Below are 57671 nucleotides of genomic sequence, written 5' to 3'. Positions count from 1 at the left end.
GTCGTTGAGCTGATCCACCGTCTTGTCGTCATTCTGGGCCATGCGGTCCTCCTTCGATCATGAGTCTATGGGAACAGTCTAAACCAGCCATCCGCTCAAGCCGCGCAGGCGAGCCGGGATAGCTCGGCCCGGTGTTTCACCGTTTCACGTGAAACACCGGGCCTTACTTACTCGATCATTTCTTCTTGTTCTTGTTTTTGTTCTTGCGCTGCGGCTGCTGACGCTGGTAGCCCTGCGTCTCCTTCTGCTGCGCTTCGACCTTGGCCTTCTCCAGCGCCTCATCCTCGAGGGACGGCTGGCCGGCCTTGGCGCGACGGGCGTTCTCCTTCTCGTGGTCGCGAATCTCCTTGGCGTCGGCCGCGGGCGATCCGGGCGTCGGGAAGACGCGCATCTGCCAGAAGGTGCGCAGAAGGTTGCACACGTTGTTCGTCAGCCAGTAGACCAGCACGGCGAACGGCATCGTGATGCCGGAGAAGATATACATGATCGGGAAGATCCACAGCATGGTCTTCTGCATCGTGGCGGCCTGGCCCTGCATGGTGGCCGGGTTCATGTTCTTCTTCATGTTGATCCACTGCATGAAGAACATGCAGCCGCACATGAGCGCCACGAACACCACGATGATGATCTTGGCCGTCAGATCGCCGTTGCCGAACGTGCTGGTGGTGTTCACCAAGCCGAGCACCTTGGATTCGGAGAACTGCTTCGCGGTCTCCACGTCGAAGGCGCCGAGCGTCGCACGTTTGCCGCGGGCGATGTACGGGATGGCGGACAGCACGTAGAACATGCACATGAAGACCGGGCCCTGGATGAGCATCGGCAGACACGAGCCGGCGGGGTTCGCGTCGTTGTCCTGATAGAGCTTCATCATCTCGCGGCTCAAGGCCTCTTTGCTGGCCTGATCCGTCTTGCCCTTGTACTTGTTCTGGATCTTCTGCATCTTCGGCTGCAGCGCCTGCATCTTGCGCATCGACAGCATCTGCTTGTAGAAGATCGGGAGGATGCACGCGTGCACGACGAGCACGAGCACGATGATGGACAGCACCCACGAGACGCCGACCGGGTTCATGCCGAGTATGACGAAGAAGTCATGCACGACCTTCATGATCTGCGTCATCAGCCATTCGACCGGGGTCAGGATCTTGTACAGCCAACCCCAGAAGCCGCTGTCCAGCAGGAATTGATTTTGGTTCATGGTAAGGGATTCCCCCATTCGTCAGTCGGCAACGGCGTCAGTCGAGGCTCCTCATGGGCTTTCGACCATCGGAACCGGTAGAAGACGGAGAAGCGTCGGGGCACGTCGTCGATGCCGCCGCGGCTCCATGGCCGGCACCGCAGCAGACGCAGCACGGCGAGCAGTCCGCCGCGCAGGGCGCCGAACCGCGCCACCGCCTGGATGGCATAGTTCGAGCAGCTCGGGTAGTAACGGCAGCATGGCACCGCCCGATGCGCGGAGAACGTGCGCTGGTACCAGCGCACCCCGCGAACCATCATGCCGGCCATGCCGTTCATCGCGTCACCGTTCCCGGTCGATGCGCGCGGCAATCTTCGCGAACGCCGACGCGACCTGGCCGTCCAACGACGCGAATGGCGCCGAAGCCGCACTCGGCTTGGCGCGCATCACGATGTCGCATCCTTCGGGCAACCGGTCCTCATACGCACGCGCGAGCACACGGAAACGACGTTTGACCGTATTGCGCGTGACGGCATTCCCGACCGATTTTGATACGGCGAGACCCATGCGCCGTGCTTCCGGTGCCACCGAGGGCCGCGTATGCGAATCGTCGCGCACCAGATAGTGCACGACGATGTCGTTGCGCGAGACCTTGTGGCGACGCTTCAGCACGGCGACGAATTCGCTGTGGCTTTTCAGCCGTTCCACGACCGTCTTGGAAAAGTCTTCAGTCGCCGACCGTCTGGAATCAGGCGGCCAGGGTCTTGCGGCCCTTGGCGCGACGACGGTTGATCAGGGCGCGGCCGGAACGGGTGCGCATGCGCTGACGGAAGCCGTGCTTCATGTGACGACGGCGGTTGTTGGGCTGGAAGGTCCTCTTCATAGTTGTGCTCCTAAGTCTTTCGGCCACGCTTGCGCGCGGCTCCCACGTGAGTCAAGCTATACCAAACTACCCTCACCCCTCCCCCAACGTCAACACAGGTGCATTTCATTCACAATTCACCGTGCCGACACGACACGCCCGACACGCCGAAAGCGCCGTATGAAGCCGATTACAGGCGGCGAGTTATCCACAAATTACAGGAATGTTATTCACAATCCAATGATTGCAACACGCAAGCCTGTGGATAACTTCCAAGCTATGAGTAACAATGGTGTGCGCACTTTATTCGTTCGAGCAGTGGAAGGAGGACCGGCATGGCCGACGAACCCCGCGATCCCGTCGCCGAGGCGAACCATATCTGGTCCGACACGCTGACGCTGCTCAAGCATAATTCCTCGCTCTCCCCCCGCGACAAGGGATGGCTGGAGGGCGTGTACCCGGAGGGCGTGTTCGGCACGACCATCGTGCTGTGCGTCGAGAACGCCGGAACCCGCCAGGCGTTGGAGAACGAGCTGCGCCAGCCGCTGCTCGAGGCGATGAACATGGTCACCGGCGAGGACATGACGCCGGCGTTCAAGATCGCGCCGCGCCAACCCGCTCCGGCGAAGCCGAAGCCGACGCCCTCCCGACGGGCCACCGCCCCGAAGCGCGCTTCGGGCATCGACGCGGACAATCCGCCGTCGATCGCCGACCTCGGCAAGGAGCCGTACGGCTCGCGCGGACCGGTGCCGAACGTGCCGTCGTCGATGCCCGCCACGATCCCGACCCCGGTCGACATGGCGACCGCCGCCGGGTACCCGATGAGCCGCAACAAGGTGGCCCGCGATCCGGAGACGCATCTCAACAAGAACGCGACGTTCGACACGTTCGTGCCCGGCGATTCCAACCGTTTCGCCCGCACCGTCGCCCTCGCCGTGGCCGAGGGATCGGGCCGCGACTTCAACCCGCTGTGTATCTACGGCGGCTCCGGCCTGGGCAAGACCCACCTGCTCAATGCGATCGGCAACTACGCGCTCGTCAAGGATCCGAGCCTCAAGGTGCGGTACGTGAATTCCGAGGAGTTCACGAACGAGTTCATCGAGGCGCTGCAGAACACGACCCAGAACCAGGGCCAGATCGCCGAATTCAACCGACGATACCGCGAGGTCGACGTCCTGCTCATCGACGACATCCAGTTCCTGGGCGGCAAGGAGGCCACCCTGGAGCAGTTCTTCCACACGTTCAACGCGCTGCATCAGGCGAACAAGCGCATCGTCATCGCCTCCGACGTCGCGCCGAAGAACCTCAAGGGCTTCGAGGCGCGACTCATCTCCCGCTTCGATTCGGGCCTGACCGTCGACGTGAAGCCGCCGGACCTCGAGACCCGCATCGCGATCCTGCGCATGATGGCGTCGATGAACCACAGCAACATCCCCAACGATGTGCTCGACCTCATCGCCGAACGCTTCACCGAGAACATCCGCGAACTGGAGGGCGCGCTGACGCGCGTCACCGCCGTCGCGTCCCTGAGCAACCAGCCGGTCACGCGCACGATGGCCGAGCAGACGCTGCAGGACTTCTTCACCACCGACGTGGAGGTGAAGCCCACCGACATCATCGGGCAGGTGGCGAAGTACTTCCACCTCACGTTCGAGGACATCGTCGGCAAGTCGCGCATGAAGAACATCGCGATCGCGCGGCAGGTCGCCATGTACCTCACGCGAGAGATGACCAGTCTGAGCCTCGTCGACATCGGCAAGGTGTTCGGCGGCAAGGACCACACGACGGTGATGCACGCGTGCGACCGCATCTCCAACGGCATGCAGGACCGTCAGGAGATCTACAACTACGTGATGGAGCTGACCGTCAGGCTCAAGCAGGGCAACACCGACTTCAAGCAGAAGTAGGCCGTTTCCGGGCTCCCCTTGTCAAGGGGAGCTGGCGCGCGGATCGCGACTGAGGGGTAGTCGCGCATACGATGAGGCGGGGGTCATCGACGACCTTGGCCGTCTCGATCGCGCGTGGCGAACGAATCCGCGCTCTTTCGAAACCCGCTCGAAAATCACCCCGAAAACGTTCGCCAGAATCGATTCTCCCAGCCGAAATCGCCCCGCGACACTCCGTAAATCGAGAAAAAGTGGGGTAAAGTTATCCACATACTTATTCACAAATGTGGGTAACCTCAGTGGAAAACCGGTGGATGACTGCCCATTTCGCTGTGGATAACACGTGGATGAAACCGCATCGAATGTGGAAAACTCAAAAGCGACCAAAAGCCTGTGGATAACTCGCGGATTTATCCACATTATCTCGATGAGTTATCCACATTTTTCCACGTCCGCCGAAACGAACGACCGCAAGCCCTCAGCGGGGGTTATCCACACTATCCACAAGCCTTATTACGACTACTACTTACGTGTTCTCTTATCTCACCATCATCCTGAACGTCACCTTCCGCGCGAGCGAAGCGAGCGCGCGACCCATCGCCTAGAATGATTTCCAGCTCACGAAAACGCGAAAAACGTTCGCCACAACGCATCGTGCGGGATCCGACGAGAGAATCCGTCCGAGAGAAGCACGCGTGGCGAACGAAAACGAACGAAAGCAGGCACCATGAAGGTCGAAATCAACTCCTCCGCGCTGGCGGACGCCGTCGCGTGGACCACCAGGGTCATCGACGCCCGCCCGTCGAACCCGATCCTCGCCGGCATCAAGCTCGAAGCGGTCGACGGCACGCTGCAGCTGTCGGCGTTCAACTACGAGATCTCGGCGCGCCACCACATCGAGGCCGGCGTCGACGAGGCCGGTTCGGTGCTCGTGCTCGGCAAGCTGCTCGCCGACATCACCAAGTCGCTGCCCGGCGAGAAGACCTACCTCGCCACCGACGGCTCGACGATGACGATCACCTCCGGCAAGTCGACCTTCACGCTGCAGCTCATGCCCGAGGCCGAATACCCGGATTTGCCCGGAATTCCGGGCAAACTCGGCCAGGTCGACGCGCCGACCTTCGTGCAGGCGGTCACCCAGGCGTGCGTCGCGGTCTCCCGCGAGGAGAACCGCCCGGTGCTCACCGGCGTGCGCATGCAGTTCGACGGCGACAAGGTGATCATGACCTCGACCGACCGTTTCCGCCTGTCGCGTGCCAGCTTCACCTGGACCCCGAACGACATGGACGTGAACACGACGACGCTGGTCCGCGGTTCGCTGCTGCGCGACATCGCCCGTTCGCTCGACGAGCACCAGAACGTCGTCGTCGATTTCGACGTGGACTCCCCCTCGCTGCTCGGTTTCGAGAACGCCGGCCGCACCTCCACCTCGCAGCTCATCGACGGCGAGTTCCCGGCGGTCGATCGTCTGTTCGCCGACGACTACCCGATCCAGGCGGTGGTCGACCGTTCGAAGCTGATCGACGCGATCAAGCGAGTCGCGCTGGTCGCCGAGCGCAACGCCCCGATCCGCATGGTGTTCTCCGGCCAGGAGGTCACGCTGTCCGCCGGCGCGATCGACGAGGCGCAGGCCACTGAGGTGCTCGACATCGACATGGACGGCGACGACATCACCGTCGCGTTCAACCCGGCCTACCTGATCGAGGGTCTGAGCGCGATCACCGAGCCGTTCATCCGCATGAAGATGACGACCGCGGTCAAGCCGGTCGAGTTCAACGGCCAGCAGGAGGCCGACTCCGACGAGTCGATGGACTACCGCTACCTGCTCGTCCCGATGCGCTTCAACAGCTGAGCGGGCTGACCCGAAACGATTCGCACCGCCGCCGAATCTGCGATACCGCTACCGATATTGCAGATTCGACCGCCGCAACGAATATCATCTTCGATACCACGGCCGGAGCCCTGCGCTCCGGCCTTCCCCGTCCCGAAGAACCCGCACGAACCGCACAGAACCGAACATCCCGGCGCGTGCCCCACTTCGCCCCACTCCCCCGCCCCGCCAATTGCCAGCCGCTCCCCGCGCAATCACCCGCCAAACCACCGCCCATTCATCCATCGAAAGGCCGCAATCCCATGTACGTCTCCCGCCTCGCGCTCGACCACTACCGCTCCTGGGGGCAGCTGGTGGTCGACTTCGCGCCCGGCGTCAACGTGCTCCACGGCGCGAATGGTCTGGGCAAGACGAACATCGTCGAGGCGGTCGAGGTGCTGTCCACCGGAACCAGCCACCGCACGTCGTCGTCGCTGCCGCTCGTCGAGCGCGGCGCGACGAAGGCCACGATCCGCGCGAACGTGACGGACGGCGACGGTCGCGCGGCGGACGGCGCGGCTGCGGCCGACGCCGGCACCGCCGCCGCGACGCCCGCGCGCACCGTCACCTACGAGGCGACGATCGCGGCGCGCGGCGCGAACCGCGCACGCGTCGACGCCGGTCCCTCCCGCTACCTGCGCGACATCGTCGGCGAGGTGCCGTCCGTCGCGTTCACGCCGGACGACCAGCGTCTCGTCGCCGGCGATCCGGCCACGCGCCGCAACTTCCTCGACCAGGCGGGCGCGCTGCTCGTCCCGCGGTACGCGGAACGCCAGCAGCGCTTCACGCGCATCGCCCGGCAGCGCGCGACGCTCCTCAAGCAGCTGCAGAGCCGCGAGGGCGCGTTCGACGCTACCCTGAGCGGCTTGGAGATCTGGACCGGCCAGTTCATCGACGCGGGACTCGAGTTGACGCGCGTGCGTGCGCACATCGTCGACCGTCTCGCCGGCCCGTTCGCCGCGATCTACGCGCGGCTCGCGTCCGGCAACGGCGAGGCGGGTCTCGCCTACGCGCCGTCGTTCGCCGAGGCGACGGCCGTTCCGGCCGGCCCCGACGGCGACGCCGCGTTCGACCCGCGTCCCGCCATCGCCGCCCACTTCCAGCGCCTGTACGCGGGCGAGGTGGCGCGCGGCGTGAACCTCATCGGGCCGCAGCGCGACGACCTCGCCGTCACGCTCGACGGCGTCCCGGCGCGCGAGTTCGCGTCGAACGGCGAGATGTGGACGATGGCGTTGGCGCTCAAGATGGCGTTGTTCGAGGCGGTCGCCGAGGATCGCGGCGTCAGGCCCGTCGTCATCCTCGATGATGTGTTCGCGCAGCTCGACGAGTCGCGGCGCGAACAGATCCTCGATTTCGCGATGCATCAGGACCAGGTGCTCATCACCGTCGCCGCGGCCGGCGACATCCCCGCGATGCCGCCGAGCGCGGCCGGACGCACGGTGAACGTCATCGACGTCGGCGAGCTGCGGCGCGCGGCGGAGGCCGGCGGCGACGCGGATGCCGCCGCACCGGAAGCGGCGGCGACGCGATGAAGCCGCCGATCGCCGTGACGCTGAAACTCGACCCGCGCGAACTGCCGGCGCAGGTGTTCGAGCGCTACGCGGCGCGCGAATCGTCGCGCAAGGCGCGCGCCGCACGCGCCGAGGCCGCGTGGGAGAGCTTCGGCAAGCCCGGGCGCGACCCGGCGCGGCTCGGCGGCGTCGCGAACCTGATCGCGCGCAACGGCGACTGGATTCCGCATTTGAAGCTCTCCGAACTCAACAACCACTGGGACCGCGTCGTCGGACCCGCCATCGCGCAGCACTCGCACGTGATCGCCCTGCGCGACGGGGTGCTCACGATCGGCACCGAATCGCAGGTGTGGGCGACGCAGCTCACCTACCTGATCCCGCAGCTGGAAAGCACGATCCGGCGCAATCTGGAGGGATTGACGGTCGAACGGATCCGCGTGGTCGGCCCGGCCGCCGGATACACGCGCAAGTGGGCGCGGCGGCGGTAGGCAAATCTCGGCCCCCTCTGACGAGGGGGGGCTCCCGCGAAGCGGGTGGGGGAGAGACCGGACAGGAAGGGACTTCGTCTCCGATATGCCCCTAAACGCGTTTCTACGGGGTGCTATGGCGTTCGTCGGCAAAAACGAGTAGAATTACCCGCAGTATGGCCGAAACGCTCCATGACCCCGTAACGGGCGATTTTGGGGCATAGGCCCGCGAAACAACCCTTCGCGTGAAGAACATGCAGGGAACATGTAGGAAGGAAGCCCTGTGGCGGATTCGTTGGACAATGCCGAGAGCAAGGAAGAACAGCTCAAGGCCGCGGACGAACACATCAACACCACCGAACTGCAGGAAGGCGAGCTCGACGAGTCGATGACCCCCGAGCATTACGACGCCTCCGACCTGAAGGTGCTCGAAGGCCTGGAGGCGGTGCGCATCCGCCCGGGCATGTACATCGGCTCGACCGGTCCGCGCGGCCTGCACCACCTCGTGTACGAGATCGTCGACAACTCCGTCGACGAGGCGCTCGCCGGCTACGCGAGCCACATCGAGGTGTCGATCCTGCCGGACAACGGCATCCGCGTCGTCGATGACGGCCGCGGCATCCCGGTCGACATCGTGCCCGGCGAGGGCGTCTCCGGCGTCGAGACCGTCATGACCAAGCTGCACGCCGGCGGCAAGTTCGGCGGCGGCGGCTACGCGGTCTCCGGCGGCCTGCACGGCGTCGGCATCTCCGTCGTCAACGCGCTCTCCACGCGCGTGGACGTCGAGGTGCGCCGTCAGGGCTTCCACTGGACGCAGACGTACATCAACCAGCACCCGACCGACCGCCTCGCCAAGGGCGAGCCGATGGCCGAGGGCGAGTCCACCGGCACGTCCGTCACGTTCTGGGCGGACCCGGCGATCTTCGAGACCACCGTCTACGACTTCGAGACGCTGCGCTCCCGCTTCCAGCAGATGGCGTTCCTCAACAAGGGCCTCAAGATCTCGCTGACCGACCTGCGTCAGGTCGACCAGGCGGGCGACGAGGTGGCCGGCGACGGCGACAACGTGGCCGAGGAGCTGCACCAGAGCGTCACCTACCAGTACGCGAACGGCATCAAGGACTACGTCGACTACCTCGTCAAGTCCCGCAAGGCGACGCCCGTCGAGGACGAGGTCATCAACTTCGACGCCGAGGACCTCAAGCTCGGCATCTCCGCCGAGATCGCGATGCAGTGGACCACCGCCTACTCCGAGGCCGTGCACACGTTCGCCAACACGATCTCCACCACCGAGGGCGGCACGCACGAGGAGGGCTTCCGCGCGGCGCTCACCTCGCTCGTCAACCGCTACGCGCGCGAGAAGAACATCCTCAAGGACAAGGACGAGAACCTGTCCGGCGACGACGTGCGCGAAGGCCTGACGGCCGTGGTGTCCGTCAAGCTCACCACCCCGCAGTTCGAAGGCCAGACGAAGACCAAGCTCGGCAACTCCGAGGCGAAGACCTTCGTGCAGCGCGTCATGACCGACAAGCTCGGCGACTGGTTCGACGCGCATCCGGGCGAGGCGAAGAACATCATCCAGAAGGCCATCGAGGCGTCCCGCGCACGTCTGGCCGCGAAGAAGGCGCGCGAGAACACGCGCCGCAAGTCGATCTTCGAGTCGGCCGGCATGCCGGACAAGCTCAAGGACTGCCAGTCCTCGAACCCGGAGGAGTGCGAGCTGTTCATCGTGGAGGGCGACTCCGCAGGCGGCTCCGCGATTCAGGGGCGCAACCCGATCACGCAGGCCATCCTGCCGCTGCGAGGCAAGATCCTCAACACCGAGCGCGCCAGCCTCGACCGCATGATGAAGTCCGACACCATCGAATCGCTGATCACCGCGGTCGGCGGCGGCTACGGCGAGGACTTCGACCTGTCGAAGGTGCGCTACCACAAGGTCATCATCATGGCCGATGCCGATGTGGACGGCGCGCACATCGCCACGCTGAACCTCACCCTGTTCTTCCGCTACATGCGCCCGATGATCACCGCCGGATACGTGTACGTGGCCATGCCGCCGCTGTACCGCCTCAAGTGGACCAAGGGCCCGCACGACTTCGTGTACACCGACTCCGAGCGCGACCGCGTGCTCGCCGAAGGCAAGGCGAAGGGACGCCAGCTGCCGAAGGGCGAAGGCATCCAGCGCTACAAGGGTCTGGGCGAGATGAGCTACCAGGAGCTGTGGGAGACGACCATGGACCCGGAGCACCGCGTGCTCAAGCAGGTGCAGATCGAGGACGCCGCCGCGGCCGACGAGACGTTCTCGATGCTCATGGGCGACGAGGTCGAACCCCGCCGCCTCTTCATCCAGCGCAACGCCCGCAACGCCGCCTGGATCGACGCGTAAGGGTGGTCGCCCGGCGGTTTCCCGGAAGCCGCCGGGCGACCACTCCACCCGCTTCACGGGAGCCCCCGCCGGCGGGGGCGGCATAACGAACTTGAACGATAGAAGGAACGACAAGTGGCAGATGAGAACAACAACGGCGACGGCCAGCTTGACGGCCAGGCCGACGGTCAGATCGACGGCCAGCCGACCGGCGACGGCTCGATGGAGCCGTTGAGCCCGCAGGAGGCCGACAACACCGACTACGGCCTGATGACCGGCGAACGCATCCAGCGCAAGGACCTGCAGGTCGAGATGCGCGAGTCCTACCTCGCATACGCGATGAGCGTCATCGTGGACCGCGCCCTGCCGGACGTGCGCGACGGCCTCAAGCCCGTGCACCGCCGCGTGATCTACGCGATGTACGACGGCGGCTACCGCCCCGACCGCGGCTACAACAAGTGCTCCCGCGTCGTCGGCGACGTGATGGGCAAGTACCACCCGCACGGCGACTCCGCGATCTACAACACCCTCGTGCGTATGGCCCAGTCGTGGTCGATGCGCTACATGCTCGTCGACGGCCAGGGCAACTTCGGCTCCCCCGGCGACGACCCGGCCGCCGCCATGCGTTACACCGAGTGCCGCATGGCCCCGCTCTCGATGGAGATGGTGCGCGACATCGACAAGGAGACCGTCGACTTCGTGCCCAACTACGACGGCAAGACGCAGGAGCCGACCGTGCTGCCCGCGCGCTTCCCGAACCTGCTGTGCAACGGCTCGTCCGGCATCGCCGTCGGCATGGCGACGAACATCCCGCCGCACAACATGCGCGAGGTGGCGGACGGCGTGCACTGGGCGCTCGACCATCCGGACGCGAGCCGCGAGGAGCTGCTCGACGCGCTCATCGCCCGCATCAAGGGCCCCGACTTCCCCACCGGTGCCACGATCCTCGGCCACAAGGGCATCGAGCAGGCGTACCGCACCGGCCGCGGCCTCATCACGATGCGCGCCGTCGTGAACACCGAGGAGATCAAGGGCCGCATGTGCCTGGTCGTCACCGAGCTGCCGTACCAGGTGAACCCGGACCGTCTCGTCGTTTCCATCCGCGAGGCCGTGCGCGACGGCAAGATCCAGGGCATCGCCGACATGCGCGACGAGACGTCCGGCCGCACCGGCCAGCGCCTCGTGCTCGTGCTCAAGCGCGACGCCGTGCCGAAGGTCGTCCTCAACAACCTGTACAAGCACTCCCAGCTGCAGCAGACGTTCGGCGCGAACATGCTCGCGCTCGTCGACGGCGTGCCGCGCACCCTCTCCCTCGACGCGTTCGTGCGTCACTGGGTCGCCCACCAGCTCGACGTGATCGCCCGCCGCACCGCGTACCTCAAGCGCGAGGCCGAGGAGCGCGACCACATCCTGCAGGGCTATCTCAAGGCCCTCGACATGATCGACGAGGTCGTGGCCCTGATCCGCCGCTCCCCCGACGCCGACGCCGCGCGCACCGGCCTGATGGAGCTGCTCGACGTGGACCAGGTGCAGGCCGACGCGATCCTCGCGATGCAGCTGCGCCGTCTCGCCGCCCTCGAACGGCAGAAGATCCTCGACGAGCACAACGAGCTCATGAGGAAGATCGCCGACTATGCGGACATCCTCGCCAAGCCGGAACGCCAGCGCAAGATCGTCGGCGACGAGCTCGACGAGATCGTCGCCAAGTACGGCGACGACCGCCGCACGCGCATCCTGCCGTTCTCCGGCGACATGACCGAGGAGGACCTGATCCCCGAGGAGAACGTGGTCGTCACCGTCACGCACTCCGGCTTCGTCAAGCGCACCAAGGCCGACGAATACCGCGCGCAGCACCGCGGCGGCAAGGGCATCAAGGGCGCCAAGCTGCGCGAGGACGACGTGGTGGACCACTTCTTCCTCACCTCGACGCACAACTGGCTGCTGTTCTTCACGAACAAGGGCCGTGTGTACCGCCTCAAGGCGTACGAGCTGCCCGAAGGCTCGCGCGACTCGAAGGGCCAGCACGTGGCGAACCTGCTGCAGTTCGGCCCTGACGAGAGCATCCAGGCCGTGCTGTCCATCCCGAACTACGAGGTCGCCAAGTACCTGGTGCTCGCGACGCGTTCCGGCAAGGTGAAGAAGACCGCGCTGTCCGAATACGATTCGCCGCGTCAGGGCGGACTCATCGCCGTGCGCCTCATGGCCGACGAGAACGGCGAGGCGGCCGACGAGCTGATCGGCGCCGCGCTGTGCAACGCCGAGGACGACATCATCCTCGTCTCCAAGCTCGGCATGAGCCTCAAGTTCGCCGCCGACGACGGCCAGCTGCGCCCGATGGGCCGCCAGACCGCCGGTGTGCAGGGCATGAAGTTCCGCGACGGCGACGAGCTGCTCGCCATGGACGTGGTGCCCTCCGAGACCGACAAGGACCTGCTCGTCGTCACGAACGAGGGCTTCGCCAAGCGTTCCGCGATCTCCGAGTACCGTCTCCAGGGCCGCAACGGCCTCGGCATCAAGGCCGTCCAGCTGGCCGAGGGCCGCGGCTCGCTGGTCGGTGCGGTCGTCGTCTCCGAGGACGACCAGGTGCTCGCCATCATGAAGTCCGGCAAGGTGATCCGCTCCGCCGTGGCCGAGGTCAAGCGCACCGGCCGCAACACGCAGGGCGTCACCCTCGCCAAGCCCGACAAGGGCGACGAGATCATCTCCATCGCGCGCAACGAGGAGAAGGACGACGAGGACCAGCCGGAGACCGTCGCGGATGCGACGGGTGCCGTCGCCGAAGCCCCCGCCGTGGCTGAGACCGGCGCGGAGACTGTGAACAACGAACCGGAGCAGGCGTAATCGTCTGCGAAGATTGCTAGTCTCTCTAGAGATTCAGCGAATCGTGAAGGAGCAACATGAGCGACAACCAAGAAGAGCTGCACGAGGAGCCCGTGCCGGAAGTGAAGCTGCCTGAGCGGCCCGAAGGCGAGGCCGCCCCGGCCGAAGCCCCCGCCGTCGCCCCGGCGGACGGGCATGCGCCGCGCGTGGCCCGTTCCGTGTCCAACAAGCCGCTGATCGACGAATCCCAGGCCCGCGAGCACGCCGAATCCAAGGCGAAGGCGTCCGGCGGCATCAAGGTCCGTCCGGCCGTGCGCCGCGGCACGCCGCGCGCCCGTCGTATGAACCTGTCTCTCACGCGTCTCAACGTGTGGAGCGTGGCGAAGGTGTCGTTCATGATGTCCATCGCCGGAGCGCTCATCCAGATCGTCGCCGCGGCCCTTGTCTGGCTGCTGCTCAACGCGGTCGGCGTGTTCGACCAGATCACGCAGATCGTCGCCTCCACCGGCCTCAACGCGGACGGCTTCAACCTGGCGCAGGTGTTCTCCCTGCCCACCGTGCTGTCCGCCGTGACGATCTTCTCCATCGTCGAGATCGTGCTGCTCACGATCCTCGCCGTGGTGGTCGCCGCGATCTACAACGTCGTCAGCTCGCTCGTCGGCGGCGTTCATGTGACGCTCGGCGACGACTGATCGCCATCGAGCGCATCGTGCAAGGCCCGCTTCGGCGGGCCTTCGTCGTATCCGGAGCTGTTTGGCGGCGGGGTCAGGCGGACTGACGTTTGACGATGGACGTGGGGAGGAGTTCCACGTGGTGAGGCTCGATGGCGGCGCCGTGCAGCATGTGCAGCAACGCCTCGGCCATCGCGCGGCCGTGCAGCTGCGAATCCTGCCGGACCGTGGTGAGTTTCGGGTTGACGAGCAGGGCGAGCGGCGAATCGTCGAATCCGGTGACGGCGATGTCGTCGGGAGTCGTGTACCCGAACCGGGCGAGCTGGTTGATCACGCCGATGGCGATGCTGTCGTTGGCGCATACGATGCCGTCGATCCGGTCGAGTTGCGGCTGGAACGCCACAGCCGCCATCTCGCCGCTGGTGATCTCCCAATCATCCGCGTAGTAGACGCGGCGTTCGTCGTAGGCGTCGCCCACCGCATCCCGGAAGCCGTCCAGACGGTTGCCGGACGTAGGCGAGTATCCAGGTCCGCACACGTAGGCGAGACGCGTTCTGCCGTTGTCGAGCAGGTACCGTGTGATCGCGCGCTGGCCGTCCCTGTTGGCGAAGTCGATGGCCGGGTATGGCAGGTCGCCGCGGTCGCTCGCCTCGGAGCGCACGACCGGGCGTCGGACGTCCAGGAACGCGTTGGCGAGACTGTCGTCCTCGCTCAACGAGAACAGCAGGTAGCCGTCGGCGAAATCGCTGTTGACGAGCTGGGTGATGCGTCTCGTCGACTCGTCGGAATTGGCGATGATGGTGACCATCTGGTATCCGGCGTCGCCGAGCACCTGGTTGGCGCCGACCATCGCCTCGGAGACGCTGGCCTGCACCATCGTCTCGTTCGACTCGACCTGGATGATGAGCGCCACGGTCTGCGTGCGCTGTCGCGCGAGCGAGCGGGCGGCCTTGTTCGGGGTGTAGTGCGACTGCTCGATGGCCGCGGCGATGCGTTCGGCGGCGTCCTGGGAGACATGCTCGTTGCCGTTGAGATAGCGCGAGACCGTGCCGTAGGAGACGCCGGCGAGGCGTGCCACGTCGCGGATGGTGGGTTTCTTCGGTGCGGTTGTCATAGTGGACATCGTAGGTGGCTGCTTCGTCGTCATAGGTCTTCCGTCCTTCGTGGCCGTCGTTCGTCTCGCCGGTGAAACGACACACAGGTTGTGACCGGTCACATACCAGTGTATACTACCGAAGCGTAACCGGTCACACGCCGATGATGGAGCGACGTGCGGCAGCACCCAAGGAAGGGACGGAAACCATGAAGTTCTCACTGAAGAAGACCGTGGCGGTGGTCGGAGCCGCCGCGATGCTCGTATCCGTGGCCGCATGTGGCGGATCGTCGAGCCAAGGTGCCGCGGGCGACGCGAACGGCGACGTCACGCTCAACCTGTGGGCGTGGGAGCCCACGCTCAAGCCGGTCATCAAGGCGTTCGAGAAGAAGTACCCGAACATCACGATCAAGTTCAACAACACCGGCAAGGCGGATACCACCGTCACCTCGCTCAACAACGCGATCCAGGCCGGCAGCGGCATCCCCGACGTCGTCCAGCTCGAATACATGACCGTCCCGCAGTTCGTGATCGGCGAGCAGAGCCAGCTTGCGAACATCAAGGACAAGACCTCCGGCTACGACACGTTCTACACGCCGGGCACATGGAACTCGGTGAGCCTCAACGACGGCGTGTACGCGCTGCCGATGGACTCCGGTCCGCAGGCCATGTTCTACAACAAGGCCACGTTCGACAAGGCCGGCATCACCGAGGCCCCGAAGACGTGGGACGAGTACTATCAGGACGCCAAGAAGATCCGCGCCCTCGGCGACGACTACTACATCACCGCCGACGCCGGCGACATCAAGGTGATGACCGCGTTCCTGTGGCAGGCCGGCGCCAAGCCGTACGAGTCCAAGGGCGAGAACGTCACCATCAACTTCACGTCCGATCCGCAGGTGAAGACAGTCGCCGACTTCTGGCAGAAGATGATCGACGAGGACCTCATCAACACGAAGGTTGCCACGTGGGCCGACGAGTGGAACCGCGGCATCGGCGACGGCACCATCGCCACCATCTTCGAAGGTGCGTGGATGCCCGCCAACCTGGTCTCCAACTCCGCGGCCGCCAAGGGCAACATGCGCGTCGCCCTCCAGCCGAACTGGGACGCCTCCAAGCCGTCCAACGGCGAGAACGGCGGCTCCGCGCTGGCCGTGACCTCCGCCTCCAAGAACCAGGACGCCGCGTTCAAGTTCATCGACTTCGCGAACCACAGCAAGGAAGGCATCAAGATCCGCACCGACGGCGGTGCCTTCCCGGCCGACAAGGCCACGCTCAAGGACGCCGACTTCCTCAAGGGCTCCGATGAGGTGCGTGCCTACTTCGGCGACCAGGCCTACAACGAGGTGCTTGCCGAGGCCGCCAACCAGGTGACCGAATCCTTCCAGTTCCTCCCCTACGCCGGCCAGGCCAACAGCATCTACGGCGACTACGTCGGCAAGGCATACACGGACAAGTCCACCACGCTGGAGAAGGGCCTCGCGGCCTTCCAGAAGGCGCTCGCCAAGTACGGCAGCGACCAGGGCTTCACCGTCAAGCAAGGGTGACGCCGGTCACGCCCATCCAGTCCAACCGGAGCGGTGCCTCGGCGCCGCTCCCCTCCAGACTTCTCCTGAAGCTCCTTCACATCAGGCCGGGTCCCATTCCTCCGGGGCCCGGCTTCCTTCGTTATCACGGTTCCCTCCTTGGTTGGTCACGGAACAACGAGCCAAACCAAGGAGGGAACCGTGTTGGTTGTGGAAGGAACCGTGACGGTTGTGGACCGTCTGTGATTGTCACGCGCGAGGCTCACGCGGATTCGCGGATTACCAGATCGGTAGCGAGCATCACGGTCTTCGACGGTGCATCGCCCGCGTCATCCGGGTTCCCCGCGTCATCCGCGCTCGCGTTCCTGTCACCGTTCCCGTCACCGTTCTTGTCGGTGTCGCGGATCTGGTCGATGACCAGTCCCGCCATCACCCATCCGCGACGCTCCATATGCTGATCCACCGTGGTCAGTCGCGGCGTGATTGACGTGGCCGCCGAACTGTTGTCGAACCCGGACACCGCCACGTCGCCGGGCACGTCGTACCCCAACCGGTGCAGCTCCTCGATCGCACCCAAAGCGAGCGTATCGTTCGCGCAGATGATCGCGTCACGCGTCGCCAACGTGCCGTCCTCCGCCCACGCGCGGACGGCCGCGGCGGCGCTCGTCGTCTTCCAGTCCGCCGCGTAGTGGACAGGCAGGGAGTCGGCGCTGTCCGGCAGCAGCTCGCCGGTGACGGCTCGGAACGCGGCGAGACGCTCCGGCGCGCCCGGCATGTTCAACGGGCCGCAGATGTAGGCGGGGCGTGTGCGGCGCAATGCCGCCGTCGCGTCGCCGGCAGTGGTGGTGCCCGTGGTGTCCGCATCATCCGCGCCATCGCCGGCGGAGTGCGTCTCCCCCGTCAACACGTACCGGATGAGCTCGCTCATCGCGGCGGTGTTATCGACATCCACCGACACGAACGGTGGCTGTTGACGGTATCCGGTGCCGGAGATCACCGCGTGCATCGAGCGGCGTTCGAACAGCGGGAGAAGCGGGTCATCCTCTTCCATCGTGTACAGCAGGTAGCCGTCCGCGAATCCGCCGGACACCAGCCGTTCGATATTGGCGCGCGACTCGCCGTCGTTCTCGCTCATCAACGTGACCATCTGCCATCCCTCACGCGTGACGCGCGCATTCGCGCTGGCGATGATCTGCATGATGTTCGGATCGGTGATGATGTCCTCGGACCGCGCGTGGATGATCAACGCGATGAGATGCGTGCGCTGCTGCGCGAGCGACCGCGCGGCCGCGCTCGGCGTGTAATCGACATCCTTGATCGCCTGCTCGATGCGTTTTGCCGTGCTCGCGGCCACGCCGCTGCGCCCGTTGAGATAGCGGGAGACCGTCGCATACGAGGTTCCGGCGCGCTCGGCCACATCATAGATAGTGGGCCTGTGATTGAAATCATTCCGTTTCGCGCTCATACTGCTCCTCGCGTCTCGGTTGTCGTCGCGGCAGTCTCGGTCCACGTGGGCGTCGGTCGTGCGTCTCGCATACGGGAAATCATGCCGCTGCCGCCCATGATAACGATGGGGTGAAACCGTTGTCATCCCGCGCGTGTGGCCGGGCGGTTCCCATCGTTCGAGGAAGCGGAACCGCTATAGTGGGGCGCGATGCTTGGCTATTTGGGTTATTTCTCCACGTCGTTCGCAATCGCGCTGCTGCTGTGGCCGCTGGTCGCGCTTGTACTCACCTTGCCGATTCTCGCCGGCCTCTACCACCGATACCATCGCCTGCGCGCGCTGTCGGTCGGCGCGTCCTATCTGAGCGTGCTGTACTTCACCGGTCTTATCGCGTTCACGCTCTACCCGATGCCCGACGATCCGGACGCCTTCTGCGCGGCGCACGTGGGCAACTACGCGCCGCAGCTCAACCCGCTGCGCTTCCTCGAGGACCTCCAGTACGGAGGCCTGTACGGGCTGCTCCAGCTCGTGATGAACGTCGTGTTCTTCGTGCCGCTCGGTTTCGTGCTCGCCCGCTGGCTGCGCTGGCGCTGGTGGGCGGTGGTCGGCGGCGGGTTCGCCATGTCGCTGTTCATCGAATCATCGCAGCTCACCGGATTCTGGGGACTCTACCCGTGCGCCTACCGCCAGTTCGACATCAACGATCTGATGACGAACACGCTCGGCGCGATTGTCGGCCTCGGCATCGCGAAACTGTTCGGCGCATGGGTGCCGGCCGCCGCGCTTCCGGGCCGCGACGAGGTGAATACGCGGCCGGGAGCGCTGCACCGCGCCGTCACGTTCGTCATCGACATGATGCTCGTTGTGGCCGCGTACTTCCCGCTCACGATGGCCGTCGTGCTGCTGTTCCACGCGCTCGCCACGCCGCTCGCGAACGGCGATTTCGCGCTGTTCGGCGGGCGCATCACGGTGGGCATCGGCTGGATGAACGCGATCGCGCCGACCGCGGCGGCGATGGCGTTCCTCGTGTTCGAGCTGCTCGTGCCGCTCGCGCACCGCGGAGCCACGCTCGGCGGCATGTTCACGCATATGACCATCGAGACGGTGCCGCGGCATGGCGGCCTTCGCGTGGCGTTCTATGCGGTGCGCACGGTGGTGCTCGGCGTGCTGACGGTCATGGCGATCACCGGGTTTGTTGCGGCCGGATCGGCGGACGCCGGGACCGGCGTGGTCGATTCAGGGGCGGCCGGTTCGGGGTCTGCGGGCGTCGTGTCGTCCGCGGTGTCCGCCGCGGCCGACGGCCCGCTGCGCATCGCCGTGATCGGCTTCATCGCGCTGTTCGCATTCGGTGTGGTCGCGCGCCGCATGCCTTGGGATTTCATCCCGGGCGAGCGGGATGCCTCCCGCGCCGGGGCGGCCGTTTCGTGACCAAGGCGTTGGCGGCGCGCTTGGCGAAGCTGAGAGTCGGGGGGGAGTCGTGTAAAGACAGGACCCCCTCAGTCCGGCGAAGCCGGACAGCTCCCCCTAAAAGGGGGAGCAAGGAGGAGGAATGCATCTGTGACGCATGCGATTTTCCTGCTCCCCCTTTTAGGGGGAGCTGTCGGCGAAGCCGACTGAGGGGGTACGGCTCCCCTTCTAGGGGGAGCTGTCGGCGAAGCCGGCTGAGGGGGTACGGCTCCCCTTCTAGGGGGAGCCGTCGGCGAAGCCGACTGGGGTGGGTCCCCTGACACCTCGTCCGCGACTGAGGACAGCCTGTGGCTGGACTCATGGTTGCCCGCTGCCGCTCACCTTCGCCTACTCTCCTGCCGGGGTGAAGCTGCCCCGGACCACGAGCTTGGTGGAGAGGAACGTGTGACGCTTGGTGTCGCCGCCGTAGCTCACCGATTCGACGAGTTGGCTGAGCGCGGTGTGCGCCATGGCCTTGAGGTCGATGGCATAGGTGGTCAATGGCGGTGACGTGTAGCGGGCGATCGACTGGTTGTTGATGGAGATGAGCTCCACATCGCGCGGTACGACGATGCCGGCCTGCGTGAACTCCTGGAGCACGCCCACGGTGATCGGGTCGGCGCTCACGATGAAGCAGTCGGGCAGATTGGCGGCCAGTTCGCCGGGCTGATCTCCGATCTGCGCGACGACTCGGCGGCCGAGCTCGCGTCCGGTGGTCACGCTGGTCTTGCCGCCCACGAAATACAATCCGGTCGTGTCGAGTCCGAGCCGTTCGCACCAGTTGCGGTAGGCCATCGAACGGCTGTCTTCCGGGTACTCGTAGTCGCCCATCGAATAGCCATCGCCACCGATGAATCCAATGCGCGTCATGCCGCGCCGGCGCGCCTCGGTGATCGCGTCGAGCACGGTCTGCGCGAGATCGGGCTGTACCGAATCGAACAGGTTCGGGGCCGGATTCACGTCGATGAACACGCCGTGCGGTAACGCGTCATGCAAGCGGGAGAGGCTTTCGGCGGCGTGGATCTCCGGTCCGATGGAGATGAATCCGTCGTACTGGTCCGCCTCTTCGATGAGTCGGTCGATGCCGGAACGGAACGTGAGCGTGACGCGGCGCTGTTCGGCGGCGGTGAGGAGCGCGTCGCGCAATTCGGCGAAGTAGGCGTTCTGCAGTTCTTCGTCGTCGGCGAGTGAGGACAGCACGGCCACGTCGCGCAGCGCCGGCATGCCTCCGCGGCGATCCTGCATGTCGTAGCCGAGGCGCTCGCTCACCTCGAGGATTCGTCGGCGGGTTTCCTCCTTGACGGAGAACGTCGGGTCGCCGTTGAGCAGACGGGAGACCGTCGCCGGCGAGAAGCCGGCCTGCTTCGCTATCTCCTTGATCGTGACCATGATGGTTGTTCAGTACGCTCCCTTGCGGAATCACAGGTAAATTCGTTTACTAATCCCATCATATCGCACGACGTCGCGCGCGGGCGCACCGGGCTCATCGGTTGTCATGGTTCCCTCCCTGATCTGCAACGGAAAACCGTAACAAACCGAGGAGGAAACCGTGCGCATCAAGGAGGGAACCGTGCCGGTCGAGGAGCCGTCACACTGTCGTGACGGTAGGTACCTCGCTAGCCGAGCAGCGCGGCCTTGGCGATCTCCTTGCCGTATTCCGGCTCGCTGTCGCCGCCCATGCCGGCTTCGAGTTGGCGCACGATGCGGGCATGCGCCTTCTCGCTGAGCTTCACGCCGAACAGGAATGTGAGGAAGCTGATCGCGATGAACGCGAGCGGCATGTAGAACGCGAACCCCTTGAATGTGGCGATGTTCGCCGGGGTCATGTCGCCGGCCGTGGCCGTGCCGATCATGCCGGCGGCGACGGCTACGAAGCCGACGAATCCGTTGGACAACGCGCCGGCGATCTTGTCGAGCATCGGGCGCACGGAGAGCGTCACGGCCTCGTTGCGGCGGCCGGTCTTGAGCTGCCCGTATTCGACGGAGTCTTCGAGGCACAGGATGCCGGTCATCTGGATGAGCGTCTGCGGCGCGTAGAAGAGCACCAGCGCGGTGATGACGACCGTGATGTTGGTCGGTGCGATGATGAACAGCACGTAGGCGCATCCCATCATCGCGACGCCCGTGAGGAACACGGCCTTGCGTGGGACGCGGCGCGTGACGACCGGGAACAGCGGCGCGAGCAGGATGCCCGCCACGAACGGGATGATGCCGGTGATCGAGAACAGGTCGGAACGGTTGACGACGTATTTGAACAGGTACACCATCACGCCGCCGGTGGCCACGTTCGCGAACGAGTAGAACAGGTAGGCGAGGGCGGTCCACAGCAGCTGGTCGTTGCGTCCGAGCGCCTTGAACGCCTGCAGCGGGTTGCCGTTCGCCTCGGCTTTCCTGCGCAGCGCGCTGTCGTTCTCCTTGACGCCGAAGCCGACGGTCCAGCAGGTGAGGATGCCGATGAGCGCGACGATGACGCCGAACGCGGTCCAACCGCCCTGCGTCTGCGTGGTGTGGTCCATCGCGAACATCGTGGTGATCGGGATGACGGCGATGGTCAGACCGTTGTAGCCGAGCGAGCCGAACAGCGTGCCGGCGGCGGTGTAGACGGAGCGTTCGTGCGAGTCGGAGGAGATGGCCGGCACCATGCCCCAGTAGGAGATGTCACGCAGCGAGTAGAACACGTCGAGCACGATGAACACGATGACGAACGTGATAATGAACGCGGTGGTGTTGACGTTCACCAGGCCGAACATGCCGGTGAAGATGATGAGCAGCAGGATGGCGGAGACGGTGCCGCCGATGAACTGCCATGGGCGGAACCGGCCGATCCGCGTGGTGGTGTTGTCGACGAGGTTGCCGAGCAGCGGGTCGATGAAGATCTCGGCGATGCGGATGATCATCACGAGCGAGGTGATGACGCCGATGAGCTTGGCCGCGAGGGCCTTGTCGATGCCGGCGAACAGCGACGTGGTCGCGTAGACCACGAAGTAGGTGCTCAGCGCGTTGTAGAAGAGCGCCTGGCCGAAGTTGCCGAACGCGTAGGCGGCGAGACGCCCTTTGTGGATCGTCGGCGCGGTGGTCGTGGCGGATTGGTTCGGGTGCGGTGCTGCCGGTCGTTGCGGATCGGATTGTTGGGTTGATGGCGTATGCGTGGGTTCCGTGGGCGTGGCGGACATCCTGTGCCTTCTTTCGACGGTGAAGCCGCCCGGACGTTGTTGTCCGGACTGATGTGATTGAGTGTATCGCATTACTTGTAATAAGTAAAATCATAACTAAATATCGTTATAAAAACGGCTGTCGGTAAGGCATGTCGCGAGTGTGTTGGCGTGCTGCCGGAGGTTGGTGTTGGAAGGCGGTATTGGTGGTGCGGTGTGCGGTGTCGTGTGTGATGTTGTGTGTGATGTTGCGTTGGTGGGCGTGCGGTGATTGAAATGCCCTGCTGTCGGAGTGGGTGCGTGTCGTGGTTGCGTTATCGTATTGGCGACGGTAAATTTAGTAAACGATTTATCCCGGTGGGAAATCACGAAGTCGTGGTGCACAACAATCAAGCATCGGCGCACCATCGGGACCAGCAGAAAGGCAATGATTATGACCAGTCTCACCACAGCCGGATGGACAGGCGGGCAATCATCCGCGCAACCGGTCACCGCCGACCGATTCGATCCGGCATGGCTCACCGACCCGCGCACGTTCGCCGTCAACCGCCTCGCCGCCCACTCCAGCCACTGCGTCTACGACCACGTCCCGGCCGCGGGCGAGGCGTCCGACCTCAGGCAGAGCCTCGACGGCACGTGGAAGGTCGAACTCGTGGACCTCGCCGACTATGGCAAGAGCGCGCTCGCCGAAGCCGCCTTCGCCCAGCCCGCCTACGACGACTCCGCATTCTCCCCCATCGACGTGCCCTCCGCGCTCGAAGTCAAGGGATTCCTCAAGCACCAGTACGTGAACCAGCAGTACCCGTGGTCCGGCCATGAGGCCCCGGTCGCGCCCGGCATCCCCGAACGCAACCACGTCGCCCTGTACCGCCGCGCGTTCGCCCCCGCTCCGAAGACCGCCGCCGCGATCCGCGACGGACGCACCGTCACCCTCACCTTCCACGGCGCCGCCACCGCGATCGCCGTGTGGCTCAACGGCACGTTCGTCGCTACGCCGAGGACTCCTTCACCCCGAGTGAGTTCGACGTCACCGGAATCATCCGCGAAGGCGCGAACACGCTCGCCGTCGCCTGCTTCGAGTTCACGTCCGCGAGCTGGCTGGAGGACCAGGACTTCTGGCGTCTGCACGGCATCTTCCGCAGTGTCGAACTCGCCGCGCATCCGCGCATTCACGTCGCCGACCTCAAGGTCGACGCCGACTACGACGCCTCGACCGGCGAGGGCGTGCTCGACGTCGTCGCGACGGTGGACGGCCTCTCCGGCGCGGCCGGCGCGACCATCGACCTCGCGCTGCGCGACGCGGACGGCGTCGTCGTGTGGGGCGAGACGAAGACCGTCGCCGACGTGACAACCCCCGCCGACGTGACCGCCCCCGACTCCGCGCAGGGCACGGTCACGTGGCATGCGAACGTCGGCCAGGTGAACCCGTGGAGCGCCGAGGACCCGGCTCTCTACACGCTGGAACTGTCCGTGACGGACGGCGCGGGCACGCTCGTCGAAGCCGTCCCGCAGCGCATCGGCTTCCGCCGTTTCGCCATCGAGGACGGGCTGATGAAGCTCAACGGCAAGCGCATCGTGTTCAAGGGCGTCAACCGCCACGAATTCGACGCGCGCACCGGCCGCACCGTGCCCGAATCGGACATGGTCGCCGACATCCGCTTCTTCAAGCGCCACAACATCAACGCCGTGCGCACCTCGCACTACCCGAACGAGAGCCGCTGGTACGAACTGTGCGACGAATACGGCATCTACGTGATCGATGAGACGAACCTCGAGACGCACGGCAGCTGGACCTCCCCCGGCGACGTGCTCACCCCCGACCTCGCCGTGCCCGCGAGCCGCGACGAATGGCGCGAGGCGTGCGTCGACCGCACGCGCAGCATGATGCGCCGCGACTACAACCACCCGAGCGTCGTCATCTGGTCGCTCGGCAACGAGTCGTTCGGCGGCGACGTGTTCCGCTCCATGTACGACTTCGTGCACGCGAACGACCCGCACCGCCCGGTCCACTACGAGGGCGTGTTCTGGCAGCAGGAATTCAACGACGTGTCCGACGTGATGAGCCGCATGTACGCGAAGCCCGCCGAGATCGAGGAACTGTACATGGGCGACGACGCCAAGCCGTACATCTCCTGCGAATACAGCCACTCGATGGGCAACTCCACCGGCGGTCTGCACCTGTACACGGAGCTCGAGAAGCACCCGAAGTACCAGGGCGGATTCATCTGGGACTTCGTCGACCAGGCGCTCGTCCAGCGTCTGCCCGACGGCACCGAGCGCCTCGCCTACGGCGGCGACTTCGACGACCGTCCGAACGATTACGAGTTCAGCGGCGACGGCATCGTGTTCGCCGACCGCACCCCCTCCCCCAAGGCCGCCGAAGTCAAGCAGTGCTACGCGAACGTCAAGCTCGTGCCGGACGCGCACGGCGTGACCGTCACGAACGACAACCTGTTCGTCTCCACCGCCGATTACGTGTTCACCGCTCGCGTGCTCGTCGACGGCGTCGAACGCTGGCACGCCGACTACCGCTTCGACGTGCCCGCCGGCGAGACCCGCCGCGAGGCGGTCGGATTCCCGGCGGTCACCGATCTGGTGGACGTGGCTGGTGCCGGTGCCGGTGCGGGTACCGGTTGCGGTTGCGCGGCCGGCGGCCGGTACGAGGTCACGTATGAGGTCGACCAGCGGCTCGCCGCGCCCACCGACTGGGCGCCGGCCGGGTACGAGCTCACGTTCGGGCAGCACACGGCCGTCGTGTCCGTGGACGGCGCGGGTTCCGACGCCGCGTGCGGCTGCGGCCGCGGCCGCGACGCCGCGACGCGCGCGACCGTCGCCGCCGACGGCTTCAACGCCGGCATCCACGACGATCGCGACGAGATCATCCTGTCGAAGACGCAGGGCGGCATCGTGTCGTTCCGCCGCGACGGGCGCGAGATGGTCATCCGCCGTCCCGCGTTGACGACGTTCCGCGCGCTCGTCGACAACGATCGCGGCAACGGCTCCGGATTCGACCGCGCGCAGTGGTTCGCGGCCGGCCGCTACGCGCGCGTGACCGGCACGTCGGTGGAACCGACGGCCGACGGTCACGGCCTGACCGCGCGCTACGACTACGAACTCGCCGACGCCGCGCACACGCCGGTCACGGTGCGCTACGACGTGGACGACCGTCTGCGCGTGCACCTGACGGTCGAGTACCCGGGCGAGGCCGGCGCGGCGACGCTGCCCGCGTTCGGACTCGAATGGAAGCTGCCCGCGCAGTACGACCGGCTGAGGTTCTACGGACTCGGCCCCGAGGAGACGTACGCCGACCGTCTGCACGGCGCGAAGCTCGGCGTGTACTCGCGCACGGCCGAGGAGGACTTCGCGCCCTACCTCGTGCCGCAGGAGACCGGCAACCACGAGCAGGTGCGCTGGGCGGAGATCACCGACGAATACGGGCACGGCATGCGCGTTTCGGCGGGCGATGTGCGCGGGTGCGGTGCGGAGGACGAGGCCTCGCCGTTCGCGGTGAGCCTGCTGCCGTACAGCTCGCTGATGCTCGAGGAGGCCATGCACCCCGACGAGCTGCCGCCGGTCCGCAACACGTACCTGCGTCTGCTCGCCGCCCAGATGGGCGTCGGCGGCGACGACACCTGGGGCGCCCCGGTCCATGACGAGTTCCAGATCCCGTCGGATTGCCCGCTCAAGCTCGACGTGACCCTGGAGCTGCTGTAACAACTCGGCCCCCTCTGACGAGACATCGCCGTGAAGCAAACGCCGGAGGCGTTTGTAGGCGATGTGTGAGCCGACAGGCGAGCCGATGTGAGGTCGGCCGCAGGCCGCAGGAAGCGGAATCGGCCTACGACCGATACGATGTTCCCGCGGCCTGCGGCCGCTCTTTTCTTCTCTCCCCCAGTCAGCCTACGGCTGACGGCCCCCTCGTCAGAGGGGGGGGCCGAGATGATCACAGCACGCCCTGGGCGACCATGGCGTTGGCGACCTTGACGAAGCCGGCGGCGTTGGCGCCGAGCATCAGATCGCCCTCGTGGCCGTACTCCTTGGCGGCCTTCAGCGACTCGGCGACGATCGATTCCATGATGGACTTGAGCTTCGCGTCCACCTCGTCGAACGTCCAGTTCAGGCGGTAGCTGTTCTGGCTCATCTCCAGGCCGGAGACGGCCACACCGCCCGCGTTCGCGGCCTTGGCGGGGCCGTACAGCAGGCCGTTCTTCTGGTACACGGCGATGGCCTCCGGCGTGGACGGCATGTTCGCGCCCTCGCACACGACCTTGCAGCCGCCGGCGACGAGCGCCTCAGCCGAGGCCTCGTCGATCTCGTTCTGCGTGGCGCACGGCAGCGCGATGTCGCACGGCACGGTCCACACGTCCGAGCAGCCCTCGTGGTATTCGGCGCCCGGCACGCGCTCGGCGTACTCCTTGATGCGGCCGCGCTCGACCTCCTTGATCTGCTTGACGACGTCCACCTTGATGCCGTCCGGATCGACGACGTAGCCGTTGGAGTCGGACACGGTGACGACCTTCGCGCCCAGCTGCTCGGCCTTCTCGGTCGCGTAGATGGCGACGTTGCCGGAACCGGAGATCACGACGGTCTTGCCCGCGAACGAATCGCCCTTGAGCACGCGCAGCGCCTCGGCCGTGTAGTAGCACACGCCGTAGCCGGTGGCCTCGGTGCGGGCGAGCGAGCCGCCGAACTCCAGGCCCTTGCCGGTGAGCACGCCGGAGTACTCGTCGCGGATGCGCTTGTACTGGCCGAACAGGTAGCCGATCTCGCGCGCGCCCACGTTGATGTCGCCGGCCGGCACGTCGGTGAACTGGCCGATGTGGCGGCACAGTTCGGTCATGAACGCCTGGCAGAAGCGCATGACCTCGGCGTCGGACTTGCCCTTCGGGTCGAAGTCGGAGCCGCCCTTGCCACCGCCCATCGGCAGCGTGGTCAGTGAGTTCTTGAGGATCTGCTCGAAGCCGAGGAACTTGATGACGCCCTCGTTCACGGTCGGGTGGAAGCGCAGGCCGCCCTTGTACGGGCCGATCGCGGAGTTGAACTGCACGCGGTAGCCGCGGTTGACCTGCACCTTGCCCTCGTCGTCGGTCCAGGCGACGCGGAACTTGACCACGCGCTCCGGCTCGACGATGCGCTCGAGCACGCCCGCCTTCTCGTATTCCGGATGCTTCTCGACGACCGGCTGCAGGCTTTCGAAGACCTCCTGCACGGCCTGCAGGAACTCCGGCTGATCGCCGTCGCGCTGCTCGACCTGCGCGTAGACGCGCTTGACGTACTCATTCGTGAGCATAGTGAAACTCCCCTTTGGGTTGGACCATCAATAGACGATTCCGATTGTAGGCGCGCAACGAGGAATCGCTCAAGAGGTGAGGGTGAGATTCGCCATCAGATGGACATCGCGGCGTCGCGATACCCCCGGCCGCGTGACATCGGACCATCCGCCGCTCACGTGAGGTCGAGCGCCTCGGCGACCTCGTCGACGATGGCGTGCATCGCCTCGCGCGCACGGTCCGGCTCGCCGCGCCACACCGCCTCGGCGACGGCGTCATGCGCGTCGAGCGCGGCCGGTTCGGGCCGTTGCGGGTACATGTGCAGCTCGACGCGGCCCTTGAGCACGATGCCGATGATGTCCGCCATGCCGGCGAACAGTTCGTTGCCGCTGTTGAGCAGCAGTGCCGAGTGGAACCGCACGTCGAGGTCGTGGAAGTCGGCGAGGTCGCCCGTCTCGCCGAGTTTGCGCAGTTCCCCCGCCATCACGGGGAACATCGCCTTCGCCTCCATCGCCGCGTTGCGTGCGGCCGCGGCGGCCGCCGCCGGTTCGATGGCGAGGCGCAGTTCGGTGAGCGCGCGCAGCTGCTCCTTGCGCCGCGTCGACATGAGCTTCCAGCGGATGACCTGCGTGTTGAGCGCCGCCCATTCCGCGACCGGCCTCGGGACGAGGCCGACGCGGCGGCGCACGGTCACGGCGTTCATCGATTCCAGATATTTGGCGACTTCGCGCGCGACGGTGCGTGACGTGGAGAAACGGTCCTGGATGGCTTCCAGCGTGAGCGGTTCGCCGGGATTCCAGCGCCCTTCGAGGATGTCGACGGCGAGTTCGTCGGTGATGGCCTGATGCAGCAGTTCGCTCGGCGTGCCCAAGGTCAGGTTGAGTGCGGGGGCGTCCGTGGTGCCGCGGTCGTTGCTCGTGGTGGTACCGGCGGCGGATACCGGGGTGCTGTCGCTCACGATGTCTCCTTGATGCCGTGATGATGGCGTTTTTCGATGCTGCCTGTTCGCGTGATATGACGCCTTCATCATACCAATTTCGGGAATGATCCAAGTTTTTCCAAAAAGGTAGTACTTTTGACTTGACAAGTATGATTAAAACAGGATATAGTCATACCAACAAATCAACAAGGCAGTTGAGCACCGGCCGCAACGGTCCGGTGAAGGAACCGAAGGAGATTCGCACATGAGCATTCATGTCGTCGTGATGGGCGTCGCCGGATGCGGCAAATCCACTGTGGCGGAGGCGATCCGCGACCGGCTCGGCTACACCATGGCCGAAGGCGATGATTTCCATCCGCAGGCCAACATCGACAAGATGAGCGCCGGACATCCGCTGACCGACGAGGACCGCTGGCCCTGGCTGCGCGTCATCAACACGTGGATGGTCGCCCGCGAGGCCCTCGACCAGAACACCGTCGTCTCCAGCTCCGCCCTGAAGCGCGCCTACCGTGACCTGCTCAGCGAGAATGTCGACGTGTTCTTCGTGCACCTCGCCGGCTCCGAGGAGCTGATCTACAGCCGTCTGTCCGCCCGCAAGGACCACTTCATGCCGCCGTCGCTGCTCGCCAGCCAGTTCGCCGACCTGCAGCCGCTCGGACCGGATGAGAACGGCGTCGTCGTCCCCGTCGACGGCACCATTGACGAAGTCGTCGAGCAGGCCGTCGCCGCCGTCAAGGCCTACCAGGACAGCAAGGTCCCGGTCGCCGCCTGAGGCCGCCGCTCCCCCACTTATTCTCCCAGCCTCAGGCTGCCAGCTCCCCCAAGTGGGAGACCGAACACAGAGATCCTTCCAACGACTGTAAGGAACCACCAATGAATCTCATCATCGCGGCCATCGTCGGCATCGCGGCCATCGTGCTGCTCATCGCCGTGGCCAAGGTCCATCCGTTCATCTCGCTCATGGTCGGCTCGTTCGTCATGGCCGTGTGCGCCGGCGTTCCGTTCGACGAATCATGGGACAGCTTCACCTCCGGCGTCGGCTCGACCGTCTCCAACGTCGGTCTGCTCATCGCCTTCGGCTCGATCATCGGCACGCTGCTGTTCGCCTCCGGCGGCGCCGACGTGATCGTCGACACCATCATGGCGAAGACGCCGCTGCAGCTGCTGCCGTGGGCCATGGCGCTCATCGCATTCATCGTCGGCATCCCGATGTTCTTCGAGGTCGGCGTCGTCATCCTCATCCCGGTGGTCCTGTTCGCCGCACGCCGCGCCAAGATGCCCGTCATCCTCATCGGCATCCCCGCCCTCGCCGGCCTGTCCACGCTGCACGCGTTCGTGCCCCCGCACCCCGGCCCGCTGGTCGCGATCTCCGCGCTCAACGCCAACCTCGGCGTCACCCTCGCCCTCGGTCTGCTCGTCGCCATCCCGACCGTCATCATCTCTGGTCCGCTCATGGGCCGCATCATGGCCAAGTGGGTGCCGATCCAGGCCCCCGAGCAGGCAGCCGAGAAGGACGCCGTCAAGGACGAGTCCAAGCGCCCCTCCTTCGCCCAGGCGATGACCGTCATCCTCCTGCCCGTCGTGCTCATGCTCGCCGCCTCCGTCGTCGATCTGACCGGTCAGAAGGAAGCCATGTGGGGCCGCGTGCTCGTCTTCATCGGCACCCCGCTCACCGCGCTGTTCATCACCGCCGTCGTCGCGATGGTCCTGCTCGGATTCATGCAGGGCCGCACCCGCGAGTTCATCAACGGCGAAGTCGGCAAGGCCTTCGCCTCCGTGGCCGGCATCGTGTTCATCGTCGGCGCCGGCGGCGGCTTCAAGCAGACCCTCGTCGACTCCGGCATCGGCGACGTGATCGCCAACGGCATCACCGAATCCGCGATGAACCCGCTCATCGCCGGCTGGCTGGTCGCCGTGCTCATCCGCCTCGCCACCGGTTCCGCCACCGTCGCGACCGTGACCGCGTCCGGCATCATGGTGCCGCTCGCGCAGGGCATGAGCCCGACCCATCTGGCGCTGCTCGTGCTCGCCATCGGCGCCGGCTCCGTGTTCTTCTCCCACCTCAACGACGCCGGATTCTGGCTCGTCAAGGAGTACTTCGGCATGTCCGTCTCGCAGACCCTGAAGACCTGGTCCCTGATGGAGACCGTGCTCTCCGTCGTCGGCCTCGGCTGCGTCATGCTCCTCTCCCTCGTCTTGTAACGCTCCCCCACTTCGGCCCCCTCTGACGAGGGGGCTGTCATCCGCAGGATGACTGGGGGAGAGAACACCCGACAGAACGCCTAATCCCCACCCAACCCACACCGCTGTGAAAGGAAACCTTGAAATGCAGATTGGAATGATCGGACTCGGCCGCATGGGCGGCAACATGGCCAAGCGTCTCGTCGCCGGAGGTCACCAGGTCGTCGGCTACGACATGTCCCCCGAATCGGGCCGCGACGTCGACTCGCTCGAAGCCCTCGTCGCCGCGCTCGACGCCCCGCGCGTCGTGTGGGTCATGGTCCCGGCCGGCAAGCCGACCGACGACACCATCACCCGCCTTGGCGAACTCCTCGAAGCCGGCGACATGATCGTCGACGGCGGCAACACCCGCTACGTGGACGACGCCCGTCACGCCGAGGAGCTCGGCAAGCTCGGCATCCGCTTCATGGACTGCGGCGTCTCCGGCGGCGTGTGGGGCATCGACCGCGGCTACGCGCTCATGGTCGGCGGCTCGAAGGAGGACTTCGAGTTCATGCGCCCGATCTACGAGACCCTCAAGCCGAACGACGACTACGGTCTCGTGCTGGCCGGCCCGGTCGGTGGCGGCCACTTCGCCAAGATGGTGCACAACGGCATCGAATACGGCATGATGCAGGCGTTCGGCGAGGGCTTCGCCACGATGGTCCGCTCCGAGCTCGTCGACGATCCTGCCGCCGTGATGACCTCGTGGAAGTCCGGTTCCGTCGTCGGATCCTGGCTGCTCGACCTGCTCGCCAACGCGTTCAAGGACGATCCGACGCTCGAATCGATGCCGCCGGTCGCCAACGAATCCGGCGAGGCGAAGTGGATGATCGAGGCGGCGCTCGAACTCGGCGTGCCCACCCCGGCCACCGCGGCCGCGCTGTACGCCCGCCAGACCTCGCGCGGCGGCGGCGACGACACGCTGCGCGTCGTCTCCACGATGCGCGCCCAGTTCGGCGGCCACGTGACCAAGGCCTGACGTTCTCTCGCTTCTTTCCTTCAACCGACACGAAGCGCCCGACGCGGATCCCGTTTCCAGGAATCCACGCCGGGCGCTTCGCCATAACGCCGGAAAACGGGCATCCGGCGATAGAATGGAGGGGAAGGTCGGCCAAAGACGGTCCATAAGGCTGGTGGGGAGCCGACGGAATCGCCGGCATGCCGGTGGGAAGGGTGGTTGGACGATGAACATCTGCAAGCAATGCGGAACGACGATACCCGACGGGGTGATGTTCTGCCCGTCATGCGGCGCGCCGGCGGCGGCGCCATACGGAACGACCGCGCCGATTCCATCCTCATCGGTGCCGACGCAGGCGCTGCCGCAGCAGCCCGCGCCGCCCATCTCCACGCAGCCCACGCAGGCGCTGCCGCCACTCCCCCAAGCCGCGCCCGCGCCCACGCAGCAGTTCTCGCCGGTGCCCGCGGTGCCCATGCCCGCCACGGGGACGGCGCCTGCGCCTGCTTCCATGCCCGCGCCAGCTCCTGTGCCCGCTTCCGCGCCCGCCGCACAGGGGGTACCTCCGGTTCCGGGAGCCATCACGCCGCCCAATGGTCCGGGCGTACCGCCGGCCCCCGCGCAGCCGACGTTCCCCGGCGCATCCGGTGCGGTCCCTCCCGTACCCGGCGGTCCAGCTGTGCCGGGGGTTCCCGGTGCGCCTGTGCCGGCCGTCCCCGGCGTTCCGGGCGTCGCGGTCGCGGCGAAGCGCCGGATGAGCGGCGGCAAGATCGCGGCCATCGTGGGCGGCGTCGTGGCGGTGCTCGTCGTCGTCGCGCTCGCCATCATCATTCCGAACCTCACCGCCGTGAAGGCGCTGCTCGGGTTCCGCCCGAACAACCCGTTCGTCGTCACATCGGATGCGATCGCGTCAATCGGCAAGCTGTCGAGCACGCGCTACGAGCTGTCCGGCAGCAGCGACGACACCGGCAAATTCTCCGCCAGCGGCTCCTATTCGCTCGGAGCCGACACCGACTCGTCGATGCTCTACTTCACCACGAAGACCGACGATTACGGGCGCATCGCGTTCGCCTGGCAGAACGGCAACTTCGGCGCATCGGTGCAGAGCAAATCCTATTGGACCGGCGATATGGAGACCCAATACGGGTACGCGTCGCGCGGCGACATCCGCAACGCGATCCGCGACCTCGCCGGCAGCGAATGGGACGACATCGTCCTCGACACGAAGGACGCCGTCGTGAAGGACAAGCACTGGGACTTCGCGGGCGCGTTGGAGACGTTCAACAAGGGCGCGAAGAAGCTGGACGACAACTATGACGTGAAACGCTGGAACGAAGGCCAGATGAGCGAGGCAGCGCAGCAGGAGTACGCGAAGTTCGCGCTCAAGTACTTCGGCGAGCACATGGAGAAGAAGGACGTGCAGACGAAGGTCTTCCCCAAGCAGGAGAGCGTGAAGTCCGGAGGGAACACGAAGCTCACCTACGACCTCGATCTGGACGCGTTCCTGCAGGACATCGGCCAGTACTGGCAGGCGAACGAGAAGAGCTATCCCGAGCTGCGCGCATATCTCGTCAAGCAGCTGCGCGAGCAGGAGGGGTACTCGTCCAGTGAGGCCGAGCGCGAGTTCGACAAGGCCGTGCAGAAGATGGCTGACGGCGATTATGACAGCAAGGAGCTGCCGTCCGTCTCGGTGATGGTCGATTACGGCGCCAAGCGGTCGCTCAACGAGCTGGAAGTCACGGTCGACGGTGATTCGACCGGTCGTGCCACCGTCGATCTCAAGCTCAGCGACAAGGACGCGGTGCCCGTCAACGACAGCGAGGTCAGCGACTTCATGGCCAAGGCCAAGAGCGAGGGCATCTCGTTCTGACGGATTCGCCGGCCCGCAGATGAGGCCCCTGTGTCCGATCGGACACAGGGGCCTCAGTCATGCCGCGAGGCGGATGACGAACCGGCTACGCTGCGCGGGCGATGGCCTGCTCATAGTCCTTCGTGCCCTTGAAGATCTCGTGCGTCCACGGGTTGACGCCCTGCTTCTTCGCGCGAGCGAGGATGTAGCCGAGCGCGAGCACGTTGGCGACGAGCGCGATGATCGAGACCGTGAGGTTCACGTTCGGGTTGTTCACCGACTGGGTGGAGAACACCGAGTAGTCCTGGAACATCGGGAACACCTGCGCGAACATGCACCAGATGGCGAGCGTGTTGGCGCGGTTCTGGATCCATCCGCCCTTGTTCCAGATCGCGTTGGCGACGGTCGGGGCGAGCAGCAGCGCGAGGCCACAGTACCAGGAGTGGGTGGGCAGGCAGTTGTACGTGTAGCAGAAGTTCCACAGGTCGTAGGCGACGATGAACACCCACGTCATGTCCGGCCAGAGCATGTCCTGCTTCTTCTTGGACACGTAGATGCCGAACCAGCCGGTCATGCAGGCGATGTTGAGGATGCCGGCCACGCCGTTGAACACGTTGTGCCAGCCGCCCATGAGCGTCACGCCCTCGGTGGACACCCACGTGGTGCCCCACGCGCGGATCGCGGATTCGAAGTCGGAGACGACGGCGATGAGGATGTTGATGGCGACGATCACGAACGGGAAGCATTTGAACCATTCGGATTTGCCGATGCGTCCCCACTTGTATTTGAGTGCCATGAAGCCGATGCAGCCGGCAGTGGCCGCGTACAGCTTCGCGTAGTGGAACCAGCTGGTCATGTGTACGTAGGTGGGGTTGTTCAGCGCCCAACCGGCGCCCATCGCCGCGGCCGTGTAGATGGTCACGAAGTACACGGTGAGGATGGCCGGCACGACGAGGAAGGCGATCACGCCGCCGGTTTTCGTGCGTCGCGCGAGTTCGTTCGCGCCGATGAGACAGCAGAAGACGAGGATCCATCCGATCCACTGGTAGACGGCGTTGTCGCCATAGACCTGAAACAGCATGACTGTCCTTTCCTTGGCCGGTGTGGGCCTGTGTGGTGCGGTCCGCTTCGTCGCCGGACCGTGACTCCATGTCGATGCGTGTGCGCCATGCACGCGCATTTGACACGGTGTCAATTTCTCTCGCGGCTTATTGTAGCCCTGCTGTTGACACTATGTCAACAGCAGGTGTTTCCAAGGAAAGAGCGCCCGGAGCAAGCTCAAGGAAGGTGCCGGAGGCACCCCCAAGGAGTGCGTTCACTGCCCGCACATGGCCTGGATGATCATGTGCGAATACGCGTCGCGTCCCAATCCGTCTCCGATGGTGAGATGCACGCCGTCATCGTAGAAGTACTCGCTGTGCCCCTCGCTCAGACCGTACCAATCCATGATGCCGACGTTCTTGTGCTTGGCGGCCACCGCGCGCATGGCGGCGTTGATGGAATCCTGATTCATCGCGGGATTGCGGATCGTGATGAAATACAGCGGCTTGCCGTTCACCGCGTTCACCGCGTTCTCGAACTCCTGCTCGGAACCGGTGCCGGCATCGTTGCTGCCCAACGCGGCAACCACCACACGCTTGTCGTCGCCCGCCGCCACATGCTGTTGATACGTGGCGGCGAACGCCGTCAGACTGCGTCCGATCTGATTGTCCTGAATCGCGTTCGGCATGGTGTGGACCAGCACGCGCTGTGCGCCCATCTCCACCGAATCGCTGATGATGAGCGGGTCGGCGCTGCACACGCCGGTGCCGGCGTCGTACGTCCATCCTGCGGCGTCCAGATTGGCCGGGACCTTCTCCGCGACGGGAACCAGCTTGCCGGCATTCGAGCCGTTCGAGCCGGCGGAACCGTTCGAACCGTCACCGGATTGCGCGGTCCCCTGCCGCGTCGACTGCGTGGTCCGCTTCGACTGCGTCCTGCCGCGCGTGGCCTCCGATTCGACGGCGGCCGTGACCGGCCGCAACTGCGCCGAACGCGCCTGCGCGATCGCGCTCCAATCCAGCGGCAGCACGCACAGCAGCGTCACGGCGACCGCGCAGACCACGACGATGACGCGACGGACGATACGCAGGCCGCGCAGCACCATCATGCGCCGGTCGCGCCGCGGAGCCGCACGGTGCCGGGAACGCGCGGGAGCGGCGCCGTTCCCGGCACCGTCGCCGTTTCCGACGTTGTTGCCGCCGTCACGCGTATCCGCGCCGGACGTTCCGCCGACACGGATCGAACGCTCGACGAGCTGGTAGAACACCTCCGTCGCGGCCCAGATCGCCAGCGCCTGCACGATCCACTCCCACCATGCCAGCTTGGTGGTGCGCGTGGCCGGATTCATCATCTCCAGCATCGGATAATGCACGAGATACAAGGAGAACGAACGGGAGCCGATGTAGCGCAGCGGACGCAAGGACAACAGCCTGCCGGCCATGTTCCCGGGAACCATGACGACGGCGAGCAGCAGCGCCGTCAGCAGCGCCGTGACGAGATATCCGCCGCGGTACATGCCGGTGAAGGAGGCGCGTACCAGAACGAACGCGACGACCAGCGCCGCGATCAGCGCGAATCCCACGGCATCGCCGATACGGGAGCGTGCGGCCGACGCACGGGCCTCAGGCGCGCGCGACCGGCGGCGTGCGGTCGTCGCGGCGCGTTGCGGACGGTCTGCGGCGGGAAGGACCAGCGCGAGCAGCGCTCCCGCCAGCAGTTCCGCCGCGCGCGTGTCCAGTCCGTAGTAGGCGCGGCTTCCCGTCGCCGTCGGATCGAACAGGATCGCCATGGCGACGGTCGACGCCAACGTGAGCGCCGCGACCACGGTGGCGCGTGCGGGGCGCGGCATCCGTGCGCGATGCATGAGCAGCAGCATCGGCGGCCACAACAGATAGAACTGCATGAGCACGGCGAGGAACCACAGATGCGTGAGCGGCGACGGCAGTCCGGCCGCCGCGAAATAGGAGACATGACGGAAGATGGAGACCCAGTTGCCGACGAACAGCGCCGACGGCAGCGCGTCGGCCTGCGCCTTGGGCAGCAGACTCGGGGAGACGAGATAGGCGGCCAGCGCCACGCATGCGATGATCACGATCGTCGGCGGTACGAGTCGCCTCAGTCGTTTGATCACGTAGCCGCCGTAAGCCAGCGTGCCGGTGCGTTCGAGTCCGGCGTCGACGCTGCGGGTGATGAGGAAGCCGCTGATGACGAAGAAGACCGTCACGCCCAGGAATCCGCCGTTCAGCAGCGACGGACGCGTATGGTACGCGACCACGCCCAGAATCGCCAAGGCGCGCAATCCGTCGATCGCGGTGATGTGACGGGAGTGTGGGGCTACGCGTGGTTGTTCGTGTGGTTGTTCGGAATCATGGCGATGCCCGCCGACTCGTCCCAATCGGGGGGTAGCGGACGCGGGGGCTGCGGTATCCGGTCCGGTGCCTGTGGAGAATCCGGTATGCGATGTCATGCCGCGATGCGGGGATGATGAGGATACGCGGGGCCGATGCGAACCTGCCATAGGTAAACCACTCTTACTTCTTGTCTCTGCTCTTTCGTGAGCAAGTATAGGGATTCCCACGCGACCACCCTCAGTCAGTCCCAAACCAACTCTTGCCCCCGCTGGCGGGGGCTCCCGGCGAAGCCGGGTGGGGGTGGTTCGCGGAAGCCGTATGGGTATACGGCTGTCACAACCACGCGACCACCCTCAGTCAGGCGGTGCCTGACAGCTCCCGCCAGCGGGAGCCCGATTCCCATGTTTCTTATTACCCCCGCATGCCTTCCGGCGTCGCTGAACCATTGTTCGGTCGTGCGACGTGCGATATACGTGCGATTGTGCGCCCTCCATGCACCCTTAGCCCTGTCGTTTCGGGGGTGATGCGCGATGAGAACAGACGGAGCATGCAAACGGAAATCTTAACGAAAAACCCTTGGAATCGGCTTGATTCCAAGGGTTTTGCCCAGTCTTTCGAACTGCGTCAATCGTGGAGCATACCGGGTTCGAACCGGTGACCCTCTGCTTGCAAAGCAGATGCGCTACCAGCTGCGCCAATGCCCCGAATCATCAGGACGACGCTGTTCGGTTCTGGATAGAAAAATAGCGGCTCAAACATGGCCGCCAGATTTTTCCGTGGGCCCGGGAGGACTTGAACCTCCGACCTCATCCTTATCAGGGATGCGCTCTAACCACCTGAGCTACGGGCCCGATCCATCGCGCTTCAGAAGCGCAACGAGTAGATATATTACATGCGATTCGGAGCATGTCAACACAAACCGCTCTTCGGCGTGTCGCGGCTTGTTTCCGCCGTTTGGCCGCTCGGTTCGCTCCATCCTCTCAACGGTTCGCTCCGGGGTTTGCAATGTTTTTCCGTAGCAAAATCGGGGGTGAACCGTGACCGTCGAGGAGGGAAGCGGCGCGACAGAGGGGGCCGAGTGCTGGTGGGCAGTCCTCCGAACCTCGCCCGCCTTGTCCGTCTTCGCGGGACAATGGCGGTATGCCGTATCGCCGTCGTCCTTCCGCTGCCGCGCCGCGTCCTTCCGCAGTCCCGCGTTCCGTCTCCTCCGTCCGTGTCGTCGAGATCGATGGCGTCGCGGTGACGGTGACGCGCAAGCGCATCCGGAACCTGTATCTGCGCGTCAAGCCGCCGACCGGGACGGTCGAGGTGTCCGCGCCGATGCGCATGGCCGAATACCGCATCCGCGATTTCGTGCGCGATCGCCGCGACTGGATCGCCGAGCAGCAGTCGTGCATCGCACAGTCCCGTCGTCTCGTGGTCGAGGAGATGGCGGCCCGCGGCGCGGCGGATGCCGTCGACGTGCCGTTGGAAGGTCTCGACGATGCGTCGTTCGCGTCGCAGCAGCCGCTGTTCGACGACGCCGATGGAACGGTCGGCGGCACGGACCGACCGCATGCTCCGAACACCCAGAATCCCCCCGCCGCGACTCCTGCGTTCGAGTGGACGGACGAACGCAAGCGCGAGGCGGCGGCCGCGATCGAATCGCAGCTGCCGGCGCTGCTCGACAAGTGGGCGCCGATCGTCGGCAAACGCCCGACGCACGTCACGCTGCGGCTGATGACATCGCGATGGGGGTCGTGCACGCCGAAGACCGGCCGCATCCGCATCAACCTGCAGTTGGGGCTGATGGAGCCGCGATTCCTTGAATACGTGCTCGTCCACGAACTGACGCATCTGTGGGAGCACGGCCACGGGCCGCGGTTCCGCGCGCGCATGGACGCGTATCTGCCGGGCTGGCGTGCGTTGCGCCGCGAGCTCAACCGTCGCGCGGTGCTGTAGTCCGCGGTGCTGTAGTCCGCGGACCGCCGTGCGCGGCTGCGCTATAACCCGTCATCGGCGATGTCGATGACGGCGGCGGCGTGTCCCCTTTCCGATGGCGTAATGTCCGGGGCGATTGTATGGTGGTACACCATTGCACATGTCGATTCGAGATATTGTGGTTGCGGCATCGCCGGAACGCGGAACCGAGCCACGGAATCATTCGGATCGACCGTCATCATCACGAACGAATGGGGATAGGGGAACCATGCGCACAGGATTCACGAAACGCATCACCGCCGCGCTCGCCGCGACGCTCGGACTCGCGCTCGCGCTGTCCGGCTGCGGCGCGACGGGCGACACGAGCGCGAACACCGTCGAACAGACCGACGGCAAGCAGGTGGTCGTCGTCAACGACGTCGAACCGGCGAGCGGGCTCATCCCGTCCGACACGAACGACCTCGCCGGCTGGAAGGTCGTCACGCAGCTGTTCGAAGGCCTCGTCACGTTCAGCGACACCGGCAAACTGATCTACGCGGACGCCGAGTCGATCACGCCGAACGCCGACGCCTCCCAGTACACGATCAAGCTGCGCGACGGCCTCGAATTCTCCGACGGCGAGAAGATCACCGCCGAGACGTACGCGAAGTCGTGGTCGTTCGCCGCGAACGCCGCCAACGGCCAGATGGGCGCCGCGATCTTCGCGACGATCAAGGGCTACGACAAGCTGCAGGACGAGCACGGCGACAAGAACGCGCAGCTCGAAGGCCTGAAAGTGATCAACGACCAGACCCTGCAGGTCACGCTCGCCGCGCCCGACTCGTCGTTCGACTACAAGGTGGGCGACGTGGCGTTCCTGCCGCTGCCGTCCAGCGCGTACAAGGACATCAAGGCGTTCGGCGAGAAGCCGGTCGGCAACGGCCCCTACCAGTTCGCATCGTGGCGTCACGACAGTGAGATCAAGCTCACGCCGAACCCGAAGTACACGGGCCCGCGTAAGGCGCAGAACGGCGGCGTCACGTACAAGCTGTACACGAACCTCGAATCCGCGTACGCCGACCTCACCGCCGGCAACCTCGACGTGCTCGACTCGATCCCCAACAGCGCGCTCGCCACGTACAAGAACGAAGGCTCGATCCAGTCGTTCAGCAAGGCGGGTCCCGGGTTCAAGGCGTTCACGATTCCTTCGAACCTCAAGCATTTCACCGGCGAGGAGGGCCGTCTGCGCCGCGCCGCGATCTCGTACGCGGTGAACCGCGACCGCATCGTCGACAAGGTCCTGCGCGGCACCGCCACCGTCGCCACCGACTTCACCGCGCCCTCGATCGCCGGCTACTCGAAGTCGCTTGCCGGCTCCGACGTGCTTTCCTACGACGCCGCGAAGGCGAAGGAGCTGTGGGCGAAGGCCGACGCGATCTCGCCGTGGGACGGCACGTTCCGACTCGCCTACGCCGCCGATTCCGGCTCGAAGCAGTGGGTGGACGCGATCGTCAACTCGATCAAGAACGCGCTCGGCATCGACGCGAAGTCGTACCCGTTCCCCACGCAGAAGGACTTCTCCGGTGCCGTACACGACCGCACGATCGACGCCGCGTTCACGCAGGGCCTCCAGTCCGACTACCCGCATCCGGAGGGCTACCTCGTGCAGGCGTATGACTCCTCCGCCGCCGACGGCAAGGGCCTCAACAACGGTGACTACAAGAGCTCCGAGTTCGACTCGCTGATCGACGAGGCCGCGAAGCAGACCACGCTCGACGGTTCGGTGAAGTATTACCACCAGGCCGAGGAACTGTTGCTCAAGGACCTGCCGGTGATTCCGCTGTGGTACGGCAACGTCTCCGCGGGCGCGTCCAAGTCCGTCAAGAATGTGAAGTTCAACTACATGGGCCTGCCCGAATACCAGAACCTGGTGAAGGAGTAGCGGGGTAGACAGGAGCCGCAAGACAGGCGGGTGGTGTTGCTTCCGTGGTGTCGGTCCCCATGGTGCCGCTCCCGCTGGCGGGAGCTGTCCGGCATCGCCGGACTGAGGGTGGTCGATGGTGGTTGTTCGTGGCAGCGAATAACCGCGTAAGCGTCCCGCAGCGTAAGCGTCAGCGTCCCGAGTGTAGGCTCCCGGGTGTGAGCGTCCCGCAGTGTGAGTGTCCCGGGTGGAAGCGTCCCGTAGTCCGGAAATCCTCCCATTGCTCCGGACTACGGGACGTTGACGTTTGCTCAGCGTCCCGCTGTCGGGAGCAAAGGGCCGTGTTCCCGGCTATGGGACGCTGACATCTGCTTAGCGGCGTTTTGTCGGGAGCAATGGGGTCATTTCCGGACAACGGGACGCTGGGAACCGGTAACCAGCGCCGGGAACCGGCAACAGGCACTGGGAACGGGACTTTGGGAACCGGGCTGGGACAACGGGACGCTGGGAACAGGCGCCGGGGCAGGCAACGGAGCGCTGCGAACGGAGCGCTGGGGACGAGTGCTGGAAACGGGGCGCTGCGAACGGGACTCTAGTAATGGGACGGCGTCGGAAACGGGACTCTAGTAATGGGACGGCGCTGGGAACGGGACGCTGCGAACCGGCGCTGGGAATGAATGAGCGGCGGAAACATTGGAGTAAGGGGTGTGTCTCATCTCTGTGTTTTCCGCCGCTCGGGGCTGTGCGCCCTCACGCGAAGTGACTGCGCCTCGGGCTAGGTGCGTGTTCTCACGCGAGGTGGCTGCGCATGAACCACTGGAACTTCTCAAGCTCCTGCACGTGGTCCTGGATGATGTTGGAGCTCACGAGGTCGAGGTCGTCCAGTTCGGCGATGGCCTTGCGGTCGTCGGCGATGAACGCGTCGTAGTACTCGATGAGCGCCTTGAGATACTCCTCGGTGCCGGCGCGGCCCTCGACGTCGAACGGCTTCCACGTGCGGTTGCGCGTGATCGCGTCGGCGCGGCCGTCCGGAGTACCGCCCAGCGTGGCGATGCGCTCGGCGGTCTCGTCCGCCTGCGCGAGCACGACCTCGACCTGCGGGTCGAGCATCTCGTGCACGGCGATGAAGTTCGGGCCGGTCACGTTCCAATGCGCGTGCTTGAGGACGAGCGCCGCCTCCTGCTCCTGGCTGAGGCGGTTCTGCAGAATGGCGATGGCCTTCTCCGAGGTCGCTTCGTCAAGACCCGGGACGATGAATGCGAGTGTCATGGTGGGTGTCCTTCCTTTCCTGATGAGGGACGTTCCTTGTGGGAATCTCCCGTAAGGAACCCGTCCCCCAAGTCTACCGTCAACGGATGGACGGCTTCACTTCGGCTGCGCAGGCCCCGGCGTCTCGGCGTGGTCCGGGGCGCCGGCCTTGCGCACTTCGATCGTGTCGATGCGGCGGCCGTCGATCTTGGTGACGACCATGTTGTAGCCGTCGGCGTGCAGCACGTCGCCGACCTCGCCCATCTTGCCGGTGTGCGCGAGGAAGTACCCGGCCACCGTCTCGTACGGGCCGTCCTCCAGTTCGATGCCGGTCAGGTCCTCGAAATCCTCGAGCGTCATGCCGCCCTCGATCGTCGCCACGCCGTTGACGAACGCGTCGCGACGGTTGCGTCGCGCGCCGCCCGGCTCGTCGGGCAGATCGTATTCGTCGCGGATGTCGCCGACAAGCTCCTCGGTCATGTCCTCGAGCGTGACGATACCGTCCGTGCCGCCGTACTCGTCGATGACGACGGCCAGATGGATGCCGCGCTTGCGCAGCAGTTCGAGGCTCGGCAGCAGCTTCGACGTGCCCGGCAGGGAGATGCCCTCGCGCGTCACGTCGGCCACGGTCGTCGCCTCCGGATCGCGCACGTCGAGCAGGTCGCGCACGTGCACGAAACCGAGCACGTCGTCGAAATCCTTGCCGGTGACCGGGTATCGCGAATACGGCATCTCACGCACATACGCGGCGGCGTCTCCGATCGGCATCGCGCCGTCGATGAACACGACGTCGGCGCGCGGGCGCATCACCTCGGCGACGATCGTCTCCGACGCGTCGAACACGTCGTCGAGGATCGTGCGTTCGTCCTTGCTCAGGTTCGTGTTCGAATTGACGAGCACGCGCAGCTCGTCGTCGCTCACCTCGGATTCGGTCTCGTTCGGGTCGAAGCCGAGCAGGCGCACCAGACCGTTCGTGTTCTTGCCGATGAGCCAGATGATCGGGCTGCACACCTTCGCGAAGATGTCGATCGCGGGCACTACGGCGCGTGCGATCTCCTCCGTGCGCTGCATGGCGATGCGCTTCGGCACCATCTCCGAAATCACAATCGAGCAGTAGGAGATGATGAGCGTGAGGCTGATCGTGGTCAGCGGCGCGGCGATGTGCGCGGGCACGCCCCAGCCCTCCACGACCGGCGTGATGTACGGGGAGATCGACGATTCGCCGAACGACGCGGACAGGAAGCCGCACAGGGTCACGCCGATCTGCACGGTGGACAGGAACGTGTTCGGGTCGCGGGCGATCTTGGCCACGCGGGCGCCGCGGGCGTCCTCCTGCTCCATCTGGTCGATCTGGGAGCCGCGCAGGCTCACCAGCGCCAGCTCGGTGCCGGAGAAGATCGAACCGAGCAGCAGGAACACGAAAATCAGCAGGATGTTCAGGCCAAGTGACATGCCACCCACTCTAAGGGAGTGGCACGCCAAAGCGGGAAGGGCGGCCTCGCCGGGGTGCTCTCGCCCGTTGCGGCGTGTCGTGCGATTGACAAGTCGAAACGATTCGACGTATAGTATTTGCGAAACGTTTCGACAGTGATTGTCGGAACGGAGCGACGTAGACGGATCCGTGAGCGACCGCAATCGACCATGATCGGCGCAAGGCGCGCCGGACATGGCGACATGGCCGCGGGGCTGGCTGCGAGCGGGTTCGATGAGGAATATCATCGAAGACAGTGCCGTCAATGCGATTGCGCGACCGTGGAAGGAGGCGATGATGGCTGGAATCAAGGATGTGGCTCGTGCCGCCGGGGTCTCGGTCAGCACCGTGTCCTACGTGCTGTCGGGCAAGCGCGCGATTTCGGAGAAGACCGCCAGTAAGGTGATGGAAGCGATCCGGGAGCTGAAGTACACCCCGGACGCGTCTGCGCAGAAGATGCGCGGACGCCGCAACCAGATCCTGGCGGTGAGCGAGCCGATTCGCGGCGACATCAACGAGGCCAAGTACAACGCGTACTTCCTCCACACCGCATGGCAGGCAAAGAACGCCGGTTACGACGTGCTGTTGCTCACGGGCGAGGACGCGGTGGACGACATCCAACGCGTGACCCGCAGCAACATGGTCGACGGCGTGGTCCTGCTCGACATCGTCGAGGACGACGACCGCGTCATGCAGGCGGATTCGTACGGCAAGCCGTGCGTCGCCATCGGCTATCCCACGCATCGCGGCGACTGCGCGTGCGTGGACGTCGATTTCGACGCCGCGGCCGCACTGGCGATGGACTACCTGTATGAGCACGGCCACCGTACCGTGGCGCTGTTGCGCGACAACGAACGCGACTATGCCCGCCGTTCCGGTTACGTGGTCACGCTGCGCCAGCGCATGCTCGACCGCGCCGCCGAGCTCGGCATGCGCGTCGTCGAGTCCGGAAGGAACGAGGCGGACCGTTTCGACGCCGCCGCGTTCGTCCGCGATCTGATGGCCATGGACCCCCGTCCCACCGCGATTGTCAACCAGGCCAGCGCCACCGTGCTCAACATGGTGATGCAGGAGCTGGTCGAGCGTGGCATGGATATCCCCTCCGACATCTCCGTGCTGTCGGTCGGCACGTTCTTCGAGAACGACCTGGTGGTCCGTCCGGTCACCGAGATTCCCCTGATGCCGCGACTGCTGTGCTCCAAGGCCGTCGGACTGCTGGTGTCCGCGGTCGAGGGCGGCGCCGACATCGCCGATGCCAGCGAATTCGTGCTCCCGCAGGTCCAGGAGCATGGCTCGGTCCTCACGGTGGGCCCGGCCGATTCCGTGGGACTTGCGGTCCCCTCCCCCTATTCGAAGACTTCCCTTGTAGAAAGCGTGGCGTGATGCCGATGAAGGAACATGCCGCACTCTCGCCATCACGGTAATCGAAACGATTCGATAAACACCGCGATCTCCCGGCCGCAGGGCCGGCCGCCACGATATCGGACATGAAAGGAGCCCGGTATCCGTCCCTCTAATCGAAACGATTCGATTACGAGATGCAGCTGTTGCGCAAGCAATAACCAAAGGAAAAGGAGAATCCCATGAACATCAAACGAGGCCTCGCAGCACTGGCCGTGGCGGCCATGTCCGTGACCGCGCTGGCGGCGTGCGGCAGCGACACCGCGCAGGACGAGGGCACCCCGGACAGCCTGTCCTTCTGGTACTACGAGGAGGAGGGCGCCGGCCAGACCCAGGCGTGGAAGAAGGCCGCCGAAATGTTCAAGAAGGAGACCGGCGTCACCATCAAGTTCGAGCGCAAGTCCTTCACCCAGATCGCGCAGAACGGCAGCCAGTTCCTCAACTCCGACGAGGCCCCCGACCTCATGGAATCCAACCGCGGCAACGGTTCCGCCGGCGTGCTCTCCACCATGGGCCTGCTCACCGACCTCGGCGACTACGTCGACCAGTACGGCTGGGACAAGAAGGTCACAGGCTCCAACGCCGAAACCGCCAAGTACGACGAGAACGGCATCATGGGCGGCGACACCTGGTACGGCATGTCCAGCTACGCCGAGTTCCAGCGCGTCTACTACAACAAGGACCTGTTCGCCAAGTACGGCATCGAGATCCCGACCACCTACGACGAGTTCGTCGACGCCTGCCAGAAGTTCGTCGACGCCGGCGTGACCCCGATCGCCGCCGACGCCCAGGAATACGGCGTCATGTGGCTGTGGTGGCAGCTGGTCTCCAAGAACGCCGACGCCAAGTTCATGGACGCCTGGCACCTGTACAAGGGCGACGTGAACTGGAACTCTAAGACCCTCACCGGCGCCACCAGCACCATCAGCGACTGGCTCGACAAGGGCTTCATCTCCAAGAACGCGACCGGCATGAAGGCCGAGGACACCACCCAGGCGTTCATCAAGGGCGAGTACCCGATCTACCAGACCGGCACCTGGAACCAGGGCCGTTTCGCCAAGCAGATCAAGAACTTCGACTGGACCGCCGCCGTCATGCCCGACTCCGAGTACGCCGTCGGCTGCGCAGGCAACCTGCTGGTCATCCCCGAGCGCTCCAAGCACAAGGACCTCGCCGCCAAGTTCATCAACTACGTGCTCTCCGATGACGTCCAGAACTTCCTCGGCAACGCCGGCGGCATCCCCGTCGCCGCCGACCCCGACAAGATCACCGACGAGAAGAGCAAGGCCATGATCGAGGAGTACGACTCCTACGCCAGCAAGAGCAAGCTCAGCTACTACCCCGACTACGCCGCCTCCAGCCTCACCGACGCCATCCCGGCCTCCTTCCAGGAGCTCGTGAACGGCACCAAGGACGCCTCCGCCGTGCTCAAGGACATCCACTCCAAGTACGACTCCGGCGTCGAGGAGATGGGCTTCGCCAACTGAGTCCAAGCCCGGACGTCCGGTCCTTATCCGGTCCGGACGTCCGGACCCATCGGCCAGTCCAGCCCATCGGCCGGACCACCCGTGGCGGGGTGCGTGCGCCCCTTCCCGCACCACGCCGCTCCTTCTCTCCCCCGTCCATTCCATTCGCATCCACCAAGACACCGCGCCTCAACGTCGTCGTCACCGCATCGACCGCATATCGTTATCGCACATAAGGAGTAGAGAGCAATGGCAGGCAACCGCAAGCATGCTCATCACGAATCGCTGTCACGACTTCCCGGCAACAAATCCTCACGATTCGTGCCCTACCTCATCCCCGGCATCCTGGGCCTGACCATCATCGTCATCGTCCCGTTCGTCTGGAACATCTACCTGAGCTTCACCCGCTGGCGCGGCGTCGGCCCGGTCCGGTTCATCGGACTGCAGAACTGGCAGCGCCTCTTCAAGGATTCCACGTTCTGGATCTCCTTCCTCAACTCGTTCTGGATCATCGTGGCCATCGTGGTCATCCCGACCATCCTCGGCCTGTTCATCTCCTCCCTGCTCACCGACGTCATCCAGAAGAAGTTCGGCGGCAAGACCGCGTCCTTCCTGCGAGCCCTGTTCTACCTGCCGCAGCTGTTGCCGGTCGCCGTCGCCGCAATCATCATGGGCTGGATCTTCCGCCCGGAGGACGGCGCCGTCAACGCGCTCCTCGAACAGGTCGGACTCGGCTCCCTGACCCACAACTGGCTTGGCAGCCCCGACAGCGCCCTGCCCGTGCTCATGTTCATCCTCGTGTGGATCCAGCTCGGCTACCCGATCGTCATCTTCATGTCCGGCCTGCAGCGCGTCGACCCGGAACTGTACGAGGCCGCCAGCCTCGACGGCGCCAACTGGTGGCAGAAGTTCCGCGTCGTCACCCTGCCGTCCATCATCCCCGAACTGCTCGTGGTCATCCTCACCGCCACCATCGGTGCGCTGAAGACCTTCGCGCCGGTCTACCTGCTCACCAAGGGCGGCCCAGGCACCGCGACCACCGTGCCGTCCTACTACTCGTACAACCAGTTCTTCCAGGTGCAGCAGGTCGGCTACGGCGCCGCCATCTCCACCGCGCTGACCGCCGTGATCATCGTCTTCTCCGTGGTGTTCACCATCATCCAGAAGCGCGTCGAGAAGAACCTGGTCTGACATCCGCGCCGACCGCGCACCGAAACGACATACCGAAACGATCGAACGATCGAAACGACTGAAACCGAGGGTTGAACCATGACGCAATCAATGACCGCCGCCGCGGCAAAAAGGGCATCCCGCAAAACGCAGCACGTACGCTCCGCAGGGGACTGGGTGACGCTGGTCCTGCTTATCGTCGCCGCGCTCATCGTGCTGTTCCCGCTGCTGGTGCTCACCGTCAACGCATTCAAGACGCAGGCCGACTACAACGCCACCGGCCCGTTGAGCCTGCCGAAGACCTTCACGATGGAAGGCATCGTATCCTTCTGGACCACCACCAAGTTCCCGCTGAAGTTCCTCAACTCCCTGATCATCTCGCTCGTGGTGGCCGTCGCCGCCGTGGTGCTTTCCGTGCTCAACTCCTTCGCGCTGGGCATCGGCAAGGTCAAGGGCAACACGTGGATCGTGCTCGCCATCATGCTCGCGAACATGATGCCGCAGGAGGCGCTCCTCTACCCGCTGTACACGATGTTCAAGGCCGCAGGCCTGTACAACACCAGGCTCGCGATCATCATCATCTTCACCATCATCCAGAGCGCGTACGGCACCTACCTGCTTTCCAGCGTGTACGGCACGTTCCCACAGGCCATCCTCGAGGCGGCCGCCATCGACGGCGCCTCCCGCTGGCAGGTGCTGCGCAAGGTGGTGCTGCCGATCTCCTGGCCGACCATCAGCGTGCTGTTCGTGTTCTTCTTCGTGTGGACCTGGAATGAGTACATGATCCCGATGGCGTTCCTCATGGGCGACGACGTGCAGACCATCCCGCTGGCGCTCGCCACGCTGCAGGGCCAGCACACGATGGAGGCCACCACCCTGGCGTCCGCCTCGCTGCTCAGCATCGTCCCGACCATCATCTTCTTCATCATCTTCCAGCGCAAGCTTTCGCAGGGCATCACCGCCGGCGCCGTGAAGTGACGCATCATCCAAACAGCAACACACCAACATACGCCACGTCCCGTTCCGTGATCTGCCTGGGAATACGCGCAACGCGGCGCACGGGGCGGGACGCGGCGCCTTACGGAAGGAAGTGAACGACCATGTTCAACGCAAACGGGAATCCCGCCGCAGACCTCGGGGCGAGCCTCGGATTCGGTCAGGGCGCGCTTGACGCCGTGACCATGCGGTCCCAGGGCCGCACGCGATGCATCAACGCCGAAAACCCGCACGGCGGCAAAGGGCAGGCCGCCACGGCCGCCAGCGCCCTCGGCCCCTCGCGCAAGGGCAGCCCCTGCATCCGCACGGTGAAGGCCGGCGAATCCGTCACTCTGATGGACGTCGACGGGCCGGGCGTCATCCGCCACATCTGGATGACCGTGACCGACAAGACCTCCCCCACCGGACCGGACGTGCTGCGCAACCTCATCCTCGAGTTCTACTGGGACGGCGAGGAGACGCCCTCGGTGCAGTGCCCGATCGGCGACTTCTTCTGCTGCGGCCACGCGCAGTCGTGCACCATCAACTCGATCCCCGTCATGGTGAACCCGAACCGCGGCTTCAACTGCTACTTCTCGATGCCGTTCGAGCATGCGCGTATCGTGCTGCGCAGCGACCACAACGAGGACGTGCCCGCGTTCTTCTACCAGATCGACTACACCGAATACGACGCGTTGCCCGCCGACGCGATGCGCTTCCATGCGCAATGGCGCCGCGAGCGCGTCACCGAACTCGGCCGCGACTACGTCGTGCTCGACGGCGTCGAGGGCCACGGAACGTACGTCGGCACGTACCTGGCGCTCACCGCGCTGGAAAGCCGCTGGTGGGGCGAAGGCGAGTTCAAGTTCTACATCGACGACGACGGTGAATACCCCACGTGGTGCAGCACCGGCGCCGAGGACTACTTCGGCGGCGCCTGGAGTTTCGCCGACTTCGACGAGAACGGCCGCATGTACGAGAAGACGTTCACCGGCCCCTACCTCGGATTCCCGTTCTACTCGCAGAACCTCGCCGGGCGCGAAAGCCGCTACTGGGACACCGCCACGCCGGTGACGCGCGGGCTGTACCGCTGGCATCTGCCCGATCCGATGTACTTCGAGAAGAACCTTCGCGTCGAATGGCAGCAGATCGGCACCGAGGAGGCGGGCAACTTCGAACGGCAGGACGACGTGGCCACCGTCGCCTACTGGTATCAGGCCGAGCCGCACAAGCCGTTCCCGCCTATCGGGGACCGCGCGTTCCGCCGGCCGCGGTGACGGACCTCTCCCGTTTTCTCTTCCCCTTTTTCCTCTTCCCTTCCTCCTTGCGGTCCGTGCACTGTTTTGTTTCATATGAAACGGCGTGCGGACCGCAAGGTCGTTCCGGGGTGGACGGCGGGGTGACGGCGGCATCATCGGCGGGGTGTGGCGCAGGCTGTGCTGGTGGGTAATGCTGGCGGACTGCATCGGCGTGCTGTGGTGTACATCGGTGTACATCGGTATATAATGGTGTACATTCGTGTACATTGGTGCATAACGGTGTGATTTGATGTTCAAGGTGCCCTCCAGTCTTTCGGAGCGCACCTGACGATTGCAGGGGGAGGAGTCGCATGGCGGTCAACCCGTTCAAGCCCACGGCCGGTAAGATGCCGCCGATTCTCATCGGACGCCAATCCATCATCGAGGATTTTTCGGAGGCCTTGGCGAATGGTGCCGGGGCTCCCGGACGCATCATGCTGATCACCGGACAACGCGGGTTCGGCAAAACCGTCATGCTCACCGAGTTCCGCCGTATCGCCAGAGCCCAACATTGGGAGACCATAGGGGAAACCGCATCCGAAGGACTGGTCTCGCGGCTGGTGCAGACGCTCTCCCCGACGGGAATACGGTTCGACCAAGCCACAATCAGTCCGTCCATCGGCATACCCGGTGTGGCCACCGCAAGTTTGGGGCAGGCGCATCTCTCCGCTGTGGCCAATCCGCTGACGTTGCGCAATGCCATCAACACCCGTTTGGGAAGCCGGAAAATCGGTAAGGGGAAGGGGGTCCTCATCACCATCGATGAGACCCAGGCCGCTTCCCATGGCGACGTGGTCGCCATAGCGACGGCGATACAGCATGTCATCGCCGACGCCGATGAAAGCGATATCCCGGACGCCGACAAAAAAGGCGTGGCGATAGTCTTCGCGGGATTGCCGTATATGGTCAACGAACTGCTTGACAACGAGGTGACCACATTCCTGCGCCGTGCATTGAGGCGTGAACTCGATAACGTGCCGCTTGTGGATGTGAAAAACGCGTTCTTGGAGACCGTCGCCGATTCCGGCAAAACCATCAGTGAGGAGGATGCGCTTTGCGCCGCGCAGCAATCCGACGGTTATCCGTACATGGTGCAGCTAATCGGTTACTACATGTGGCAATCCGCGGAACGCCGGGGATCGGACGCCATCACCGCGCATGATGTGGACTCAGGCGTGAAGGACGCATTGCTCGCCTTCGACGATGCCGTCTGCGCCCCCGCGCTGGACGGAACCTCCGAGGCGGAGCGGCTGTTCCTGAACGCCATGGCTCAGGACGCGCCCGAACCCACGCGTGTCTCCGACATCGCGCAGAGGGTACATCGAAGCCGGAGCTGGGTTGGCAAGTATCGTGCGATACTCATCAAGGACAAGCTGATTCGTTCGGCGGGCCATGGAAAGGTCGAATTCGCCGTACCGCATCTCGGCGAATATCTCGCTGTCCGATGATATCGATGGCGGTGAGATCGGTTTCCGGAGGACGACGAATCATACCAGCAGCGTGCGCGTGCGCACTCGCGGACGACGCGGGTCGATGGATGGGGCGTCACGCGTCATCCACCGACCCGCAGCCGCGTCATGCGTCATGTTTCGCTACCGGCGGCGCATCTTGGCGACGACGTTGCTGACGAGCACGCGCAGCACGATCGTGAACACGACCACCATCACCACGAGGATCGCGATGTCGAACCAGAACTGGTCCGGCGTGTTCTTCCACAGGTCGTCCTTCTTGAACGTCGGCACCTTGGTCGGGCCGTACAGCAGCTTGTTGAGGCCGATGTCCGCCGCGGCCGCCGAGAAGCCCCAACGGCCCGGGAACACCATCGAGGCCTGTTCGAGGCCGTCACGGTCGGTCACCGGGATCATGCCGCCGGAGAACACGAGCTGCGCCATCACGAGGATCACGAGCAGCGGCATCGTCTGCTCGCCCGATTTGACGAGCGCCGAACCCACCTCGCCGAGCATCGCCGACGCCCACGCGGTCAGCCACACGACGAGCACCAGCTCGGGCACGCCCGAATCGGTGATCACGCCGCTCTCCGGCCGCGGCTTGCCGATGCTCACCGCCGCCGTGAGGATCGCCGCCTGCAGCAGCGTCTGCAACGCCATCACGATGAGCTTCGACAGCGTGTACGAGCTCGGTGACAATCCCACCGCACGTTCACGGTCGTAGATCGCGCGTTCGGAGACGATGTCGCGCACCGACAGCGCCGAACCCATGAAGCACGCGCCGAGGATCACGAGCGCGAGCAGCTGGCTCGGCTCGGTGGCCGCATCCTTGAAGTCCGGCTCGCCCAATCCGTGCGAGCCGGGCACGACGAGCGAGAGCAGGCCGAGCAGCAGCGGCAGCAACAGCAGGAAGACCAGTAGTCCCGGATCGGCGACGATGAGATGCAGCTGGCGCGTGACCAGCGTGGCCATCTGCTTCAACCGGAACACCTTCGCCGGTTTCTCATGGCTCGTATGTTGCTTGACCTGCTTGCGCGCCTCGATCGTGCGCTGATGCGTGTCGCGGATCGAATACACCTGCGTCGGCGATTCGGTCACGTCGTTGAAGATGTCCGCCCAATCCTTGTCGCCGAACGCCTGACGCATCTCCGCCGGTGTGCCGAAGAACGCGGGATGGCCGCCGGGCGCGAGCATGAGCACGTTGTCGCAGTACTTCTCCACGTAGGTGAGCGAATGGGTGACGACGAGCACGACGCGCCCCGCGTCGGCGAGCTGGCGCAGCATCTTCATCACCGTCTGGTCGAGCGACGGGTCGAGGCCGGATGTCGGCTCGTCGAGGATGAGCAGTTCCGGCCCGGTGAGCAGCTCGATCGCGGTGGACACGCGTTTGCGCTGGCCGCCGGACAGCCGGTCGATGCGGTTGTGGCGGCGTTCCGTGAGCTCCAGTTCGGCGAGCACGTTGTCGATGATCTCGGCGCGTTCCGACTTCGACGATCCCGGCAGACGCAGTTTCGCCGCGTATTCGAGCGCCGCGTCGACGGTGAGCTTGCGATGCACGACGTCGTCTTGCGGTACGAAGCCGATACGGCTGCGCAGCAGTTCGATGTTCTGGTGCACGTCGTAGCCGTCGAAGATCACATGGCCTTCGGTGGGGGAGTTGAGGCCGGCGACGATCGACGTGAACGTCGACTTGCCGGCGCCGGACGGTCCGATCACGGCGGTGAGTGTGCCCTTTGCGAACACGGCGTCGATGCCGTCGAGCAGACGCACGCCCTTGCCGACGGTCAGTCCGATGTTCTCCGCGATGACCGCGTCGGTGCCGCCGAGCGGCGCGCGGTCCTGCAATACGCCCTCGTGCACGGTCAGATCGGTGTTGCCGACCGTGACCACGTCGCCTTCCTCCAACCAGATCTTGGCGACGCGGCGGCCGTTCACATACGTGCCGTTCGCCGAGTTGAGATCGGTCAGGAGGATGCCGCTCGGCGTCGCCTCGAGCGCGCAGTGTTTGCGGGAGACGAGGAAGTCGTTCACGCGGATCGTGCAGGAGGAGATGCGGCCGATCACGCCGTTCTGGTCGCGTTTCGGGTCGAAATCGCCGAGCACGCGCGACGGTTTCAGTTGCGATTCGAGTCGTTGCGCCTGCGTGCTGCCCGCCATCACCGTGCCGTACAGGCCGGTCGGGGAGGACGGTTCGGGGACGTTCGCGCCCGGCGTGGGCGCGGCGGGGCTGCCCGGCGTGGGCGGCGTCGGCAGGGATTTCGCGATGCTGGGGAACGCGGAGCCGCGGGGCGCGGACTGCGCGGGGAGCGGACGGGGCCGCGGGCGCCGCGGGCCGCGTTGATGCCGTCGGGCGCTGCTGCGGCGGCACCGGCTGGCGCTGTGACGGAACGGGTGCCGTCGGTGTTGCTGGGGCCGTCGGCGCCGTCAGTGCGGACGGCGGGACTGCGGTGTTGCGCGGCGGCACCGGTCGCGCCGGCGGCATCGGTCGCGCGGACTGTGCGGGGCGGGCCGGCTGGGAGATTGACACGGGAGCGGACGGGGCCGCGGGCGCGTCGTGGCGGGAGGCGGCGCGACAGCCGGTGTCTGAGGGGCTTGCGGTGTCTGTGGAGCTTGCGTGGTCTGCGGTGTCGCGGCTTGCGGCGCCACCGCGCAGATGATGCCGACGTTCTCCGCCAGCATCACCGTCGTCGTGTTGGCGATCAGAATCTGCGTGACGCGTACGCCGTTGACCGACAGTCCGTTCGCGCTGCCCAGATCCTCCAGCAGCCAGCCGTCGGCGGTCGGCGTGAGTCGGGCGTGATGATGGGAGACGTGCGGGTCGCCGACGATCACGTCGCAATCGGCGGCGCGTCCGATGACCGACGCGCGCGTGGGATTGATGGCGTGGCCGACGGAACCGACGTATACGGTGAGTGCTGGCAAAGGCATGGCCGTGACTTCTTCTCTCTGACAGGTGTCTCTCGTTGGTTCTGTGGCTCTTCTGCTCGGCGGCGTTGCGCGATGATGCGTCATGTGGCGATATGTCGTGACGATGCGTCGCACGCGGCCGCGATGTCTATCACAATGTACTCCGGGCGCGTTTCGCGCGTGCCGGGCATGTCCGCCCAACGGCGGCGTGCCCGGTGCAACGGTGATCTCGGGGGCGGCGGCGCGCCCGGAAACGTTTTAGAACGACAGCACTTCGACCAGGCCGTCGTGCATCACGTAGCGGGCGCCGGCGATCATCAGGCGTCCCTCGGCCAGCGCGAGACTGATCACCTCGCTGCCATCGGCCAGCAGCTCGATCGTGCGGGCCACGTGCGCGCGCTCGAAATCGGCGGAATCCTCCAGATCGGCGTCCATCGCCTGCGCGACGGACGCGCCCACCTCGCGTACGATCGGCGAATCCTGCGCGGCGAGCATCGCCTCCAAGTGGTCGGCGTGCGCCTCGTCGCGGGCCGCGCCTTCCGGCACATCAAAGCAGTCGCAGTCGTCGAACCGGGTGGCGAGTTCGGCGACGCCGTCCACCGCCGCCTTCACCGCTCCGCAGCCCTCATGGCCGAGCACGACGATGAGGCTCACGCCCAGATGCTCCACCGCGTATTCAAGCGAGGCGATGACCGCGTCGTCGAGCACCTCGCCGGCCGTGCGGATGTCGAACAGGTCGCCGAGGCCCTGATCGAAGATGATCTCCGGAGGTACGCGCGAATCGGAGCAGGAGAGCACGGCCGCGTCCGGATGCTGGCCGTCGAGCAGGCGCTCGCGGGTCTCGCGGTCCTGCCACGGGTGCTCGGCCGCGCCCGAAGCGAAGCGGCGGTTGCCCTGCAGCAGGCGGCTCCACGCGGCGTTCGCCTTCGCTTCGGGGGTGTCATGGGATTCGAACGGTTCGGTCGGTTCGCTGAATGCTTCGGACATGTGGGGCTCCTCGGAGTATGCGTTGCGAATCGCGGCCACGATCCGCCGGATTCCAGTGTAGAAGGTGCGCGGGCCGAAGGGCTTGTGTGCAGTTGGGAAGGAGTGGAGAGAAGAAAGGAGGAACCTGCACGGTTGAGAGGCGAACCTGCATGACCGAGGGGTGAACCTGCATGGTTGACGAGAGAAGCTGTACGGTTGAGAGGCGAACCTGTAGGAAGTAGACGTGAACCTGCATGGTGTGGGTCTGAAGAGCCGCCGCGCTTCGGAATGGCAGGTGTTGGAAAACCAAGGTTTTCGGCGGATGCGGAAGACTGGAGACAGGGGTTCTTGCCGGGGTGTGTCCACAGGTTGCAGGTGGAATCATGCAGGTTCGGGTCGGAACCGTGCAGGTAGATACATGAATCATGCAGTTCCCATGCTGAACCGTGCAGGTTGCGGTCGGAACCGTGCAGGTTCGTGTCCGGGTTGCGCCGAGACCGCCGTGCTTCTTTGCTCGACCTGATCCCATTCCGGTGTGATCTGATCCCATTGCGGTGTGATGTTGTTCATACATCGCTCTGCGCGAGCCGCGGGGTCGGGGCAGGAGGTTCCGGGATACGATGGACGAGGTTGCACAGATCGCGGGACGCCGCGCGAATCCCACGCGGGTCCGGAAAGGAACGACGATGACTCTTCTGCAGCATGAAATCACCGACTTCAAGGTCCAGGCCTTCCAGAACGGCGAGTTCAAGGAAGTGACCAAGGACGACGTGCTCGGCCACTGGTCCGTGTTCTTCTTCTACCCGGCCGACTTCACCTTCGTGTGCCCGACCGAGCTCGAGGACCTCGCCAACAAGTACGACGAGTTCAAGAAGATCGGCTGCGAGATCTACTCCGTGTCCTGCGACACCCACTTCGTGCACAAGGCGTGGCATGACGCCAGCGAGAAGATCGCGAAGATCCAGTACCCGATGCTCGCCGACCCGACCGCCCTGCTCGCCCGCGACCTCGACACCTACAACGAGGCCGACGGCATGGCCGAGCGCGGCGACTTCATCGTGAACCCGGAAGGCAAGGTCGTGGCCTACGAGGTCACCTCCTCCAACGTGGGCCGCAACGCCGACGAGCTGCTGCGCCGCGTCCAGGCCTCCCAGTTCGTCTACGAGCACGGCGACCAGGTCTGCCCGGCCAACTGGACCCCGGGCGAGGAGACCATCGAGCCGAGCCTCGACCTCGTCGGCCAGCTGTGACCCATATCGCCTAGACGATAGGCGACGCGCAGTGGCCCCCTCTGCCGAGGGGCTGTCGCCACAACTACGGCGACAAGGTCCGGTTCTGCTAGACGCGCCCCCGCTGGCGGGGGCTGTCGGCAACGCCGACTGGAGGTGGTCCTCTGGTGATTCGCAGCGAATGTCATCCACCCCCACCCGGCTGCGCCGGGAGCCCCCGCCAGCGGGGGCGAACCAGTCGCCACGGACCCGATAATCGCCATGATCGTTGGGGCCCGCCGGCGGGGGCGAACCTGTATGTAAGGAGCTTTCATGACGCAACAATCATCGCAACAATCCACCCGGAACGACCTCTACGACGTCGTCGTCATCGGCGGCGGCCCCGCGGGCCTCACCGCGGGCCTGTACCTCGCCCGCGCCCGCTACCGCGTGCTCGTGCTCGAGAAGGACGATTTCGGCGGCCAGATCACCATCACCAACGAGGTCGTGAACTATCCGGGCGTGGGCCGCACCACCGGCCGCGCGCTCACCCAGACCATGAAGCAGCAGGCCAAGGATTTCGGCGCCGAATTCCTCTCCGCCGAAGCGACCGGCCTCGACGTCGAGGGCGACGTCAAGACCGTGCATACCACGCGCGGCGGCCTGAAGACCTTCGGCATCCTCATCGCCACCGGCGCCTCCCCGCGCAAGCTCGGCTTCGAGGGCGAGCGTGAGTACGCGGGCCGTGGCGTCGCCTACTGCGCCACCTGCGACGGCGAGTTCTTCACCGGCAAGGAGGTGCTCGTGGTCGGCGGCGGGTTCGCCGCGGCCGAGGAGTCCGTGTTCCTCACGAAGTACGCGAGCAAGGTCACCGTGCTCGTGCGCGAGGACGATTTCACCTGCGACGCGTCGGTCGCCGCCGAGGCGAAGAACAATCCGAAGATCGACGTGCGCTACGGCGTCGAATTGAAGGGCGTCACCGCCGGTCAGGGTGGCCTGCGCGAGGCGACGATCGCCGACCGCGACTCCGGCGAGACTGAAACGTGGAAACCGGCCGACGGCGGCACGTTCGGCGTGTTCGTGTTTGCCGGCTACGTGCCCGCCACCGATCTGGTGAGGGGCGTCGTCGAGCTCGACGATCACGGCTACGTCGTCACGCACGATTATCTCGAAACGTCCGTGCCGGGCGTGTACGCGGCCGGCGATCTGCGTGTGAAGAACCTGCGTCAGGTGGTCACCGCGACCGCCGACGGCGCGATCGCGGCCGTCGAGCTGGAACGGTACGCGAAGTCGGTGAGCGAGCGAACCGGCCTCGTCCCGCCGCGGCCGACCGCCTCCGCCTACGAGAAGGCGGAGGCGCAGGCCGCGACGTCGGCC

Annotated in this window: 42 protein-coding genes, 2 tRNA genes and 1 pseudogene (1 of these 45 running past the window's edge); 25 read left to right on the top strand and 20 right to left on the bottom strand. The window is 65.4% G+C overall.

Annotated elements, in window-relative coordinates; translation table 11 throughout:
- From BSTEL_RS00225 to rpmH, 5 genes are all read right to left on the bottom strand, one after another.
- On the bottom strand, positions 1–42 hold the start of the coding sequence (locus BSTEL_RS00225) for a Jag family protein (RefSeq protein ID WP_034525659.1). 474 nt of this gene lie to the left of the window's left edge; the window shows 42 of its 516 coding nt (coding positions 1–42); the start codon lies at positions 40–42; its stop codon lies beyond the left edge, outside the window.
- 133 nt (positions 43–175) lie between these two features.
- Positions 176–1195 carry a membrane protein insertase YidC gene (gene yidC / locus BSTEL_RS00220; protein ID WP_034525657.1) on the bottom strand — a complete coding sequence of 340 codons (1020 nt, stop codon included), beginning with the start codon at positions 1193–1195 and terminating at the stop codon, positions 176–178.
- Positions 1192–1491 carry a membrane protein insertion efficiency factor YidD gene (gene yidD, locus BSTEL_RS00215; protein WP_034525776.1) on the bottom strand — a complete coding sequence of 100 codons (300 nt, stop codon included), beginning with the start codon at positions 1489–1491 and terminating at the stop codon, positions 1192–1194. Before yidD ends, yidC begins: the two co-directional genes overlap by 4 nt.
- 25 nt (positions 1492–1516) lie before the next feature.
- Positions 1517–1882: a ribonuclease P protein component gene (rnpA, locus tag BSTEL_RS00210; protein ID WP_034525654.1), complete on the bottom strand. Its 366-nt coding sequence runs from the start codon at positions 1880–1882 to the stop codon at positions 1517–1519.
- Between the two features lie 40 nt (positions 1883–1922).
- The gene (gene rpmH, locus BSTEL_RS00205) at positions 1923–2057 is read right to left on the bottom strand and encodes a 50S ribosomal protein L34 (protein WP_034525651.1); all 135 of its coding nucleotides are present in this window, start codon (positions 2055–2057) and stop codon (positions 1923–1925) included.
- 314 nt (positions 2058–2371) lie between these two features.
- Here rpmH and dnaA point away from each other — a divergent pair, with 314 nt between their 5' ends.
- The 8 genes from dnaA (at position 2372) to BSTEL_RS00170 (ending at position 13647) form a co-directional block, all read left to right on the top strand.
- Entirely contained in the window at positions 2372–3943 is a 1572-nt protein-coding gene (gene dnaA, locus BSTEL_RS00200; RefSeq protein ID WP_034525649.1) for a chromosomal replication initiator protein DnaA, read from the top strand.
- 322 nt (positions 3944–4265) lie between these two features.
- Positions 4266–4532 carry a hypothetical protein gene (locus tag BSTEL_RS11980; protein ID WP_156963093.1) on the top strand — a complete coding sequence of 89 codons (267 nt, stop codon included), beginning with the start codon at positions 4266–4268 and terminating at the stop codon, positions 4530–4532.
- Positions 4533–4649: 117 nt separating this feature from the next.
- Entirely contained in the window at positions 4650–5774 is a 1125-nt protein-coding gene (gene dnaN, locus BSTEL_RS00195) for a DNA polymerase III subunit beta (protein WP_034525646.1), read from the top strand.
- A 281-nt stretch (positions 5775–6055) separates the two neighbouring features.
- Entirely contained in the window at positions 6056–7324 is a 1269-nt protein-coding gene (recF, locus tag BSTEL_RS00190) for a DNA replication/repair protein RecF (RefSeq protein ID WP_034525643.1), read from the top strand.
- Positions 7321–7791, top strand: coding sequence for a DciA family protein (locus BSTEL_RS00185; protein WP_034525641.1), 471 nt, complete (start codon positions 7321–7323; stop codon positions 7789–7791). The genes recF and BSTEL_RS00185 overlap by 4 nt, the downstream gene beginning before the upstream one ends.
- Before the next feature lie 262 nt (positions 7792–8053).
- Positions 8054–10156, top strand: coding sequence for a DNA topoisomerase (ATP-hydrolyzing) subunit B (gene gyrB, locus BSTEL_RS00180; protein ID WP_420796381.1), 2103 nt, complete (start codon positions 8054–8056; stop codon positions 10154–10156).
- Positions 10157–10270: 114 nt separating this feature from the next.
- A complete protein-coding gene (gene gyrA, locus BSTEL_RS00175) occupies positions 10271–12976 on the top strand; it encodes a DNA gyrase subunit A (protein ID WP_034525639.1) in 2706 nt (901 codons plus the stop codon).
- 56 nt (positions 12977–13032) lie between these two features.
- Positions 13033–13647, top strand: a complete 615-nt coding sequence (locus tag BSTEL_RS00170) for a DUF3566 domain-containing protein (RefSeq protein WP_034525637.1) — start codon at positions 13033–13035, stop codon at positions 13645–13647.
- A 73-nt stretch (positions 13648–13720) separates the two neighbouring features.
- Here the strand turns inward: BSTEL_RS00170 and BSTEL_RS00165 are convergent, their stop codons facing one another.
- Positions 13721–14740: a LacI family DNA-binding transcriptional regulator gene (locus BSTEL_RS00165; protein ID WP_238567584.1), complete on the bottom strand. Its 1020-nt coding sequence runs from the start codon at positions 14738–14740 to the stop codon at positions 13721–13723.
- Between the two features lie 188 nt (positions 14741–14928).
- Between BSTEL_RS00165 and BSTEL_RS00160 the strand changes: the two genes are divergently transcribed.
- Positions 14929–16266 (top strand): ABC transporter substrate-binding protein, encoded by a 1338-nt coding sequence (locus BSTEL_RS00160; RefSeq protein ID WP_034525635.1) that lies wholly within the window; start codon positions 14929–14931, stop codon positions 16264–16266.
- 241 nt (positions 16267–16507) lie between these two features.
- On the opposite strand, the gene BSTEL_RS00155 is transcribed toward BSTEL_RS00160, so the two are convergent.
- Entirely contained in the window at positions 16508–17710 is a 1203-nt protein-coding gene (locus BSTEL_RS00155; protein ID WP_162178954.1) for a LacI family DNA-binding transcriptional regulator, read from the bottom strand.
- A 189-nt stretch (positions 17711–17899) separates the two neighbouring features.
- Between BSTEL_RS00155 and BSTEL_RS00150 the strand changes: the two genes are divergently transcribed.
- Positions 17900–19117, top strand: coding sequence for a VanZ family protein (locus BSTEL_RS00150; RefSeq protein WP_051922695.1), 1218 nt, complete (start codon positions 17900–17902; stop codon positions 19115–19117).
- Positions 19118–19483: 366 nt separating this feature from the next.
- Here the strand turns inward: BSTEL_RS00150 and BSTEL_RS00145 are convergent, their stop codons facing one another.
- Together BSTEL_RS00145 and BSTEL_RS00140 are read right to left on the bottom strand one after the other, a co-directional pair.
- A complete protein-coding gene (locus BSTEL_RS00145) occupies positions 19484–20524 on the bottom strand; it encodes a LacI family DNA-binding transcriptional regulator (protein ID WP_034525629.1) in 1041 nt (346 codons plus the stop codon).
- A gap of 227 nt (positions 20525–20751) precedes the next feature.
- Positions 20752–22308: a glycoside-pentoside-hexuronide (GPH):cation symporter gene (locus BSTEL_RS00140; protein WP_084686007.1), complete on the bottom strand. Its 1557-nt coding sequence runs from the start codon at positions 22306–22308 to the stop codon at positions 20752–20754.
- A gap of 412 nt (positions 22309–22720) precedes the next feature.
- On the opposite strand from BSTEL_RS00140, the pseudogene lacZ reads away from it, so the two are divergent.
- Positions 22721–26001, top strand: a pseudogene (gene lacZ / locus BSTEL_RS00135) (beta-galactosidase, LacZ type).
- 229 nt (positions 26002–26230) lie between these two features.
- Here the strand turns inward: lacZ and gdhA are convergent.
- Together gdhA and BSTEL_RS00125 are read right to left on the bottom strand one after the other, a co-directional pair.
- On the bottom strand, positions 26231–27577 hold the full coding sequence (gene gdhA, locus BSTEL_RS00130; protein WP_034525626.1) for an NADP-specific glutamate dehydrogenase: 1347 nt from the start codon (positions 27575–27577) through the stop codon (positions 26231–26233).
- Between the two features lie 155 nt (positions 27578–27732).
- Positions 27733–28434, bottom strand: a complete 702-nt coding sequence (locus tag BSTEL_RS00125) for a FadR/GntR family transcriptional regulator (protein WP_034525765.1) — start codon at positions 28432–28434, stop codon at positions 27733–27735.
- Between the two features lie 307 nt (positions 28435–28741).
- Between BSTEL_RS00125 and BSTEL_RS00120 the strand changes: the two genes are divergently transcribed.
- The 4 genes from BSTEL_RS00120 (at position 28742) to BSTEL_RS11600 (ending at position 33545) form a co-directional block, all read left to right on the top strand.
- Complete coding sequence (locus BSTEL_RS00120; protein WP_034525623.1) at positions 28742–29269, top strand: gluconokinase; 528 nt, start codon at positions 28742–28744, stop codon at positions 29267–29269.
- Positions 29270–29370: 101 nt separating this feature from the next.
- Positions 29371–30699 carry a GntP family permease gene (locus tag BSTEL_RS00115; RefSeq protein WP_034525620.1) on the top strand — a complete coding sequence of 443 codons (1329 nt, stop codon included), beginning with the start codon at positions 29371–29373 and terminating at the stop codon, positions 30697–30699.
- Between the two features lie 124 nt (positions 30700–30823).
- Positions 30824–31699: a phosphogluconate dehydrogenase (NAD(+)-dependent, decarboxylating) gene (gene gnd / locus BSTEL_RS00110; RefSeq protein WP_034525618.1), complete on the top strand. Its 876-nt coding sequence runs from the start codon at positions 30824–30826 to the stop codon at positions 31697–31699.
- Positions 31700–31904: 205 nt separating this feature from the next.
- Positions 31905–33545, top strand: coding sequence for a zinc ribbon domain-containing protein (locus BSTEL_RS11600; protein WP_162178953.1), 1641 nt, complete (start codon positions 31905–31907; stop codon positions 33543–33545).
- Between the two features lie 85 nt (positions 33546–33630).
- Here the strand turns inward: BSTEL_RS11600 and BSTEL_RS00100 are convergent, their stop codons facing one another.
- The 4 genes from BSTEL_RS00100 to BSTEL_RS00085 all read right to left on the bottom strand — a co-directional run bounded on the left by BSTEL_RS00100 (position 33631) and on the right by BSTEL_RS00085 (position 37767).
- Entirely contained in the window at positions 33631–34605 is a 975-nt protein-coding gene (locus tag BSTEL_RS00100) for a DUF5692 family protein (protein ID WP_034525614.1), read from the bottom strand.
- 234 nt (positions 34606–34839) lie between these two features.
- On the bottom strand, positions 34840–37032 hold the full coding sequence (locus BSTEL_RS00095) for an acyltransferase family protein (RefSeq protein ID WP_238567583.1): 2193 nt from the start codon (positions 37030–37032) through the stop codon (positions 34840–34842).
- A gap of 515 nt (positions 37033–37547) precedes the next feature.
- Positions 37548–37620: transfer RNA gene (locus BSTEL_RS00090), tRNA-Ala, on the bottom strand.
- Positions 37621–37693: 73 nt separating this feature from the next.
- Positions 37694–37767, bottom strand: a tRNA-Ile gene (locus BSTEL_RS00085).
- A 289-nt stretch (positions 37768–38056) separates the two neighbouring features.
- On the opposite strand from BSTEL_RS00085, the gene BSTEL_RS00080 reads away from it, so the two are divergent.
- Both BSTEL_RS00080 and BSTEL_RS00075 read left to right on the top strand, forming a co-directional pair.
- Positions 38057–38857, top strand: a complete 801-nt coding sequence (locus BSTEL_RS00080; protein ID WP_034525611.1) for a M48 family metallopeptidase — start codon at positions 38057–38059, stop codon at positions 38855–38857.
- A 247-nt stretch (positions 38858–39104) separates the two neighbouring features.
- Positions 39105–40757 (top strand): peptide ABC transporter substrate-binding protein, encoded by a 1653-nt coding sequence (locus BSTEL_RS00075; protein ID WP_034525609.1) that lies wholly within the window; start codon positions 39105–39107, stop codon positions 40755–40757.
- A 768-nt stretch (positions 40758–41525) separates the two neighbouring features.
- Here BSTEL_RS00075 and BSTEL_RS00070 read toward each other — a convergent pair.
- Positions 41526–42005, bottom strand: a complete 480-nt coding sequence (locus BSTEL_RS00070; RefSeq protein ID WP_034525606.1) for a Dps family protein — start codon at positions 42003–42005, stop codon at positions 41526–41528.
- Positions 42006–42101: 96 nt separating this feature from the next.
- Positions 42102–43436, bottom strand: a complete 1335-nt coding sequence (locus BSTEL_RS00065) for a hemolysin family protein (RefSeq protein ID WP_034525602.1) — start codon at positions 43434–43436, stop codon at positions 42102–42104.
- 316 nt (positions 43437–43752) lie between these two features.
- Here BSTEL_RS00065 and BSTEL_RS00060 point away from each other — a divergent pair, with 316 nt between their 5' ends.
- The 6 genes from BSTEL_RS00060 (at position 43753) to BSTEL_RS00035 (ending at position 51213) form a co-directional block, all read left to right on the top strand.
- Positions 43753–44838: a LacI family DNA-binding transcriptional regulator gene (locus BSTEL_RS00060; RefSeq protein WP_084686004.1), complete on the top strand. Its 1086-nt coding sequence runs from the start codon at positions 43753–43755 to the stop codon at positions 44836–44838.
- Between the two features lie 200 nt (positions 44839–45038).
- Positions 45039–46343 (top strand): ABC transporter substrate-binding protein, encoded by a 1305-nt coding sequence (locus BSTEL_RS00055; RefSeq protein WP_034525599.1) that lies wholly within the window; start codon positions 45039–45041, stop codon positions 46341–46343.
- Positions 46344–46571: 228 nt separating this feature from the next.
- A complete protein-coding gene (locus BSTEL_RS00050) occupies positions 46572–47513 on the top strand; it encodes a carbohydrate ABC transporter permease (RefSeq protein WP_034525595.1) in 942 nt (313 codons plus the stop codon).
- A 78-nt stretch (positions 47514–47591) separates the two neighbouring features.
- A complete protein-coding gene (locus BSTEL_RS00045) occupies positions 47592–48470 on the top strand; it encodes a carbohydrate ABC transporter permease (protein WP_034525592.1) in 879 nt (292 codons plus the stop codon).
- Positions 48471–48592: 122 nt separating this feature from the next.
- Positions 48593–49744: a glycoside hydrolase family 172 protein gene (locus BSTEL_RS00040; protein ID WP_034525589.1), complete on the top strand. Its 1152-nt coding sequence runs from the start codon at positions 48593–48595 to the stop codon at positions 49742–49744.
- Positions 49745–50076: 332 nt separating this feature from the next.
- Complete coding sequence (locus BSTEL_RS00035) at positions 50077–51213, top strand: ATP-binding protein (RefSeq protein ID WP_034525585.1); 1137 nt, start codon at positions 50077–50079, stop codon at positions 51211–51213.
- A gap of 144 nt (positions 51214–51357) precedes the next feature.
- Here BSTEL_RS00035 and BSTEL_RS00030 read toward each other — a convergent pair whose 3' ends face one another.
- The 3 genes from BSTEL_RS00030 to BSTEL_RS00015 all read right to left on the bottom strand — a co-directional run bounded on the left by BSTEL_RS00030 (position 51358) and on the right by BSTEL_RS00015 (position 55107).
- Positions 51358–53370 (bottom strand): ATP-binding cassette domain-containing protein, encoded by a 2013-nt coding sequence (locus BSTEL_RS00030; RefSeq protein ID WP_051922693.1) that lies wholly within the window; start codon positions 53368–53370, stop codon positions 51358–51360.
- Positions 53371–53637: 267 nt separating this feature from the next.
- Entirely contained in the window at positions 53638–54141 is a 504-nt protein-coding gene (locus BSTEL_RS11275) for an FHA domain-containing protein (protein WP_051922692.1), read from the bottom strand.
- Between the two features lie 237 nt (positions 54142–54378).
- Complete coding sequence (locus BSTEL_RS00015; protein WP_051922691.1) at positions 54379–55107, bottom strand: carbonic anhydrase; 729 nt, start codon at positions 55105–55107, stop codon at positions 54379–54381.
- 665 nt (positions 55108–55772) lie between these two features.
- Between BSTEL_RS00015 and ahpC the strand changes: the two genes are divergently transcribed.
- Complete coding sequence (gene ahpC, locus BSTEL_RS00010) at positions 55773–56336, top strand: alkyl hydroperoxide reductase subunit C (protein WP_034525582.1); 564 nt, start codon at positions 55773–55775, stop codon at positions 56334–56336.
- A 291-nt stretch (positions 56337–56627) separates the two neighbouring features.
- Positions 56628–57671: FAD-dependent oxidoreductase (locus BSTEL_RS00005; protein ID WP_034525580.1), on the top strand; the 1044-nt coding region annotated here is incomplete at its 3' end.

The organism is Bifidobacterium stellenboschense, from assembly GCF_000741785.1.
Classification (GTDB): domain Bacteria; phylum Actinomycetota; class Actinomycetes; order Actinomycetales; family Bifidobacteriaceae; genus Bifidobacterium; species Bifidobacterium stellenboschense.
Note: the sequence above shows the minus strand (reverse complement) of the source record. Positions and strands in the feature narration are given on the sequence as shown.

Bases quoted from the DNA above. Each gene is read 5' to 3' on its own strand.
- recF (WP_034525643.1), top strand. From the start codon at position 6,056: ATGTACGTCTCCCGCCTCGCGCTCGACCACTACCGCTCCTGGGGGCAG.
- gnd (WP_034525618.1), top strand. From the start codon at position 30,824: ATGCAGATTGGAATGATCGGACTCGGCCGCATGGGCGGCAACATGGCC.
- BSTEL_RS00015 (WP_051922691.1), bottom strand. From the start codon at position 55,107: ATGTCCGAAGCATTCAGCGAACCGACCGAACCGTTCGAATCCCATGAC.
- BSTEL_RS00065 (WP_034525602.1), bottom strand. From the start codon at position 43,436: ATGTCACTTGGCCTGAACATCCTGCTGATTTTCGTGTTCCTGCTGCTC.
- BSTEL_RS00165 (WP_238567584.1), bottom strand. From the start codon at position 14,740: ATGACAACCGCACCGAAGAAACCCACCATCCGCGACGTGGCACGCCTC.
- yidC (WP_034525657.1), bottom strand. From the start codon at position 1,195: ATGAACCAAAATCAATTCCTGCTGGACAGCGGCTTCTGGGGTTGGCTG.
- dnaN (WP_034525646.1), top strand. From the start codon at position 4,650: ATGAAGGTCGAAATCAACTCCTCCGCGCTGGCGGACGCCGTCGCGTGG.
- rpmH (WP_034525651.1), bottom strand. From the start codon at position 2,057: ATGAAGAGGACCTTCCAGCCCAACAACCGCCGTCGTCACATGAAGCAC.
- BSTEL_RS00080 (WP_034525611.1), top strand. From the start codon at position 38,057: ATGCCGTATCGCCGTCGTCCTTCCGCTGCCGCGCCGCGTCCTTCCGCA.
- BSTEL_RS00140 (WP_084686007.1), bottom strand. From the start codon at position 22,308: ATGTCCGCCACGCCCACGGAACCCACGCATACGCCATCAACCCAACAA.
- BSTEL_RS00070 (WP_034525606.1), bottom strand. From the start codon at position 42,005: ATGACACTCGCATTCATCGTCCCGGGTCTTGACGAAGCGACCTCGGAG.
- gdhA (WP_034525626.1), bottom strand. From the start codon at position 27,577: ATGCTCACGAATGAGTACGTCAAGCGCGTCTACGCGCAGGTCGAGCAG.
- BSTEL_RS00145 (WP_034525629.1), bottom strand. From the start codon at position 20,524: ATGGTCACGATCAAGGAGATAGCGAAGCAGGCCGGCTTCTCGCCGGCG.
- BSTEL_RS00160 (WP_034525635.1), top strand. From the start codon at position 14,929: ATGAAGTTCTCACTGAAGAAGACCGTGGCGGTGGTCGGAGCCGCCGCG.
- BSTEL_RS00035 (WP_034525585.1), top strand. From the start codon at position 50,077: ATGGCGGTCAACCCGTTCAAGCCCACGGCCGGTAAGATGCCGCCGATT.
- BSTEL_RS00115 (WP_034525620.1), top strand. From the start codon at position 29,371: ATGAATCTCATCATCGCGGCCATCGTCGGCATCGCGGCCATCGTGCTG.
- BSTEL_RS00155 (WP_162178954.1), bottom strand. From the start codon at position 17,710: ATGAGCGCGAAACGGAATGATTTCAATCACAGGCCCACTATCTATGAT.
- yidD (WP_034525776.1), bottom strand. From the start codon at position 1,491: ATGGTTCGCGGGGTGCGCTGGTACCAGCGCACGTTCTCCGCGCATCGG.
- BSTEL_RS00045 (WP_034525592.1), top strand. From the start codon at position 47,592: ATGACGCAATCAATGACCGCCGCCGCGGCAAAAAGGGCATCCCGCAAA.
- BSTEL_RS00170 (WP_034525637.1), top strand. From the start codon at position 13,033: ATGAGCGACAACCAAGAAGAGCTGCACGAGGAGCCCGTGCCGGAAGTG.
- BSTEL_RS00120 (WP_034525623.1), top strand. From the start codon at position 28,742: ATGAGCATTCATGTCGTCGTGATGGGCGTCGCCGGATGCGGCAAATCC.
- BSTEL_RS00060 (WP_084686004.1), top strand. From the start codon at position 43,753: ATGGCTGGAATCAAGGATGTGGCTCGTGCCGCCGGGGTCTCGGTCAGC.
- BSTEL_RS00040 (WP_034525589.1), top strand. From the start codon at position 48,593: ATGTTCAACGCAAACGGGAATCCCGCCGCAGACCTCGGGGCGAGCCTC.
- BSTEL_RS00055 (WP_034525599.1), top strand. From the start codon at position 45,039: ATGAACATCAAACGAGGCCTCGCAGCACTGGCCGTGGCGGCCATGTCC.
- BSTEL_RS00150 (WP_051922695.1), top strand. From the start codon at position 17,900: ATGCTTGGCTATTTGGGTTATTTCTCCACGTCGTTCGCAATCGCGCTG.
- BSTEL_RS00095 (WP_238567583.1), bottom strand. From the start codon at position 37,032: ATGACATCGCATACCGGATTCTCCACAGGCACCGGACCGGATACCGCA.
- dnaA (WP_034525649.1), top strand. From the start codon at position 2,372: ATGGCCGACGAACCCCGCGATCCCGTCGCCGAGGCGAACCATATCTGG.
- BSTEL_RS11275 (WP_051922692.1), bottom strand. From the start codon at position 54,141: ATGCCTTTGCCAGCACTCACCGTATACGTCGGTTCCGTCGGCCACGCC.
- BSTEL_RS00030 (WP_051922693.1), bottom strand. From the start codon at position 53,370: ATGGCGGGCAGCACGCAGGCGCAACGACTCGAATCGCAACTGAAACCG.
- BSTEL_RS11600 (WP_162178953.1), top strand. From the start codon at position 31,905: ATGAACATCTGCAAGCAATGCGGAACGACGATACCCGACGGGGTGATG.
- ahpC (WP_034525582.1), top strand. From the start codon at position 55,773: ATGACTCTTCTGCAGCATGAAATCACCGACTTCAAGGTCCAGGCCTTC.
- BSTEL_RS00075 (WP_034525609.1), top strand. From the start codon at position 39,105: ATGCGCACAGGATTCACGAAACGCATCACCGCCGCGCTCGCCGCGACG.
- BSTEL_RS00185 (WP_034525641.1), top strand. From the start codon at position 7,321: ATGAAGCCGCCGATCGCCGTGACGCTGAAACTCGACCCGCGCGAACTG.
- BSTEL_RS00050 (WP_034525595.1), top strand. From the start codon at position 46,572: ATGGCAGGCAACCGCAAGCATGCTCATCACGAATCGCTGTCACGACTT.
- BSTEL_RS00100 (WP_034525614.1), bottom strand. From the start codon at position 34,605: ATGCTGTTTCAGGTCTATGGCGACAACGCCGTCTACCAGTGGATCGGA.